A 56856-nucleotide genomic window follows, 5' to 3' on the forward strand; every position below is an offset into this window, starting at 1 on the left:
CAGCGGCAGGGTGGCGAACATCACCCACCATGATTGAACGCCAAGCAAGCGGTGGAACAGAGACGTATGGCTCGCGGCTAGCGCTGCTTGGGTGGGCAGGACGCGCACGGTGTGGTGCGGGGCGATTTCATCTGGCGGGCAACCACGGAGGAAGACATCAAGCCGTGCGTCGCCAAGTGCGGCGGAGTCCGAAACCTGGAGAAGCCCCCGCCACATGCGCCCCCGAATCTCGAGGAAATGAAGGGACAGGCCAGGGGTGCTTGTCCGGTAGCGGATGTATCCGTCGAGATTGGTCCCCGGCGCGCTGTTTTCTGCTTCGGCATGCACGCTGACGCCTTGTTCGTTAGGCGGGATGTAGAGGTCGCCGGAGACGATTGTCTCCTCGCCGCGCACAGCGTTGAAGAGCATTTTGTCCGTGCGAAATCCGGCCTGCATTCCATCCAGCGCGGCCAAAAGCGTCAGCACGCACATAATGAGGGCGAGCTTTTGGCACAGGTCGGCGACGCTCTTGCGGCGTTCGGCTTTATTCTTTGGGATGGCGCGGTTCATGCGGCTTCCGCCTCTGCCGCGTTGGTTCCCTTGGTTTGGAATTTGCGGATGAACAACCGGGCGGTAACGACGGTGACCAGCAGAGCAGGAAGATAGGCCTTCAGGAAGAAGACGGTAAGGTTCTCCGATTTGGCCGATCCGTAATACATGCAGAGGAACAGCTCGGTCAGCAGCATGATGTCCATGATGATGACCACAACCTTTTGCCGTGCGTTTAGCCTGTCTTTGACGTTGCGAACGTTGAGCATCTTGTTTTCTCCGGATGTCCCGCACGCCCCGGTGGTTCGGGGCGTGCGGTTCGGCGTTGTGGTTACTTTTTGTTGAGGTCCTGCTTGGAGACGTTCATGACCTTGATAGCCATCTTCTCGGTGCCCTCGACGTTAAAGGCGATGCGTAGGATATCGCCAGTTTCGGGCGAGATGCCAATCTTTGCATCCTTGACGTTGAAGATCGTTCGGATGCCGGTGGACTGGCCGTAGGGGTGGTTTTGGGAGAAGTTGATGTCGTATTCCTCCACCTCAATAGTGGTGGATGTGGTGTTGTAGGTAATGCATTTGCCTTGGACCACCTCTGCCGCAAAAGCGCTGCCAATGGCGAGGCATGAGACAATGAGGGCCGAGGTCAGAATGGTCAAAAGACGTTTCATATTATGACTCCTTTGTGTCTTTCGGTCAGGCGCCTGCCTGATCGCGGGCCTTCTTTTCCCGAATCTCTTGAGATGCACCAACCCACATAATCTTGATGATCATCAGGCAGATGATGCTGATGGTGGAGAGGATGAGTACCGCAGCTGCGGCGGTGAAATTGAGCTGCTTGAGGATGATGGAGATCATGCAGCACAGGACTGCCGCGCCAAAGGCGAGGCGGATGCCGTAGCCCTTGGAGTATTTGGTGGCAACAGTGCCAATCTGTGCGCCAATGGCGGCGCCCGTCAGCATTACGAACACGGCCACGATTTCGATGCGGCCCTTGAGCGTGTAGGTGAACGCACCGTATAGGCCGGAGATCATGACTTCGAAGAGGTCCGTACCCACGGCCACATGGGTGGGGCAGCCGATGAGGTATACAAGAGCGGGCATGCGCAGAAGGCCGCCGCCGATGCCGAGGAAGCCAGCCAGAACACCTGTGAGCAAGGAGACCAAGATGGGCAGCCATGCCGAACAGGTAAAGCCGGAGCGGGTGAAGTGAACCATCGGGGGGATGTTCAGCTTGTGCAGGGTCTTGTACCACGTTACGCCTTCGGCGCCGTGCTCTCCGGTCAGGCCCTTCTTCTTGTTTCTTACGGCCTTGGCGTAGTCGTAGAAGACCATCCATGCGATGAGAGCCAAGAAGCCCACATACACCCAGCGGACGATGGAGCCGACCAGGCCGAGCCGTTCGAGGTACATGATGATTTGCGCGCCAATTTCAATGCCGATCATTGTGCCCACAAGCATGACGATGCCAAGCTTGTAGTCCACGTTGCCGAACTTGGAGTGGCGCATGGTGGATATCATTGATTTGCCTGCAATGTGGGCAATGTCCGTGCCGATGGCGAAAGCCATGGGGAAGCCAAGGATATTTAGTCCAGGGGTGACCATCCATGCGCCACCCATGCCGAAGAATCCGCCGATAACACCGACCGAGAACCCAATGAGCACAAGGCCCGGCCAGAAGATGTCCACGCCAGCGATGGGCATGTACATGTAAAGCCAACTCATATCAGCCATGATGTCCCTCCACGTGTCCTAGTGTTCAACGATTTTGCGCGAGCTGAGGTCGATGCCTGTATGCTGCATCACACGGTCCATGATGAAGCCTAAAATGCACCCCATCGCCGCCGTGAGTACGACGGCCCATATGGCGAAAAGGAGAATGTTCGTGTTGTAGAGGTCCGCGAAGTACCGCAGGATGTCAGACGAAATGACCCGTGTGTCGGCCACGACAACGAGATCGTTGGCCGCTCCGCCGCCCGCTATCGCGGCCTTGGCGAGGAAGGAGTGGATGGCCACGGCTGTGGCGAAGATACCGAAAGTTCGCTTCTTCATGATGAATCTCCGACTTGCGTTTGAGGGTTTTCACTTGCCGTACCGTCTCCGGTTCTGGGCGGGGCCGGCTCCCGTCCAGGCCGGTTTGATCCTTTTCGCAGAGCGCCGCGTCCGGCGTCTCTTTTGTCGCATTGCCTTGGCGGCTTAGCCAAACGGCCACCTGGTTTCATAAAGCGGCTTTGCGATGTATTGGGCAGAGCAATGCGTATGCCAAAGTGAAAAAGGTATTGACCTTGGCGTGTTGCAAGCGATATTCACCAATTGATCTCGTCCTATATTGCGAGATAATGGCGCGTTGTGTTCGGCATGAGCAGGGGAGCAGGAGGGGGTATGGGGCTGTTCAACGGTAAATTTCCATCATTGGTACTGCGTGGCGGCGCGGAAGACGGCCGCGGATGGAGCATCGGAACGCGGCTTCTTGTGTGGCTTGTCCCGGCTGTGATCTGTATTCTTGGCATCTCCGGTTTTTTTTCCTACAGAGTGTCTTGCTCATTTATTGACCTTATCCTTGAGCGCAACGTCCGCGTGCAGACGCTTGCCATCTCCCATCAGATCGAACAGCTTTTTTCAACATGTCGGGAAGATATCCTTTTTATCGCGCAAGGCCGCATCGACGATGCTGTTTTGCACGATTATATTGCGCGAAATAGACGTGCAGGCGGGGTGTCCTATCGTGAGGCGGGGTTCATCTCCGGCGGCGGGGGGGGGCATTTCGTCATTGTGTCGCGCGATGGCGACATGTCTGTTGCCAAGGGGGATGATTTTGGCTCTATTCGTCCCAACCCGCTTTTGACCTTTGATGAGGCGGAGGGGCTTCGTCAGGGCGAGGTCCGCATTTCACCAATTCTTGAGATTGAGTACCCGTTTGAAGGGCCGGAGGGCGCGCAGCAACGCGTGTCGACGCACATCCTGCGCTTCTTTACTCCGTGCATTGGGCCTGATGGGAGCGAAGGGCTACTGTTCGTTGGGCTCGACGTGCACGATGTCCGAAACATTTTGTCGCTGTACAACTCCGATAAATCGCCCTTGTGGGGCTATCCGCGAAGCAGCGAGGTCCGGTTCACGTATCTCTTTGATAACGACGGCTGGATGCTGTGCCAGTCAGTGGATTTGGAAAAGCAGGATGCACCATTGTCCACCTATCTTGCTCGGGCAGGCATGGACGGCACCCTTGGGCGCCCCGGTCTGTCCTGCGCTTTTCGTCCGTCATCGGGCAAGACGTCCTTTTGGGGGATGGTGAACAAGAATCGCGAAGGGCACGGCGGCATCATCCGCGAAGAAAACGACGGGCGGCACGCTTCAAGCGTAGATGATTACTACCTTGCGTGGGCTCCTGTATCCTACGCGTCTGTTGCGGGGGGGGAGCGGCGTGTTGTGGCGGGAGTCGCCTTCGAGGACCGCAGTGTGCTGACCGTAGCTGCGGGCTATAAGCATCTTGATGTGATGTTCATTATTACTATTGTGTCCGCGCTGCTTCTTGCGGCTGTTATTATTGGTGTGAGCCATTGCCTGACCCGTCCAATTCTGCAGTTGGCAAGAACCGTCGATCATATGCATGGCGAGGGTGAGGTTGGCGAAATAACCATGACGACGTCCGGGTATGAGGCCGAACGTTTGCGTGATGCGCTGAACAGAATGTTTGCGATTATGCGCAGCCAGATTGAGGAGATACGGCGCAAGGACGAGGCCATCCGTGATGTCAGCCTACGCGAGAAGGTGTCGCTAGAAGATGAACTGGCCGGAGCTTGCCCCGACGACGATGTTATCCCTGAAATAATCGGCATTGGCCCGGAAATTGAGAAGGTCAAGTCAGATATCGTTCGCGCTGCGCAGGTGGATGTGGACGTTCTTGTGGTTGGCGAGACGGGGACGGGCAAGCAGTTGGCCGCTGAGGCCGTGCACCGGCTCAGTCCGCGCCGGTCAAAGCCCTTCATATCCATAAATTGCGGCGCATTGGACGAGAACCTGCTGCTGGATACGCTGTTTGGGCACGTGCGCGGAGCGTTTACCGAGGCCCGCAGCGACAGGAAAGGCGCGTTTCAGGAGGCGCACGGTGGAACGCTGTTTCTCGATGAAGTCCAGTCTGCGTCGCCCAAGGTGCAGCAGGCGCTTCTTCGCGCTATTGCCATGCGGAAGATCAAACCCCTTGGCAGCGACCGTGAGGTAGACGTGAATGTGCGGCTCATTGCAGCGACCAACGCCGACCTTACGGAAGAAATCCGCGAGGGTCGCTTTCGAGAGGATCTGTACTACCGGTTGAAGGTTATCATGCTGTCCACGCCGCCGCTGAGGCGTCACCGTGAGAGCATTCCCGCTCTTGCACACCACTATTTGCGCAATGCAGAGGCTATGGCTGGCCGCAAGGGCGTCGCACTGAGCAAGGGCGCGTTGGAAAAGATGCGGGATTACCATTGGCCCGGCAACATACGGGAAGTGGTCAATGTTATTACCCGTGCCGCTGTGATGTGTGAGAACTCGGTCATTCAAGCGGAGGATATTCGGTTGGAAGGCGAGGGCTCGTGGACGCGGGGCGAAGGGGAGGGCGACCCTTCGTGCACCGGAGTCGGCGCTGAGCCTGAAAAGACGTCTGGTGCATCAGCTCTGTTCGACGAGGGAGGAGCTGATGGTACAGAGCCTGCCCCTGCACGCTCAGCAGAGGCCTTTGCACACAGTGAAGTCCCGCCGCTTCCTGAAGCGGCGCGGGGGCGCACCGAGTCCAAAACACCGGCCCAGCGCCGCCGCGCGCAGCCGCAATCAGAAGCAGCGGAAGCTGGGAATGGGTTGAATGCTCGTCAACGGCAGACTCTTGAGGCTATTCGTCAGCGCGGGGAAATTACGCGTAGCGGTTATCAGAGGCTTGTGGGCGGCGATTTGCCCTCGCGCACGGCCATTTATGATTTGCAGGACCTTGTGAAGCGGGGCCTGCTGAAGAAGACAGGCAAGGGGCCGGCCACCAAGTACGTTTGGATGTGATGCAGAATTGGGGCGAGCTCTCGTCTGAAAGGGAGACGATATGTTTCGGCTGCCATTTCTTTCGCGCAGATCTCGACGCAGGCGCGTTGACCAGTACGACCCTGCGTTGCATTTTCGTGAACGGTATGCGCGTTTCAAATCTTTGCTGGAATCCAATTCCGAGTTGTTGACCCTCATTGCCGACATAGAGGAGAAGCTTCACGGAGGGACGGCGCTGACCATGAGCTATGTGCGTGAGCAGTCGTCGCGGGCCATGTTCCATGCGGCGCGCATGGTTGATGCGATTATTGATCTTTCGGGCGGGCGGCACGCCCGGCTGCGCGAGGATCTTGAGCGCATCCGCGCGCAGGTTCGGGAGGTGGTGGAGCGCCCACCTGATTTGCCAGCGTGTGGCTTTGTCATGCCGCATAGTGACATCGCTATGGACATGGCACCTTTTGTGGGCGGAAAAAATGCGCACCTTGGCGAAATGTGTCGCGCCGGGGTGAGCGTGCCGCCAGGATTTGCTGTGACCACAGCGGGCTATATTCACTTTGTGGAGCATGGCCGCATTCTGGATGAAATCCGCAAGGCGCTCCGCGGTGCGGATGCTTCGGACGCGGCGTCTTTGGCCCGCGTGTCCGAAGAGGTACAGCGACTGTTTTTGTCAGCACAAGTACCCCCGGATTTGGCGCAGGCCATTATGGCGGCCCATGACGACATGTGCCGCGCGGCCGGGGTGGGAGCTCTGCCACTCGCCATGCGCTCCAGTGCCATTGGCGAAGATGGCGAACTGTCCTTCGCCGGGCAGTATCTGACGATGCTTAACGTCCCCCGCGAGCGAGTGCTGCGGACTTATGCTATGATTCTTGCCAGCCTTTTTACTCCCCGCGCCATTGCCTACCGTTTGCATATGGGGATCCCTTCCGAGAATGCGGCCATGAGTGTCGCCTGCCTTGGCATGGTTGAGGCAGTAGCCAGCGGGGTCATGTATTCCCGCAGTCCAGTGAATTCCGCCGATGATCGAGTGTTGGTCAACGCCGTGTGGGGGCTTGGCCCCTATGCTGTGGACGGTGTGGTCACTCCGGATGCCTATGTGCTCTCACGCGACGAGCCGCCTCAATTGCAGGAGCGGCGCGTGGCCGTACAGGCCGTGCGTCTTGAGGGAAGTGGGGAGGGCGCGGTGCGTGAGGTGCCCGTGCCCGAGGCTCTTGCCGCCGAGCCATGTCTGTCCGAAGCGCAGGCTGTGGAGCTTGCGGCTTGCGGCTTGCGCCTTGAGCGGCATTTTGGGGTTGCGCAGGATATGGAATGGGCGTGCGACGCCGCTGGGAAGCTTTATATTCTCCAATCGCGGCCGTTGCATGCCTGCGCCGAACCTGTACAGGCGGATGCCATGGCTGTGCCGGGAGCCGAGGTGCTTTTGGAGGGTGGAGACACTGCCTGCCCCGGCGTGGGGAGCGGGGCGGTGCATATCATCCGCTGCGACGCGGACATTGAGAATTTTTCCGAAGGTGCGGTTTTGGTGATTGAGCATTCTTCGCCGGGGTATGTTGTTGTCCTGCCGCGTACGGCCGCTGTGATTGCAGCGGCTGGCAGCGTGACAGGCCATATGGCCTCCCTTGTCCGCGAGTTTGGGGTGCCCGCCGTTTTTGGCGTCGCGGATGCGATGTCGCTGGAAGAAGGACGCATTGTTACGGTGGATGCCTCGCGGCGGCGTATCTACGCTGGGGAGGTGCAGGAATTGTCACGCGAGTGCGCGCCCTCGCGCCCAACATTTTCCGCAACCCCGGTGCACCGGGCCCTTGATGCACTGGCGCGGCATATCATCCCCCTTGGTCTCACGGATCCAAAGTCGCCGGACTTTGCGCCGGGCAACTGTAGAACCGTGCATGACATTATGCGGATGTGCCACGAGTTTTCCTACCGCGAGATGTTTTCAATAAGCGATGTGGCCGCTCAGGCGGGCGGCGTGGCTGTTGGTCTTGACGCTCCTCTGCCGCTGGACCTGCATATTATTGACCTTGGCGGGGGCCTTGAGCCGTCATGCCACGGCAAAAGGCGGGTTGTGCCTCACGACGTGACGTCGAAACCCTTTGCTGCGCTGCTCGCAGGGATGCTGCACGATAAGGTTCAGCGGCGCGGCCCTGTCCCCGTAAGCCTTGGCGGCTTCTTTTCCGTTATGGGGCAGCGGATGATGGAACCGCCTGAGGTGGGGCGCGAGCGGTTTGGCGACCGCAGTTACGCCATCGTTTCTGACCGCTATCTCAACTTTAGTTCGCGCGTGGGGTATCATTACAGTGTGCTCGACGCGTGGTGCGGCGACGTGCTTAATGAGAATTATATTAATTTTGAATTCAAGGGCGGCGCGGCTGATGACATCCGGCGCATCCGCCGGGTCCGCGCTATTGCACGTATTCTTGAGGAGCTAGGTTTTCGCGTGCGCACCCGTAGCGACCGGGTGGTTGCGCGTTACCGCAAGTATTCGCATGACGACACCCGTGAGCGCTTGGACCAGCTCGGGCGGCTGCTCATATTCACCCGCCAGATGGACATGCTGATGAGTGGCGAGCAGAGCGTTACCTATGCTGTCGAGAGCTTTCTTGCCGGGCGGTATGATTGGGAGCCTTCGTCTGATGAGTCCCCAGCATCCCCCCGCCAGTAGGGCTGGCCGCGTTGCTGCCACGCTCCATTTGTTATCGCTTTTCGTTTGCTACATCCGCCTTGGCCTGTTGATGGGCCAAGGCGATTTTTATCCGCGAAGCAGTTCGTTGAGACCTTTGAGAAAAAGAGCCCCGGACCGACAGAGCCGGCCCGGGGTGAGGTGAGAGTGGGACAACCGCCAAGTGTCCCATCTGATGGAGGGTATGTGGTCCGCGTTAGCCGCCGCGGGGGGCACCGGTATGTTTTTTATTCTTATAAAATTGCCCCTTTTGAAAGGCCCATCGGATCTTGCGCACAATCTCCTCGGTGGGGCAGGGCTTGAGAAGATAGTCGAACGCGCCCAGCTGCATCATTTCCATAGCGTCATCCACGGAGGCATGCCCGGTAAGGACAATGACTTCGGCATCGCAGCCCATGGCGCACATGGCTTTGTATGTGCCTATCGCGTTGAGGCCAGGCATTCTCATGTCCAGCAGAACAACGTCGCAGTCGGTGTCATTCAGCATTTCGAGGGCGGTTTCGCCGCAGTCTGCGCAGGACGGTGCAATGTCGTCCTGTATGCTGAGGATGCGGTGGAGATTCTCGCTGAAAGCGGGTTCGTCGTCGACGATGAGTACCTTAATGAGCTTCGTGTTCATGTTGCGCCTCACAAAGGTTGTGGCCGCTGGCTGGCGGTGCCTGCTGGCCTTTGAGGGGGAGACGGACGGTGAGGACCGCGCCACCGCTGGCTTTGTTTGTGGCCGAAATTGTTCCGCCGAGCCGGGTTACGATGCCCTGACAAATGGAGAGGCCAAGGCCTGTGCCCTGGTCGGGTGGCTTGGTGGTGAAAAATGGATCGAAGATGCTGGCCATGGCATCATTGGGGATGCCTGGTCCTGTATCGGATATTTCGACGGCCGCGTGGCTGGAGCTGAACGAGGTGGAGAGAAAGACACTGCCCCTGCGATCCACAGCCTGAACGGCGTTGTTGAGGATGTTGAGGACGACCTGCCGCACAAGCTGAGGGTCCGTTGGAATATGGGGGAGGGTGCTGTCATAGCTTCGCACGAGGCGAATGCCGCGTCCTTTGGCCTCTTTTTCGACAAGCAGCGCCATCCCTTCCACAAGAGTGTTGAGGTTCGTAGGTTGTGGTACGGCCCCACTTTTGCGGGCAAACTGGAGCATGGAGTGGGTAATGGTGCGGCAACGGTCAATTTGAGCGGCAATTTGAACAAGACTGTGGCGCAGTCCGGGGGTGATGCTGTCGAGGGGGTGGGCCTGATTCAGAAGGTGTTCCATCCATTCGGCCTCCTGCCCGATGATTGCCAGCGGCGTGTTTATCTCATGGGCGATGCCGGAGGAAATCTGGCCTAGGGCGGCAAATTTATGTGTTTGGATGAGTTGGTCATCCACAGGTGGTGTGGGGGTGTGGGTTGGTGCGCGGCCAAGAAGTCTGCGGGCGGAGGCGAAGGGGATTGCCGCCGCCGCAATGGTTGGGAGAATCCAGGCCGGGGAGCTACCGCTTTTTGCGGCGGCCAAGGTGCAAAGCGCGACTCCAACCGGCACCGCGAAAAGGTGGGCAAGGCGTGTGCTGAACGGGAGTGATGTTTGAACGGAGCGGCCGGTCATTGCGTCCGCTCCGAGTGATTTTCGATGAGGCGCTTGCGGTCGCGGGCGCGCAGAATGCGTTCCAGCATGTCGTCGATCTTGAAGGGCTTGAGAACGTAGTCGTAGGCCCCAAGGCTCATGCCTGTCAGTCCGGACTCCACGGAGCCGTGCCCGGTAAGCATAATTACCTCCACAAGGGGGTGGCGTTTCTTGATTTCTCGCAAGGTTTCGATGCCGTCCATGCCGGGCATCTTTACGTCGAGAACCACAACGTCGGCGTCGTTGGCGCCGAGCCATGTCAGTGCTTCAGCTCCGCTGTGCACACCGTGTACGTCGAGATTGCGCTTTGAGAAGCGCTTGACGAAGAGCTGGATGAAGTCGGGTTCGTCGTCCACGACCAGGACCTTGAGTTGTGTCATCTGGTGCTCCTTGGTTCCGCTACGCGCCGGGTGCCATGCCGGGCGCGACGTGGGCAGGCAGTCGCACGTCGAAGGTGGTGCCAGTGCCCGGCGTGCTTTCCACGAGGATGGTCCCGCCGAGTTTTTGCATGATGCTGTAGGCGATGGCGAGGCCGAGGCCCGTCCCTTCCCCCACGTCTTTGGTTGTGTAGAAGGGATCGAAAAGCCGCCCGAGTTCTTCGCGGCAGAGGCCGGGACCAGTGTCCGTAATGATGACGGAAACCTGCTCCGCCGAGCTCTCATAGGTGGTGCGCAGGGTGACGGAGCCGTCTTTGCCTACGGCGTCGATGGCGTTTTCAGTGATGTTGAGGAGTACCTGCTGCACTTGCGCCGTATCCGTAGTGATGCGGGGCAGATCGTCGCGAAACTCCGTCGTCAACTTGATGTTCCGGTATAGAGCTTCGTTTTCAAGGAATGCGAGTGTTTGCGCCACGATGTCGTTGATGTTCACATTCTCCTGCATGGGCTCCATGCTCCGCGCAAACCCAAGCATGCGGTGGGTGACGCTCCTCGCGCGTTCCACATGTGTTTCAACCTTGTTCACGGCGTCTTCAATTTCATCAAAGTTGACGATGGCTTTGGGGTCCTCCTCTGTGAGCAAGTCTTTCACCCAGCCTGCGCTTTCCTGAATAAGGGTAAGCGGGTTGTTCACCTCGTGGGCAACGCCAGCGGCGAGCTTGCCAAGGGCAGCCATCTTGGAGGCCTGCATGAGGCTGGCGTCAAGGGCTGCCTTTTCACGTTCAGCGTTCATGAGCTGTCGCACGGTGGCATTGGTGCTCCGCATGGCCCCTACGATGATGAGCAGCATGACAACGCCCAGAAGCGTAAAAACAATCCATTGGGTGCGAATCAGGGGGGACATCTCTTCCGTGGGGTCTTCCAGTACCACAAGAAGCCATGGAGTGCGGTTGAGCCAAGCGCGGCCGACGATGCGGCGGGCTCCGGAAAAGTCTACTTCGTCGACGTGGGCGTCGGAGCAGGAGGCCAGCATGGGCAGTGGCGAGGGATCCAGAACGGTGCCGGAGAAACGTGGTGTTGTCTGGAGCTTGCCGCTTCGGTTGACGAGCCACGCATCCCCAGCATTGCCAAGCTGGACAGTGCGCACAAGCTCGTCGAAGACGTCGGAGTCTATGGTGGCACGCAATATCCAGATGCTCTCGCCCTCGTGGACCGAGACAGCGATGATGATGTGTGGGAAATTGCGGAATCCCATAAACACGTCGCTGACGGAGACGCCTTTAAGCATGGCCTCGTGAAACCATTGCTCGTTTTTGTAGTTGAATTGTCTGAGAGGATAGGGGCCGACGTAGGCGGCGTGGTTTCCTTCAGCGTCGATGACGCCCATATCGACAAATGATCCGGAGTTGGCCTTGACGGTTCGAAAGACGGATTCAAGGACTTTTTGGCGCGAGAGCTCGGTATAGGTGTGGGTTTGGGCCAGCGTTTTGAGCTGTGAGATGCGCTCGTTGAGGAACATATCAATGGAACTGCGCTTGTTGTTAACGATTACCTGCATCTGTCCTTTGAGCTTGCCCATGAAAGCGCGCTTGAACTGATCGTGAATGATAAACCCCAGCACAAGAAGTGGGACCAGCGAGAAGAGGAGCATGGTCGAGGACAGCTTGAGGCGAAGCTTGCGGTAGTCCTTTGTGTTCATGTGGTTTGCCCTGTGTGGTGTTCTTGTGGAATGTGCCTTGGTAACAGCAAGCGGTGTTCCAGAAAATCTCGCAAAACGTTTGTCCGCGTTTGGCGGGTGTTGTGTTTATTTCGCAAAGGCTGTTTCGCCGTTTGTGTTGTGGTAGCCCGCTGCGCCTTTTGCCTGTTGCGGTATCTTTGGCGCAACAGTCTGTAGGTCGTTGCGCAGGCGGGTGCGCTCGCGGGCGACGGCCGCCGCGTCGGCCATGATCATGTCCAGTTGCCGGGTATGCACGATGAGGTAGCCGAGCACGGCAAGGCAACGCTCGGTTTCCTGCGCGGCGAAGCCCTCAACACGGGCAAAGAGTGCGTCCTGTAGCACTTCACAGCGGAAGCCGAAGTCCTCAAGGATTTCGGCTATCAGCTTGGCCCGAAGGATGCGGCGGGGCAGGTCGGCACCGCCGCCCTTGAAGTGCAGGGAGGCGTAGTTTTCTGCGTTATGGTCAGCAAGAGCAGCCTCAACAGTGGAAAAGTGGAAGCCGTAGCGTGATTGGAGATTTACGTATTTGCTGGAGATGAGAAAGAAATTGCGGGCCGTGAAGTCGGAATGGGCCGCCGCTTCCAGCCCAGGAGTAGACGAGGCGCCCGCCACGACGGAGAGAAAGCCGCGCGTATCCACCGCGGGCGGTCCGGTCCACGGTACGGTCGTCATACCGCGCCACAGGGCGAGCATAGGACGGCTGGCGATGTCGTCGATGTGCACAACGTTGTCTTCGGGCGTGGCGATGTATCCGTCGTCGAGATTGACGACCCAGTATTGCGTGGGAACGTCGCAAACGAGGCGTTTGCTGTATATGGCAGGAAAGGGGAGGTCCGTACTGCGCGTGAACATGGCCTTGACGGATTTTTCGTGACAGTAGCGCGTGATGTCATGGAGCGTCATGCAGGACTGTGGCAGGAAGTCCGGAGAGGAGGGGTCGCGCAGTGTGAGTGGCACAATGTGCTGTGCGGCGCTGTGGAGAGTGGTATGCACGGGGCTGCCGATCATGCGATTCTTAGGCTTGAGGCGCGGGGCAAGCGCTTCCTCAATGCGCCCCGCGTAGATGGTGCACGCGTCGGCGTCCACGGTGATGATGCCCGCGCCTTCAAGGGTGGCTAATGCGCCCGGAAGGCCCATGATGGCAGGAACGCCGAATTCGCGGGCAACATTGGCAAGGTGCCCGGCCGCCCCGCCATACTCAGTAACCACCGCCGACGCCGAGGGAAGGAGGGCGGCCCAGCACGGCAGGGACTGCGTAGTCACAAGAACACCGTCACGTGGAAAATCCAGCGCATCTGCATCCCTGCGAACAACATAGGCGGTTCCCGTGCCAGCTCCTGGGCTTGCTGTGACCCCGCCCGTCAGCAGCGGACGGGCGTTTACGGGCGGCTGGTGAAGGGCGGCGTCGTAATGGGGCGCGTCGGAGGCGAATACGTCACGGGACTGAAGGATGACAAGGCGACCATCAATGTCCTTCGCCCACTCTACGTCTTGCGGCGTACCGAAGTGCTCTTCGATACGAATGGCTATGGCCGCAAGGCGGAGGGCGTCTGCTTCGGAGAGGCTGAGTCTTGTGCGCAACGACTTTGGGACGGTTGTTTTGCGGATTCCCTCGTGCTCGTCGTTTTCGATGCGTGTGGTTTTGGAGCCGATGTGCGTGGAAACGAGGCGCGCCGGGGTGAGGCCGTCGCCGCGGGCGACGTGGAGGACGTCGGCATTCACTGAACCGTCCACCACGCCCTTGGGCAGTCCCCAAACGGAATGTACCGCCACCTGCTCCCGCCGGCCGGTCAATGGGTCGGCAGTATAGGCCACGCCGCTGGCCTGTGCCTCGACCATGCGCATAATGCCTACACACATGGGCACGTCATCATCACGGATGCCGCGCGTTAGTCTGTAGTTCATTCCTGTCACGCCATAGGTCGTGGCGACGATTTCACGGTAGACGTCCGGCACATCCTCTGGGGCAACATTGAGTTCGGTGTGGAACTGTCCAGCAAAGGATGTGCCTGCCGAATCTTCGCCTATGGCGCTTGACCGCACGGCAAAGCGGAGCCCGTCTCCCTGGGTGTGGACGAGGGCCTGGACATGCTCACTGATTTCTCTTTCGAGTCGAGGAGGAAGCTCCGCCGTGACAATGAGTTGGCGTAGGGAGGACGACAGGGCGTAGAGGTCCATGAGTTGGGTGGCACCGGCTGCTTGAATGCGGCGTTCGATTTCCTTGCGCAGGTCGTTGTGCTGCATGAAAGCGTAAAATGCGGAAGCCGTAATGGCGAAGCCGTTGGGCACGTGTAGGGAGAGCCTGCGACGGATTTCGCCCAGCGCAGCCATTTTCCCACCGACCTCATCTCTGAGCGAGGTATCGATGGCGTTTATGGGGACAACGTATGGGCCGCAGGCGCTATGCTGCGCGGGAGCGATGCATGCGGCAATGTCGGTGCTGATTCGGTTGAACGCGTCGGACAAGGTGTCATGCCGTCCCGGAGAAAGGGCTATGAGGGCGCGGACTATGGCGTATACCTCGCTGCTGCAGCGCGTGCACCTGGAGCGGACGAAGTCCATACCAAAAGGGCTGTGGCCTTCAAGGGCTTCTTCGATTTCAGCCATTAAGGTCAGGGCGCGGTTGTTGGCCGCCAGCAGGTGGCTGAAATTCAGGCAACGCTGTTTGTGGGCGTGTAGCATCCGTTCAGCTTTTGCCTTGTCCTGCTCCCGTGCACCGCCGAAAAAAGCACAGAGGCGGTCCCTGAGTCTGCTTCCAGCCATGCTTCCTCCGTGTGGATTAGGTGTTGGCGCCGAGCCGCTTGCGCGCCATGGCATCCTGAATTTTGAACAGCAATTCGTTTATTCCCACCGGTTTGAGCAGGTAGTCGAACGCGCCAAGGGCCATCCCTTGGTGTGCGGCTTCTAGGCTTGCGTGGCCAGTGAGCATGATGATTTGTGCGTCCGAGTCGAGGCGCTGCATAGCGCGCAGGGTCTCAATGCCGTCCATGCCGGGCATACGAACATCAAGAATCACGACGTCAAAGGGAGCGTCACTCAGTGCGGCGAGCGCTTCCTTGCCGTCTGGTACGGCTTGCACCACCAGACCGCGCTTGCGCAGGCGCTTGGTTATGAGGTCGCGAAAGTCATGTTCATCGTCCACGAGAAGGACGCGTGGAGGTGTCTGCATTGTCGCTCCTTTTGGTGTCGCGTGCTGGCCCCGCCCCCCGAAAGGAGGTGTTGTGTTTGGGGGCGGGGCACCTTCGCAACATGGTGTGTGATGGAGAAAGAAGAGCAACAAGCGTACCAGTGGAAAAAATAGCGCAATAAAGGCTCAATAGTCTGATTTTATTGAAATTAATTTTCAAGCAAAGCTGGATTTCGCGCAAAGGGCGTCTTTGTGGCGTGATTGAGGCGGGAGCGTTTCTGAGGGATGATTGGCCACGAGGAGCGAAAGTGTCTTGTGTATGGAGATACGTCAGGGGAGGAGTGTGGCGTGGAGACGCCACAAGGGGGGCTGCTGGATGCAGAGTACATGCGGAAGGGGCTGTACTGTGAAGAGGGCGGCGGAGAAAACGCCAAAAAAAAGCTTACAGGAAAAACCTGTAAGCTGTTGTGTTCTATGGTCGGGGCGGAGAGATTTGAACTCCCGACATCCTGCTCCCAAAGCAGGCGCGCTGCCAGACTGCGCCACGCCCCGAGGGAAGAGAAAAAGTGGAGCGGGAGACGGGATTTGAACCCGCGACTTCAACCTTGGCAAGGTTGCACTCTACCACTGAGTTACTCCCGCGTCGTGTCGTGAAGAACCACCTACTGAAAATGAAATCCCATGGCAAGCCCTAAGGGCGAACTTTTTCATTTTTTTCACTCGGCGGAAAAGACGCCGGGTATTGGGTGTTTGCACGATGGGCAAAGGCCCTTGGTGTTGTGCGCGCCAAGGCTGAAGCCGTGTCGCGCAATGACGACGTGGCCGCACGCGGGGCAGATGGTGCTTTCGGTATTATGTCCGGGCACGTTGCCCGCATAAATATATTGAAGCCCCGCATCGCGCCCGATGGCGATGGCGCGCTCCAGCGTGGCAACGGGCGTTGGTGGGCGGTCCATCATGGTGTAGTCCGGATGAAAGCGTGACAGGTGCCACGGCGTTTCCGGGGAAAGCTCATCATGAATAAAGGCCGCCATGTCGGCAATTTCGCCGTCTGAATCGTTAACGTCCGGGACCAGAAGGGTGGTGACCTCCAGCCACCAGCCAAGACGGCGCATGTGTTTGAGGTTTTCCAGCACGGGCTTGAGGCGCGCGCCGCAGAAGTCCGTGTAGGCCGCCTCGGTGAAGGCCTTGAGGTCGATATTGGCGGCGTCGATGTACGGCCCCAAGGCGCTCAGACATTCCGGGCTTTGGAAGCCGTTGGAAACAAGGATGTTGCTCAGGCCGCGTTCATGAGCGGCGCGGGCGGTGTCGAGCATCAATTCATAAAAGATGGTGGGTTCGGAGTAAGTATAGGAAATGGACCGGCAACCCCGGTCGATGGCGGCGTCCACAAGGCTTTCCGGCGTGGCGGGCTGGCCGGAGGGGAGCTGGCCGCTGCGTGGCGGCTGGGAGAGCGAGGCGTTCTGGCACCACGCGCAGGAAAAGTTGCACCCCATGGCAGCAAAGGAAAACGTGAGCGTGCCGGGCAAAAAGTGGAAGAGCGGCTTTTTCTCCACCGGGTCCACATGCAGGGCGGCGATGGTGTCCGCGTAGGTGATGAGACTGCCGCCGCGATTTTCGCGCACTCCGCACAGGCCCCGCGCGTCCGGCTCAATGATGCAGAAGTGGCTGCACAGGCGGCATTGCACCCGGTCGTTGCTGATGGATTTCCAGAGCTGCGCCTGTCGCATGGCTACTCCTTGGGGGCTTGGCCGGGAGTGGTGCTGTTTTTGGGCGTAATGGAAATGTTGGGTTCAATGGTCAGCGGGATGTGGTATTCCTGCTGGGGCGTCTCGCCATGGCGGGGGGCGGGCTGCACGCGGATGATGCGGTCGCCGGTATCATTGCGGCGCTCCATGTGGATGCCCTCGTCGGATGTGCCGAAGACGCGGTCTTTTCTGGGGGCGGGGGCCTGTTGCGATGTATCGCACAGGGCAGGTGCGGGGACCATAACAGCCGCAAAAAGCACGGCAAAAGTGAGTATGGCAAGGCGCTGTAGACAAAAGCGCGTGTGCAGCATGAAAAAATCTCCCTTGAATTTCGGCACTGAAAACCATATAAGCGACTCCCGACCAAGGCGGTAAGCCGCTTTCACCGCAAGGAGCACATCCCATGACAGACAGGGCCAAGGCCTATACCGAAGCTGGCGTAAACATTGACGCTGGCAACGAGTTTGTTTCCCGGATCAAATCCATGGTTTCCTCGACCTTTACAGGCGGGGTCGTGACCGATATCGGCGGGTTCGGCGGTCTTTTCAAGCTGGATACCAATTCCATGGAAAATCCCGTTCTCGTAGCCTCCACCGATGGCGTGGGCACCAAGCTCAACCTCGCCTTTCAGTACGACAGGCACGATACAATCGGTATCGACCTTGTGGCAATGAGTGTCAACGACATTCTTGTCCAGGGAGCCAAACCTCTTTTCTTCCTCGACTATTTCGCCACCGGCAAGCTGAATGTCGGCACGGCGGAGAAGGTTGTCGCGGGTATTGTTGATGGCTGCAAGCAGAGCCGCTGTGCACTGCTTGGCGGCGAGACGGCAGAGATGCCGGACTTCTACAAGCCCGGCGAGTACGACCTGTCCGGATTCTGCGTTGGTGTTGTTGATAATGCCAACATTGTGGACGGCGCGTCCATCCGTCCCGGCGACAAAATCATTGGTCTTGGAAGCTCCGGCGTCCATTCCAACGGCTATTCGCTGGTGCGCAAGCTGGCTACGCAGGCCGGCCTGAAGGGTGACGACACCTTCCCCGGCACCGACAGAACCGCTGCGGACGTGCTCCTTGAGCCCACCCGCATCTATGTGGAAACCGTGCGCGGCCTGATGCGCGACATGACCATTAAGGGCATGTGCCACGTCACCGGCGGTGGCTTCTACGACAACATTCCGCGCATTTTGCCGCGCGGGGTGGTGGCTTCCATCGATTTCGAGAGCTGGGACATCCTGCCGGTGTTCAACTGGCTGAAGGAAGAGGGACAGCTGAGCTGGCCCGAAATGTTGCAGATTTTCAACTGCGGTATCGGCTACATCCTCATCGTTTCCGAGGATATAGCTGAAGACGTTGTCAACCGCGCCAAGGGCATGGGCGAAAGCGCCTGGGTCATCGGCGAAATTAAATCGCAAAAAAAGGTTGACAAAGAGCGGGTAATCGTGGATTTTCCGCAAGCGCGCTGAGGGAAAAGCCGTTGAACAACGGTCCTTTAGAACGCTTCTGTGCAGCGCAGGCCAGTAGCTCTAACGGCTAGAGCGGCGGTCTCCAAAACCGCATGTTGGGGGTTCGAATCCCTCCTGGCCTGCCACACACCGCAAATAGAGCCCTTGCTCCTCTGGAGCAAGGGCTTTTTTGCGTCTGGTGTGCGGCGTTTTGCCTCTGCGGTGTTGCGTGCGGAGCCGTGATACGCAGGGAGCACTGCAAGAGTGCCACAGAGGCGTACACGGCTGATTCGCGGGGGCCACAGGCACAGTGCTGTGCAAGGACTGGTTTTTGCTCAGCGTAAGTTGTCAGACGACTGCAAAGCGTAGGGGGATCGGTCACTTTCCGGCGTGCAGAGGCACGCTGCTGTGAGAATGGATTTCAGCGTGGCAGGGCAGGTGCAGAAGAGGCAGGGCAGGGTATGTGTTGTCCTGCAACGCAGAACGGGCGGCATCCAGTGGATGCCGCCCGTCTTTGTGGCGCGTGGTGTGCCCGTCTCCGGCTTAGCCGAGGAATGGGTTGAAGTAGCCGAAGTTCAGCCACGGGGCGGCCTTTTTCAGCCGCTTTTTGAAATGCTTAAAGCCCATGTTCGCGCCGGGGGCGTAAGGCAGGGCGATGTCGAGGTAGAGCTCGGGGTCCAGGTTGAGATTGCGAAGCTGGATGAAGTCCACCTTGAGGTCGCTTACGAAGTCCTGGAGCATGCCCAGTTCGCCCTCGGTGTCGTTGACGCCGGGGAAGAAGAGGTAGTTCAGGGACACGAACAGGCCGTTCTTTTTGGCCTCGCGGATGGTCTCCTTTACCTGCTCCAGCCCGTCGTAGCCTGCGGGGCGGTAATAGGCGTTGTAGAGGCCGGGGTTGGCGCTGTTCATGGACACGCGAATGGAGTTCAGTCCGGCCTTGGCCAGCGGTTCCATGGTCTCGGGGCGGCTGGCGTTGGTGTTGATGTTCACCGTGCCTGTGCCGCCGGCCTTGCGGAAGGCGCGGATGGAATCCTCCAGAAGGCGGGCTTCCGTGAGGGGTTCGCCCTCGCAGCCTTGCCCGAAGGAGTAGACCGGGCGCTTCTTTTCGCGGCTGTTGTGCTCCAGCATCACTTCCACCACTTCCTGCGGCTTGGGGCGGAAGGAGATGCGGTTCTGCGGCGAGCAGAAGCCGGAGTCCTCGGGCTGGTGGGAAATACAGCCAACACAGCGGGCGTTGCAGGTCTGCGAGGTGGGCAGCGGGGCCTCAAAGCGCCCAAGGGCGAGGTTCTTGGCCGCGGGGCAGCCAAAGGTCAGCGCGCACCGGGCCAGATGTCCCATCAGGCGGTTGTCCGGATATTTTTTCAGGAGCTTTTGCGCGCCCTTTTCGATGCGCTCGTCCGGGATGCCGGAAAAGACCTGGCGCATATCCTCGTCCACTTTCTTGGCGGCCACCCAAAAGCGTCCGTTGGCGTAGCCCACGGCGGCGTAGGCCACCAGCGGCAGGATGGGGGCATCGTCCTGCGTGACGTAGGAGGACACGCCGGTGATGGTGTAGGCCGGGCAGACAAAGGCCGCCACGGCGTTTTCGTCCAGACAGATGGCTTCGCCGGTTTCTTCGTCAAAGCCGACGGCGCTGCGTCCGGGCAGAAGGAAAACGTCGCTGCCCTTGGGCAGGGGGGTGAGTTCATCCGGGCGGGGCAGGGCGAACTCGTCACCGCGGCGGGTCATCATGAGCAGGCCGGGATGGTCGTATATCTGGCCGGATTCGTCGGCGAAGAGCAGACGCGGCCGCACTTTGCTTGAAGCCATGGGCTACTGCACCTCAAAAAGTTGTGTGTGGGCCAAAGCCCGTGAAAAAGGGCGAATTCGCCATAGCGAATTCGCCCTCATAGCAGCAATCGAAGCGTAAGAAAATCTTAGCGCTTGGAGAACTGGAAGTTGGCACGTGCACCGCGCTGGCCGTACTTCTTACGTTCCTTGACGCGAGCGTCGCGGGTGATAAGACCAGCTTTCTTGAGCGGGCCGCGGAGTTCGGGATCGAACTCCATCAGCGCACGGGCGATGCCGTGGCGGACGGCCTGTGCCTGACCAGCCTGACCGCCACCAGAAACGTTGACCTTAACGTCGAACTTGCCGATCGTCTTGGTCAGGTTCAGGGGCTGGCGGATGATCATCTGCAGGGTGGCGCGGGGGAAGAAGTCCTCGTAAGGACGTCCATTGACCACAATCTGGCCGCTGCCGTTGTCGTAAAGACGGGTGCGGGCGACGGAGGTCTTCCTTTTACCGGTACCGTAGAAAAATTCGTTGCTCATAATGTATTTCTCCCTCACTGTACCGGACTAAACGTCCAGGGGCTTGGGCTGCTGAGAGGCGTGGGGATGCTCAGAACCAGTGTAGACCTTGAGCTTTTTGAGGATCTGACGACCGAGACGGTTCTTCGGCAGCATGCCGCGAACAGCCTTGATGATGACGTCCTCAGGCTTGGTTTCCAGCATGGTCCGGAGGTTGGCCTCGCGGATGCCGCCCGGGTAGCCAGTGTGACGGTAGTACATCTTCTGGTCCAGCTTGTGACCGGTCACCTTGATCTTCTCGGCATTGACCACAACGATGAAATCACCGCAATCCACGTGAGGCGCAAACTCGGGCTTGTGCTTACCACGCAGGCGGGTGGCAATCTCGGTGGCGAGACGGCCAAGGATTTTGTCTTCGGCGTCCACAACGAACCAGTCGTTGGTGACTTCCTCAGGCTTGGGGCTGTACGTTTTCATTGTAAAATCTCTCCTCGCTCGTGCTGGAACGAAGTGCCATATGTCGTTCTATATCACTGCCGGACGAGAAATGCACCGACAGCGCGACGAAAATTGTAACGGGACGGACAAGGTAACTGAAACCCCTCCGTTTGAAAAGCCCCCACGGCAAAAAAGTGAAAATTCAACGATTCCGGCGCTTGAGCTTTGTTTTCGGGCGACGTATCGTCTTCTTTCCCGCGTCTACAACCCCCTTTGGAGGGATTATGCCAAGCATTCGCAAGAGTCTTTTGCAGTTCGTGTTCTCCGGCGCATACATGAAGCGCTGGAACGACAAGCTCCGCCCCATGAACCTGTGCGAGCTGGATAAGCAGGGGCACAAGATGATGGTGGCGTGGGTGCTGTACGTCCTCAACTCCCGGAATCTTTCGCAGGAGGAGCGCATAGCCCTTGGCCTGCGCGTGATTGAGGGCGGACTGATTGATTACCTCTACCGCCTTGTCATAACCGATATCAAGCCGCCCGTCTTCTACAAGATTAAGGAGAACCCGGAGCACTACCGCCAGCTGTCCCTGTGGGTGCTGGAGCAGCTTTCTCCGCGCCTTCAACCCCTTGGCGGCTCGTTTTGGAAGCGCCTTGAAACCCGCCTGACCACGGAGCGCGACGGGCAGGACCTGGCCGACCGCATCCTTGAGGCCGCGCATCTCTACGCGTCCAGTTGGGAGTTTGGCCTTATCCGCGGGCTGGGCACGTGGGACGACGAAAAGGCTGGGATTGATGAAAATTTTGCCCAAAAGCTTGCGGCGCTAAACGATCTTGAAGGCGTGAAAGAGTTGACTCAGGGCCTTGGCCTGAGTGGCGAATCGCCGGATGAAACAAAGCCCCCGCTCTCGCACTTCGCCCACCTGTGCGGGCAGTTGCGCTTTCAGACCAGATGGTCCCAGACCCCGCGCATTCCCGAAACCTCGGTGCTGGGGCATTTGTTCACCGTGGCGGCGTATTCCTACTTTTTCAGCATTGCCGCCGATGCCGGGCGCACCCAGCGCGTGAACAACTTCTTTGCCGCCCTCTATCATGACCTGCCCGAGGTGCTCACCCGCGATATCATCTCGCCGGTAAAGCAGTCCGTGGAGCCGCTTGCCGACCTCATCAAGGAATACGAGGACAGCGAGCTGGAGCGCCGCGTGTTTGCCCGCCTGCGCAGTGGGGACTACAGCGACATTGCCGACCGGCTGGAATACTATCTCGGCATCAAAACCGGCTCGGAATTTACGGCCACGGCGTGGGTGGACGGCAATCCCGTGAGCGTCACGCGTGAGGAATTGGCCCACCAGTACGACAGCGCGGCCTTTGACCCCAAGGACGGCGAAATGATCAAGGTCTGCGACCACCTTGCGGCCTTTGTGGAGGCCTACACCGCGGTGCGCAACGGCATAACCTCCGACCAGTTGCAGGAAGCTGTGTGGCGCATCAAGCGGCAGTACGCCTCGGTGAGCCTTGGCGATGGCCTGCATATAGGCGCGCTGCTTGCGGATTTTGACTGACCTTTGTTCCCGCCGCGCGGCTTGCGCCGAGAAGGACTCCGCACCCGCGCGCCAGCCTTAAGCGCGGTGCTGAGCGCTTGCGCGGCTGGCCGCATTCCCCAAAAAGATACGCCCCGGCGTCGGACGAACCGATGCCGGGGCGTTTTCATGTGCGAACAGGGCGCGCCGGGCTAATAGCCCATAGTGTAGCGGGCGCGGATGTCCTCGATGCTGCCATCTTGAATCATGGAAATGATGGCGGGGCCGAGGGAGCGGGCGGCCTTCTGGTGCTCGGATTTCTTGGACACGGCGAAGTAGACCGGGTCGTAGCCCTTGTAGCGGATGCCCGTGCGGGCGACGCGGCGGGCCTCGTCCTGATGGGTGGCCAGCCAGTAGCCGCCTTCGGCTTCGGTGGTGGCTACGGCGTGCACCTGCCTGTGCAGCAGACGCGAGAAGGCGGTATCCAGCGAGTTGTAGCGCTTTTTGGCGATGCTTCGGTCTGTGGCGAACGGCTCAAAGGTTTTTTTGCCGCGCTGCACGGCCACATAGTGCCAGCGCAGTTTTTCATACCTCGGGTACTGGTCGGCGGTCTTTTTGAGGGCGTAGACCACGTGGTTACGTCCGGTGAGGTAGGGCGGCGTGATAAGGTCGGCAAAGCGGTCAACGCCGCTTTCCTGCTGGATTTCCAACATCAGGTCCGCCGCGCCCTTGGCGAGCAGGCTATAGCACTTTTTGCGTGTGGTGTGGGTAAAGCTGAGGTCAATGCCCGCGCGGGATGCGGCCTCGCGCAGGATGTCCACGGCGATGCCTGTGGGCGCGCCGTTTTGCTTCATGCTCCATGGCGCGTCGTCGCTGTAGGCAACGGTGAGGGCGGCCGCATGGGCAGCGCCCGCGCCAAAGACGAGAAGCACGGCCAGCAGCAGGGCAGGGGCAAGGCGCCGGATGGTGTGGGGAAGGTGCGTGTGAATGTGGAGCATAGTCTCGGTGATTGTGTGGCCGGATGGTCCGGCTCTGTCATTGCGTTATGGCGAAAGGCGCGGGGCGCGCCGCAGGATGCGCCGCAGGATCCGAGCCAAAAGGCCCGGCTGAAGGGCGCTCCGGCAGAATTGCCAACGATGCCGAAGCGTTTTGCGCCCCCCTTGCGGAGGCTGACTGTGCAGTATCTCGGCGTGAAAGACAAGCTGTCTCACGGGAGCGGGTGGGAATTGTGGGGGCAGGGCGCTTCCAACCGCTGGGGATGCTGTGTAAAATGCCCCCCAACACTTTGCGAAGGAGACGCCAATGACGGAACTCTCACAGGTTTGGTCCAGCGTGTGCCGCGTGCGCGAGCGCGGGCCGCTGGTGCATAATATTACGAATTTTGTGGTGATGAATACCACGGCCAACGCCCTGCTGGCGGTTGGCGCGTCCCCCATCATGGCCCATGCGCCGGAGGAAATGGCGGACCTTGTGGGCATTGTGGACGCGCTGGTGCTGAACATCGGCACCCTGTCGCGCCCGTGGCTGGACAGTATGCAGTGCGCCGGGGAGCAGGCGCTCTCCCGTGGTATTCCCGTGGTGCTGGACCCTGTGGGCGCAGGGGCCTCGCGTCTGCGCACGCAGGCCGCGCGGGAGCTGACCGAACAGGTGCGCCCTGCGGTTCTGCGCGGCAATGCCTCGGAGATTTTGGTTCTGGCGGACGCGCTTGGTGTGCATCCTGCCGGAGCACAAGAGGGCGCGACCAAGGGCGTGGACAGCACGCAGGAAACCTTGGCGGCGGCCCCGGTAGCCATGGCGCTGGCGCGCAAAACCGGCGCGGTGGTGTGCGTGAGCGGTGAAAAGGACGTCATCACTGATGGCGAGGCCCAGTGCATTGTCCACGGCGGGCACGCACTGATGCCGCGCGTGACTGGCCTTGGGTGTACGGCCACCAGCCTTGTTGGCGCGTATGCGGCCCTTGGCGGAACGCCCCTTGAGGCGGCGGTGGACGCCATGGCGGTGATGAGCACGGCAGGCAGTATGGCCGCCCGGCGCGCCGAAGGTCCGGGCACCATGCAACTGCACTTTCTGGACGCGCTCTACACCCTCACCGAGGCGGACCTCAGCGCCCACGTGCGGCTGGAGTGGGCATGAGCGCGCGGTACAGCTTTGACCTTGGCGTATACCTCGTGACGGATACGGCGCTGTGCGGTGAGCGCGGCGTGGAGCGCACGGTGCGCGAGGCCGTGGCGGGCGGGGCAACCCTTGTCCAACTGCGCGAGAAGCACCTTGGCACGCGCGACTTTGTAGACCGCGCCCGCGCGCTGATGGCCGCCATTGACGACACGGACGTGCGCCTGCTCATTAACGACCGCGTGGATGTGGCCCTTGCCTGCGGCGCGCATGGCGTCCACGTGGGACAAAGTGATATGCACGTGGAGGACGTCCGCCGCCTTGTCGGCCCGCGCGCCATCATCGGCCTGTCCGTGGAGACGCTGGACGACGTGCGCGCGGCCGAGGCGCTGGACGTGGACTACTACGGCGTCAGCCCCGTGTTTGCCACCCCCACCAAAACCGACACCGCCGCGCCGTGGGGCCTTGAGGGGCTGCGTGGGCTGAAGGCGCAGACGCGGCGGCCGCTCGTTGGCATTGGCGGTATAGATGCCGCCAACGCGGCGGATGTGGTGACAAGCGGCGCGGATGGCGTGGCCGTGGTCTCCGCCATATGCGCTGCGCCTTCGCCGCGCGGGGCGGCGGCGGAGCTTGCAGTGACCGTAGCGCAGGCCAAAGCGTCCCGCAGAGGCTAAAGCGTGGACGGCTGGCAAATGCTCCGGGCCGGCAACGTTGCCCCGCAGGAGCATGCAGGGCCTGTTTGCCGCGCCCGGTGGAGGGGAAAATGAGGTTGACAGTCCCGCGATGACGCGCAATATCCCTTCCAAAACGTGAATCTATATCATACCATAGAACTATGCGCCCTCGCCTTGGCGGGGGCGTTATCCTTTGCGGATGCACGCCGTGAATGGATGTGCATAAGGAGATAATCGTGCGCACACAGGTTCTTATCATCGGCGGCGGCGCCACAGGCACCGGCATAGCGAGAGACCTCGCCCTGCGCGGCGTCCACTGCGTGCTGGCCGAGGCGCGGGACATTAACGCCGGGGCCTCCGGCGGCAACCACGGCCTGCTGCACTCCGGCGGCCGCTACGCCTTCACCGACCCCGAGGCCGCCTCGGAATGCCGCGAGGAAGGCAACATCCTCAAGCGGCTGGCCCCCCATTGCATTGAAGAGACGGGCGGCATCTTTGCCGCTGTGGAAGGCGACGACGAAGCCTACGCCGCGGATTTTGGCTCCTACTGCCAGAAGGCCGGCCTCTCGGCCACGGCCCTTGACCCCAAGGACGCCCGCGAAATGGAACCCGTCCTGTCGGAAAAGGTCATCGCCGCATGGCAGGTGGAAGACGCCACCATCGATCCCTTCCGCCTGTCGCTGGACAATATGGCCCACGCCGTCAGCCTTGGTTCGCAGTTTCTGCGCCGCACCAAAGTGACGGGCTTTGAGCGCGAGGGCGGGCGCATCACCGCGGCCAACCTTGTGGAGACCCGCACCGGACGCGAAGTGCGCGTGGAGGCCGACGTTATCGTCAACGCCGCCGGCGCGTGGTCCGGCGAAGTGGCGGCCATGGCTGGCGGACACATCGAGATGCTGTACGCACAGGGCACGCTGCTCATCACGCACTCGCGTATGTCGCAGCGCGTGCTGAACCGCCTGCGCAAGCCCGGCGACGGCGACATCCTTGTCCCCGGTGGCACGGTGTCCATCCTTGGCACTACCTCGGTGCGCGTGGACAAGCTGGACGACATCCGGCCCACCATCGACGAAGTGGACCGGAACATTGACGAGATGCTCCCCCTTATCCCCTCCCTGGAGACCACCCGCTACGTGCGCGCCTACGCTGGCGTGCGCCCCCTTGTCAAAAGCGGCGGCAGCGGCAGCGACCGGACGGTCAGCCGTGGCTACACCCTGCTGGGGCACGAGGACGAAGGGCTGGACAACTTTATCACCATCACCAGCGGCAAGCTGACCACCTATCGCCTGATGGCCGAGCGCACCGCCGACCTCGTCTGCGAGCGCCTTGGCGTGAGCGAGCCGTGCCGGACGCGGACGGAGCCGTTGCCGCAGGCTTCTGCCGCCCGCTGGACCGAGCCGGGCGTGGCGCCGAAGATTTGGCTCAAGGGCCACGAGCGCGACGACCACCTGCTGTGCGAATGCGAGATGGTGCCGAAGTCCGCCGTGGATGAAATCATCGACTCCCTGAACACCGAAAACGGTGTGACGCCGGGACTGAAGGCGGTCGGCCGCCGCAGCCGTGTGGGCAAGGGGAGCTGTCAGGGCGCCATGTGCGGCCTGCGTCTGACCGGCCACATGTACGACCGCGGCATCTACTCCGGACCGGATGACCTGAACGGCCTGCGCGAGTTTATTGGCGAGCGCTGGCGCGGCAAACGCTCCATCCTGTGGGGCCCGCAGTTGGCGCAGGCCGAACTGCAGGAGGCTATCCACTGCGGCCTGTTCGATTTGGAACTTCGCACCGAGAAAGGCTCTGGGGAGGAGTAATGCCTGAGGAGAATATTTTGCATTGTGACGTGATGGTCATCGGCCGCGGCATTGCCGGAATGGCCGCTGCCGTCTTTGCCAAGCAGCGCGGCCTTCGGGTGGCGCAGGCTGGCGTAACCGGCGAAAGCGTCTACACCAGCGGCGTGATGGACGTTATGGCCGTGCACCCCGTGAGTGAAGGCAAACTGTGGGACGATCCTTTCGCGGCCATGCGCGCCGTGAGCGAGGACGACCCGCGCCATCCCTATTCCCGCCTCAGCGAGGGCGAGGTTCGCGCCGCGTTTGGCGAGTTCCTCGGCTTCTTTGACGAGCGGGGCTTTGCCTACCGCATGGCGGAGTCCGGCAACAGCGATGTGCTCACCGCTATGGGCACCCTCAAGCGGAGCTGGGCCATCCCCGAGACCATGTGGGCCGGCGCCGAGGTGCGCCGTGACAAAAAGCCCTGCCTGTTTATTGGCTTCCGTGGCCTCAAGGGCTTTAGCCCGGACCTGCTCGCCTCCGTGCAGGGTGAAAACTGGCCCGGCCTTCGCGGCGCGGTGGTGGAATTCCCCGGCAGTGCGGAAAAGGGCGAGATTTTCCCCCAGCAGATGGCGCAGGCCCTGGAATTCTCCCGCAACCGCGAGGAACTGGCCGAGGCCATCCGCCCGCACCTTGGTGACGCGCAGGCCGTGGGCATGCCCGCCATCCTTGGCATCTACCACCCTCATGAGGTGATGGCGGATCTGTCCGAGCGTCTTGGCGTGCCGGTGTTTGAAATTCCGTCCCTGCCGCCCAGCGTGCCGGGGCTTCGCCTGAAGGAGGCCTTTGACAGCCGCATCGTTGACGACGGCGTGTCCTTGTTCCGCCAGAAGAAAGTCCTCTCCGTGCGCCATGACGCGGACGCCGACGAATTTGTCATGGAAGTGGGCTTTAATGAGCCGGAGTACACGGTGCACGCGCGCAGTGTGGTCCTTGGCACCGGACGCTTCCTTGGTGGCGGCCTGTTTGCCGAGCGCCGCAACATCACCGAATCGGTGTTCGGTCTGCCCGTCACCCAGCCGGAAGACCGCCACGCATGGCATGACAAGGACTTCCTGCGCCCCGGCGGCCACGCAGTGAACCGCTGCGGCGTGGAAACCGACGAATGCTTCCGCCCCCTCGGCGAGGACGGCGCGGCGGCCTACGCCAACCTCTACGCCTGCGGCGCCATCCTTGCGCATCAGGACTGGATGCGCGAAAAGTGCGGCTGCGGCCTTGCCATCTCGTCCGCCTACAAGGCGGTGACGGCCATCGCCGAAACCCTCGGCGCGGCCAAATAGCCCGCACAGACGACGCAAAGAAAAACGAAAGCCCCGGTTTATGCCGGGGCTTTTTTTGTTGGGAAATACGGGGGCGTGGGCGCTAGAGGGCGGTGAGTTCCATGTCGCCCCAGACGGTGATGGAGCCGCTGCACTGGGCGAAGACGCCGTCTATGCCGTGCTCGTGGAGGGACTGGGCGATGTCCGTGACGCGTTTGAGGTCGCGCTTGTCCCGGAGGATGTTGCACAGGGCGGTGGCGGCGGCGTCGGCAAGGCTGGCGTTTGCGGAGCGCACCACCACAAGGTCGCCGCTGCCAAGGCTGAGGGAGTGGCCGATGGTGGCGGAGGAGGCGCACAGGGAAAGCGGAAAGTCGTCCGCACCCAGGGCAAGGCCAATGCTGGCTTCCCCACTGGGGTCGGAAAGAATGGCGCAGGTGCGCGGGCGCGAGGAGCGCATGTACAGGTCGCCCCCGTTCTCCACAAGAATATCGCGGCTCAGCGGCGCAAGACGCTCAGCCACCATTTGCGAAACGGTTCCAGCGACGGCGGCCATGGGGCCGACACCGCACAGGCTGGCCGCGTGGGCCATGCGCTGGATGATGTCCGGGGCGGTTTCCGGCACGGCTATGGGCGTGAGGCTGGCGGCAAAGTCCGGCTGGAGGGTCATCCACGCCTTGAGCTGGCCGCGCAGGTCGTGCACGGCGTCGAGGGCCTGCGGAGCAAGGTCCTGCCCCGCAACGATAAACAGGTCCGTCTCTTCCACAACGACTTGAAACGCGGCTTCGCCGTCGCGGGCGCGGACGCCGCTGCGGTAGGCGCGGTGGGTGCTGGTATGTCTCGGGCTGGTCATGGGGCGCTAAAAGACCACGACCACGCGGCACTGGTCAAGAACGTTGCCGCCCTTGGCGCTGGCAAGGGAGCGCAAGAGGGCCGCATCCTGCGCGGAAAGTTCAATGTCCGAGCCGCGTCCGGTGCCGCGCAGGGTGAGCGGCGAGGCCCCGGCGCGGGTGGAGCGCTGGGCTGTGGCGATGTCTCGGTAATAGCGTACGTAGCCGGAGTTCACCGCGGTGGTGAAGTCCGTACCCGGTCCTGGGTAGACAACGCTGCCACGGGAGGTGAGGCGCGGTTTGAGGGATGGCAAAAAGTCCGTTCCCCGCGCGTCAATGACAATGCCTGTGGCCTGCGCGGACCGTGCGGCGGACTCGGGCGAGGGCAGGGGAATAGCTCCTGCGCTCGGCGTGGGGGTGCTGGCCGCAAGGCGCGGCGCTGGCGGCGCGGAAGGGCCGCTTGGCGTGGCCGGGCCTGCCGCCTGCGAGGGCGCGCGCGGGGCCTCGGGACCGCTGCGGGGGGCTGTTTGTGATGGAGCTGTGGCCTGCTGCTCAAGGGTGCGCAGGCGCTGGGCCATGTCCTCAAGGCGGTGCATGACGCGGTCCTTGCCTGTGGTGCCGTTGGCTGGGGCCGTGGCGGCCTTCTTGGGGACCTGTTGCAGTTGGGACAGGATGTCCTGCATGGCAAGGAGTTGATCTTCCAGCGAACTGAAACGGCGCTCAAGGCGGGCCTCGTCCGGCAGGTTGGTGCTGGGGCGGGCAGTGCCCGGCGCTGCGGCGTGGGCGCCCGGTGCGGCGCTCAGCAGGTCGCGGGCGAGGGCGCCGGTGAGGGGCAGGCTGACGGTCACCCGCATACTGCCGTTTGGCCGCTCATTTTCACGGTCCACCACCGCGCCGCGCAGCAGGCCGGAGATGGTGCTTTTGACGGTGTCGCTGGAGACGATGAGGTTGTCCACCACGGTGCTGGAGTCGATACGGACGTTTTTGATGACTTCCAGCAGGTTGCGGCGGGCGTCCAGCACGGCGGCGCGGCGCGCTGCGGCCCGTGCGTGGGATGGGTCCGTTGCCGTATGCGGCGGAATGCCCGTTCCCGTGGCCACCACGCGTTGCCGGTTCCAGTCGATATAGCCCATGGTGCCGATGAGTTCCTGCGTTGTGGGGTCCGCAAAGGCCGGGCCGCACAGCGCGGCCAGCAGAATGGCGGCCAACAGGATGGCGGTTGGGCGCGGGATGGGGGCGTATCGCATGGCGGCGTCCTTATGGGGCTGTTGCTTGTGGCAATGGGGTGCGCTCGTATTCAAAACGTATCCTTATGTTCGTCTGACGGTGCACCAGCGGAGCGTGATTTTTGTGCCGTGCGGGGCGCCGTGCGCTTTTGCCCGTCGTGCCGCGTATGGCGGTTATGGCGCGGGGCAGTCCGATGGGCGGGCGTCCAGCGCAGGATGAATGGTGACGCGGCCGAGAATGGTTCCGCCATCCGGCCCCGCCGCAAAATGGTTGCCTGTCAGGTCCACGGCCACGGGGGTAAAGCTTTGCACGTCAAAGGGCGTGTTGGCGGAAAAGCTGGTGCGGACAATACGCGGGGCGCAGCCTGCGCCTTCCATGACCAGCCCGCCCATGCCGCCGTTGCCGTGAATCAGGGTGCAGGTGATGCTGGGCCGCGCGCCCGCGCCAAGGTGGACCCCCGCCTGCGAGGACTCTGTAATGCGCAGCCCCGTGACCTCCGGCGCACAGTTGCGCACCGTCAGGCCTGTGGCCGCGCCGCTGATGGTGACATGGCTCAGGCTGGAGCTTTGCGCGCCATCAAGGACCACACCGGGCCATGTGCCGGGGCGCGCTGTGGCGGCGCTTGGCCCAAGGTGTACGGGGGATTCTGGCGCGCCGTGGCAGACCAACGAGCCGCCGCGGACGGTCAGCCCGCAGTCCGGGGCAAAGCGCAGGGCCGCGCCGGGACCGATATGCAGTTCACCGCCGGGGACGACCTCCAGCGGCGCACTCACGGTGTAGGGGCCGCGCTCTGCGGGCAGAAACAGCATGGCGTCAATGGTTCCGCCAAGGGTGCTGGATGTGGCGGCGGCGTCGACAATTCCCTCACGCGGGGCGGGGACGGCTTTTTCTGCGGGGCTGAATCCGCTGGTGTTGCCAGCGTGGTCGCGGGTCCGCACGCGCAGGAAAACGGGCAGAAAGTCCGTCAGGCCGCGCAGGGTGGCCGCGGTGTCCTGCACTGTGGCGTGTTTGGTAAAGCCCGACTGGCCCTCATGGCTGACCCATATTTCATAGGCGGCGATATCCGGCGCATCCGGGGCGGTCCACGCAAGGCGCACGCCCTGCGGCATGGAGGCGGCCGTCAGGCGCTGGGGCGCGGGCGGGGGCATGGTGTCGATGGTGATGGGAGCAGGAGCCACGGCCTCGGCGCGTGCTCCGGTATCCGCCAGCAGAAAACCGCGTGGGCGCAGGCGTGTAGTCTGGGTCTGCGGGGTGGGCACCCATGTGCCTTCGTAAATTTCCAATTGGTCGATGCGGGCAAGGGTGTCCGCCAGCACCTCCGGCGAGGGCGCAAGGCCTGCGGCGGCGTAGCGGTCGCGCACGGTGGCGAGGAGTTGCCCGCGCAGGTCGGCCTTGACGGCTTGCGGCACCGGCGTCATGGCAATGGCCGGACCGTCCGGCGTCATGCGGGCGTAGGCGCTGCATCCGGGCGCGCCCGCCATGCGCAGGGGCACAATGTCGCCTTCGCGAAAGGCGCGGCGGTTTCCCGCAATGGCAAAGAGGTCTATGCGCGGCGGCGCGGCGTCCACGGCTAGGCGCTGGGTGGGCGTGGCGATGGTGGCGGCCATTTCGCGGAACAGCTCGTCGGTTTCGCGCAGCAGTTGCACATCACGCAGGTTCCACAGGGATGAAAAAGCCCCCATGGCAAGGCCAATGGGCGAGATGGACACCCCGCCCCCGTATTCGCGGCTGACGTGCTCCGCCCGCCACAGCAGCGCGCCGTCGGACAGGCGCACCATACGCGCCGTGCATCCGACGGACACCTGCGAAACAAGCCCGGCGTAGGCGCGGTCAAAGTGCGTGACCGTGCCGAGGATGACAGCGTCCACGCCGAGGGCGTTTTTGAGGCGGGCGGGATTGTCATCAAGGGCGCGGTGCACGGCCTCCGCCGTATGCAGGCCCGCGCGGGTGAGGGCGGCGTCCGTGTCCAGCAGCTCCATATCCTTGTAGGGCAGGGCCGCAAAGTGGCGGTACATGCCGCGCCGCACAATGGCGCGCGGGTCCTCCTGCTCGGGCAGGGTGCGCCATGCGTCGTCCGCGCCCGTAAAGGGGAGGACGGCCACAGTGCGCGGCGGCGCGCTCAACAGGGCGTCTGTGTTTTCGTATTCACCGTTGAACACGGTGTACGGCGCTTCGGAGACGGGGCCGGACGCCTGCGGGGCGCGGCGCTGGCCGCCACACGCGGCAAGGGCGCAGGCCATGGCAAGAACAAGGCAGAAAAGCGTGGTGCGCTGACGGAACATGGGGTGGCGACTCCGGTGTCCTTGGTGGTTGGCATCGGGGGTGATGCCCTGCGGGGCATGATGCAAAAGCCGTCCCTGATCGCAGGAAAGTATGCCACGTCAGGCCCGTAGGGTGCAACGCATACTGCGCGAGAGGGCGTGCGCGGCGATGCGGCCCGTCCTGTGCGGGAAATTTGACGGCTGGCGGCGCATGGGCGGCGCAAAGAAAAACGCCGCGTCCAAGTCTAGGGCGCGGCGGAATGCATCAGGCGAGCAGTTCGTCCACAAGGTCCAGATAGGGCGGCAAGCCCGCCTTGACTGCCTCCGGCCAGACAAAGGCATCCGGGCGCGGGCTGTCCGCGGCGGTTTGCAGCATGGCGGCAAGGCCCTCATGGTCGGCGGAGTCCTCCAGAATGCGGTCCTCGGTGAGGAAGAAGCTGGAGCCGTTGTCGCGGGTGGAGATAACGCGCGCGCCGCTGGCAAGGGCCTCCAGCACGGCGTTGGAGCACGTGTCGTAAAAGGATGGCAGGCAAAAGATGTCGCTGGCACGGTACAGGCCGGGCATGTCCTCCACGCGGCCCAAAAAGTGGATGCGCTCCGCTACGCCAAGGGACTCGGCAAGGGCGCCGAAGCGCCCCGGATTGCGCCCGCCCGCCACAAACAGCTTAAAGTGCGGCGGCAGCATGGACAGCGCCCGCGTCAGGGTGCCAAGGCCCTTGAGGGCGAAATTTGTTCCGGCAAAGGAGATGGCAACATCCTGCGGGGCAAGGCCATACTCCTCACGCAGGGCGGCGCGCTCATCGTCCGTGGGGGCGCTGAAGCGCGAGAGGTCGGGCTTGTTGTAGATAATGCGCAGGTCGCGCTGGCTCAGCTCCGGGTGCGCCTCGATAAGCCAGTCGCGCACGCGGTGGGACACCGTGACGCACACGCGCTGGTTCTGCAGGGCTGTGGATTCCAGCTGGCGGATAAGGGCGTTGGCCGGGGCAAGGCGGCGGCGCGCCATCTTCCACGTGCGGGGGAATCCGGCCTCCCATGCGCGCTGGGACAGCCGCCAAAACACGGACAGCGGCCCGCCGCTCATACGCAGCACATCCTGCGCAATGGTCTTACCCATGGAGAAAGAAAGGTCATAGCCGCGCCGGGTTCTGGCGCGCTCCGCCGCGTAGGCGTACCATGCAATCTTGCAGGCGCGCGTCAGCGGGGGACGGCCGACGATGACCGGGGTTACGCCCTCCGGCGCGGGCACTTCCTGCCGCGCGCAGATGAAGTCCACCGCGTAGCCGCGCTGGGCAAGGGTGGTGGCAAGGCGCAGGGAAAAGCCCTCCGCGCCGCCGTAGGACGACAGCTTGGGCAGCATGACGGCTATGCGCGCGCTCATGACTGCTCCCCGTACACGGCAAGGGTTTGGTGGAGAAAATCATCCCCGGACAGCGTGGCTATGCGCGCGTTTTGCGCGGCGCGCAGCCTTAGCAGAAACTCCGGCGTGGTGGCCGTCAGGGTGAGGATGGTGGCCAGTCCCTTGACATCCGCAGACGGGAACATCGCCTCCGGGGCGAGCAGGTCCGGCATAACGCCGACGGGCGTGCTGACCAGCGGTACGCCGCAGGACATGAATTCCAGCGCGGCGCGGGCGATGGTCTCGGACCATTTGGAGGCGATAACGCCAACGTCGCAGGCGCAGATGCAGGCGGCCACGTCCGGGCAGTGCCCGGTGATGACCGTGATGTCCTCCACCCCGGCGTCGGCAATCCACTGGCGGACCTCGGCCTCGGAGGTGGCGGTCTCGAAGCCGATAAGCATGAGGCGGACGGCACTGATGCCGTTGTCGCGCATGGTGGCGACGGCCTGAATCAGCTCGCGTTGGCCTTTGACCTCGTCAAAGCGGCCCAGCAGGCCCACCACGTGGTGGCTGTCGGCAAAGCCGTATTGTTTGCGTACAGCGTCACGCCCGGTCTGTGTGAAGGCGAACTTGTCGCGGTCCACCCCGCCAAGGATGCAGTGCAGGCGCGCGGTGTCGATGCCGAACACATCGCGGAAATGAGTATACATGACGGAGTTTGTGGCGATGACCGCGTCGGCGCAGGAGCCGTGGAGCCAGCGGTTTGGCGCGTTGTCCTTCGGCAGGCGCTGGTCGCCGCGCGTGCGGACAAGGCGGAAGCCGCCGCCCAGCATTTTCCACAGGCCCCACAGCACAAAGGATTCCCCGCGGTGGCAGTTGACCACGTCCGGCTTGAAGGAGCGGACAAGGCGGCCAAGGCGCGCGATAACGCGCAGGATGGTGAGGGGATTTTTGCTGTTGAGGGGGATGGTCTGCACGTTGAGGCCCCATGCGAGGGCTTTGTCGTGCGTCTCCGTCCCTTCGAGGGCGACGACGAGAACGTCGTGCCCGGCGTCCTGCAGCAGGCGGCTGAGGAACAGGGCATACCATGAGGTGGCATTGAACCACCGGACGTTGACCACTTGAATGATGCGCATGTGGCCTAGTACGGATATTGCACAGGAATTGCAAGATGCTGCGTAGCCTCTTTTGCGGTGTCGGCCTTTTGGCGGCGGACGCAAGAGGGGCGGCACGCGGCGGCAAGGCCCATATGGGGCGGACTGCCGCGTTTTCCCCCGCCGCGCCTGTGCGCTTTGCGGTGCCGGGGTGAGCCGGGCGGGCGGTAGGATTTGCCTGCTCCGGGTGCGGAAAAAAGGGCGCACAGGCGAAAAGTGCCCGCACGCCCCAAAGCGCTATGAAGGAGCGCCGCCGTGGACGGCGGCGCTGGCCGGTTAGGCCAAGGTTTCCTTCTTTGTGACGGCTTCGGACTTGATGCGGTCGAGCAGTTCAGACAAAGTGGCCTTGACGTTCTCTCGGAAGTCGCCGGCCACAATGATGAACAGGGCGTCGTCGCCGGGTTTCATCATGCCGGAGTTGCCCTTGGCGATGCAGCGCCAGATGCCGGGCTTTTGCTGGTATTCGGCGCACAGGGCGTCAACTTTGTCCTGATCGGTGGTGATTTCCACACCCGTCACCACAGCCCCGTTCGACACACGGGAGGTGGCGCGCACAATGCCGTTGTGGCACAGCACCATGCCGACGTTTTTGGTGAATTCAGGGTCCTTTTTCAGTTCTGCTATAGTCTTGGAAAAGTCCATTTGTACTATCCTGTTGCGTTAGAGGATTTGAAAAGTGGCAATGCACAAGTTTTCGACACTGCTCAAGGACCAGCCGTCCATTCATGAATCACGCATGTCCTCCAAGGGCTATGCGGTGTGGATGGTGTGGTCCGGCGAGCTGTCCAGCGCCATACCTTCCACCTTCCGCGACTTTGGCGGAATGGAAGTCTCCACGGCGGAAAACCAGTCGTTGTGGTTCTTCTTTACCACCGACGTTTTCCTTGCCATGGGGCGGCTTCAGGTCTGGGCCACACTGAACGTTCTGCCTGTGTTCATTCAGGTGATCCCCACCTCGATGCAGGTAGGATTCCAGCTTGAGCAGGCGCTGTCAATTCCTTCGGACCTTTTTGGTCAACAAACGATGCCCCCGGACGATTTTCAGGTGCTGGTGCACCCGGACTTGCGCGCCGTGGTGGAGAGCATCCCCGGCATAACGCTGGAGGATTACGACAGAAATATCACCGGCATGGCCGCCGCCTCGTGGAAGCTCTTGCACGGCGACCCGCGCATTGGGTTCAAGTCGTCCCTTGGGTGGTATTTTATCCTGAAGCCCCTCGGCAATCCACAGGATAAAAAGTTCATAGAGGGCTGGCGCGCCTACTTCGCTGAGGTGGAGGGCATCCTCAAGCGCCTGAAGCTCAAGTATATCATCAAGGACGAGTTCCTCATTTTTTCGCTGGAGAATTTCGGCGCGCTCAAGACCTGGTGCAAGGAGATTCTCAATCTGGTGCAGCAGGTCAAAAGCAATGACGACCTCGCTTATTGGCCCACGGTTATGGCCGCGGTGGATAAGGCCGGGTACCAGTTCAATGAGGAGCTGCCCAAAAAGGTGGCGGTGGACTGGGACAAGATGGCCCCGGATTTTCCGCACATGAGCTACGCCACCGCCTTTATGCTGGGCGAGCCGTTCAAGATTAAGGACGTCAGCTACAGCTTTGAGCGCAGCCGGTTTACGGACTGGTGCTATGTGCACATGCTTGCCGACGGCGAGGAGGGGGCGAGTGGTTCTCTCCCCATGGTTATGCCCGTTGGTATGCTGGCGGGCGAGGAGCACCCGTGCTTCTACTGCGGCATGCGCAACCACACCGAGGCCGAGTGCCCCAGCAAGTCGCTGGTGAGCATGGATGCGGAAGTGTGGAAGGTTCTCGCGCACATGGACCTTGATGAAATGAACGAAGCTCTTGCGCAGGCCGGGGCGCAGATTAAGGACGATGCGGTGGCCATGCTGCCGCAGTTGCTCAAGGGCAAGGATGCGGCCTCGCACGTGACCAAGGTCATTTACGAGATGCACGCCCCCTTGCAACTGCGTATGGTGCCGCTTATTTGGCGTAGCCTCGGCAAGGAACTGCCGGGCGGACTGAACAAGCTTGCCCCGCCCGAAAGCACCACGCCCATCCGCGCCCTGACTCTGCTGCAGGAGGGGGACGCGGCGCAGGCCGAGCGTATGGCCAAGGAAGGGGCGCTGCGCAACCCGCGCGACTACCAGTACCGGACTTTGCAGGGCTTCCTTGCGCTGGAGCGCGGCGAGATAGAGCGCGCCATCAGCTTTTGGAAGGACGCCGAACTGCTGGGCGAGACCCCACTCCAGTATGCCTACCACAAATACTTGCAGGGGCGGGGCTATGAGGTGCAGGGGAACTTTGACAAGGCTATGGCCCTGTACAAGGAAGCCGGAGCCATATGCCCCCGGTGGGTGGAGCTGCGCTACAGGCAGAGCGCCTGCTTGGTGAAGATGGGCTTCTCCGAGCATGTTGTCGGCCTGCTGGACGACATGGTGGACGAGAGCCCGCACATCTTCAACCGCATCCTCGTGGATCCGGAGATGGAGCGCGGCCACGTACAGATTATGTCCAGCCTGTGGGACCGCTGGGTCATGGCCGAGGAGGGCGCCAAGGATGCCCTTGAAAAGCTGAGTCAGTTGTCCGAGGAGCTTGACGACTGGTTTGGCAAGGACAAAGACTTCAACAAGGAAATGCAGCACCAGACCTCGGTGCTTATGGAGCTGGACGGCACCAACAACTTTGTGGTGTTCACCCGCATCATCAAGGGCCGCATGCAGCTCGCGCGCAAGCTGAAAAATAAAATCAACGCCGAGATTAAGTTCCTTGAAAAGCAGGGGAAAACATTCCGTGAACGGCTGAAGACCATCAATGACGAAATATCATGGTTCCCGTTCCCCCGCGCCCTGCGCGAGTTCAACAAGGACTTCAACTTCTGCGTGACCAAGCTGAACTGGATTCATCAGCAGCACTTTCAGGTGGCGCGCAACTTCCGCAAGAGCCATGAGTATTTGGACGAAGTAGAACAGAAGCTGAACCGGCTGGGCATGCGCCTTGTCACCCTGAAAATTGTGCGCGACTCCACACTGTTCGCCCTTATTTTGAGCAAGGGCTTCATGTGGCTGGAAATCATATGCCTTGGGCTGGCGCTTATTCTGGTGCCTGCGGCGGTGTATGTGGCGGAAGTGCGCGATATGAACTGGCTGCGCGAGCTTATTCAGGGGCAGCGCTGGGCCTTGCAGAAAGGGCTGGTGATTATCCTGTCCGTGGTGGCGCTCATCCTCGCCACGTTGCGCACGGCCATTATCTTTGAAAAGCGCAAGAAGGAACTCTTTGAGCGCGCCAAAGGGCAAACCTGACCCTGTGGCCGAAATGGCCATAATGGCGCGCCTGCGCCGAAATTCCGGGTGGATTTCGGCATGGTTTCGGCGCGCTGCATGTGGCGCGCTGGCGTCATGCGAGTTGCGTTATGGGCGCCGTCCTCTGGGGCGGCGCTTTTTTTGCTCCGCAGGGTTAAGGGCCGAGGGCCCTTAACGATCCCATTTATACGCCAGTGTGATGTTCCAGACACGCGGCCTCTATCCGGCCCCAGCAACGGCGCCACATCCACGCGGGCAACCGCCCACACAGGAGGCAAAGCCCACCCACCCCTTTTCGGGCTGGTTTCCAGCCCGAAAATATCGGGATTCTTAAGGGGCGTTGCTATCTTGATCTCTAAGCCCCTTCGTCCTTTCAGGCCGAACGGACTAAGAGCTCAAGTCATCGGAGATAACCTCTTGAACCCGGCGTTACGACCACGTCGTCTACGCCGCTCACGCTGGTGGGCATAGGGCGCAAAAAAAGGCGGAAGCAAAAGCTTCCGCCTTATAAGGCCAAATCGATGTGTCGATTTAGACGCAGCCGGTGGGCTTGGGCAGGCCGGCCATCTTACAGGCTCCCTTACCGGGTCCGGAGGGGAACAGCTCGTAGATGTGCTTCAGCTTGAAGCCAGTCACCTTGGAGAGAATGCGGACCATCGGGGCGATGCCGTTCTTCTTGTAGTAGTCCTGCAGGAAGTCGATGACCTTCTGGTGCTCGTCGGTGAGGTCTTTGATGCCCTCGGATTCCTTAACGTACTCAACCCACTCGGGGCTCCAGTCTTCAAAACGCTGAAGGAAACCGTCTTCGTCGACTTCGAAGTTTTTACCCTGGAATTCAACAGTAGCCATGTTTCGTCCTCCTTAGGATGGTTACGAACGATAACCGTTCCTGCGCATCTCCTCAAATCAAGCGGAAGTGGGAGATACACGCCTATAGTAAGCAGCGATCCGCTGCTCAACTGCTAGATAACCGGCGTTCAGCCGTGCGTAAAACTCGGCGGAGTCTACGACCACGCATTCTTTTTTGTCAATCCTTTTCGGACACAAATCGAGTTGAACTCTGCATGGTTGTAGGTCCCAAAAGTCTGCTTACCCACCAGTGAGAATCTCGTCAAGATGGGTTTTGGCAAACTCCAGTTGGGGGTCCAGTTCAAGGGCGCTGGCAAGGCAATGAATCGCCTCGTCGGTGCTGCCGAGATTCTTGTAACAAATGCCAAGATTTGCAAGGTCCATCGCCGATCCGCTGTCCAGATCAAGGGCGGCCTTAAAGTCCGAAATGGCGTCGGCGTAGGCTTCGCGCTTAAAGCGTGTAACGCCGCGAAGGTTGAAGTATTCCTTCACCTCCGGGCAGTGCTCAATAGCGCGGTCCAGATGCGGCTCCGCGCCGGAGAAGTCACCGGACTGCGTGAGGGCGTAGGCCTGATAGAAGGCCGCAAGGCCCTTGTCGTCCGCGCTGTGCTGGCGCGGTTCGGCTTCGGCAAACAGCGTGGCTGCGCCGTCCGTATCGCCCATGCGCAGGCGGATGAGCGCCTCGAAAAACGGCAGAAAGTGCGCGCCGGGGTACACGGCTTCCAGCACGGCCAGTCCGGCGAGGGCGTCATCCAGCTCCGCGTCCTCGGCAAGGATGCGGCCCACGAACAGGCCAATGCTGGCTTCGGGCGTGCGCTCGCGGAACAGGAAGCCGGGCACGAAGCTGTAGTTGGAGGGGATGCCGAGGGTCTCCTGCTGAGTGGACACGCTGTACAGAGGATGTCCCTTGGCCTTCAGCCCCGCGCAGAGGTTCTTCAGCTCTGTGGCGATGTCGTCGGCCTCGATGCTGGGCAGGTCGGACAGGGGAATGGTCTCCCCGGCGGTGATGTGCGCGGTGTCCTCAATGCGGAGATATTTGGGCAGGCCGGATGCCTCGTAGTTGGCGCCGGTTTCAAAATCGCCGGCGAGCTGGGCGACCTCGGTCAGGGCGCGGATGGCGGCCTTGGCCGGGGAGGCTGCGGTGCCGGCGGTGTAGACAATCTCGCTGGAGTCCGGGAAGGTTTTGGGATCGTAGGCCAGCGCGGCCACCGTGGGCACGGGCATGCCAAAGCTCATATCCTTGAGCCAGAACGCGATGCCATTGTCATGGAAGGCCGCAACAAGCTCGGCCAGGACGGGATCGTCCGAGGAGTCCGGATCAATGGTCGCCATGGTGGGGGTTGTGCGGTCCGCAATGGTGCAGACGTGGCGCTCCACCAGTTCGCAGCCGCCCTGCAGGATGGACTCGGCAAAGGTGTTGCCCGCGCTGGAGCCGTTGAACTCGTTGAGCTTTTTGAACCAGTCGAGCGGGACGTAGACTTCGCGGCCATCCAGAACGTCCGTGGCCGGGTAGAAGCGCCAGCGCACAAGGTCCATCACGGTGCGCGCGTCGTCCGGGCTGATGCTGTCCCCGGCGGAGGCAATGATTTCCTCAATCGGAATGACCTGACCGGGCCACTTGGCTTCGGCTTCGGACAGAGTGAGTTTTTCAAACTGCTCTTCGGTGTTCCAGAAGGAAAAGAAGCTGTAGCGCTCCGTGAGTTCCATCAGCGCCGAGGCTTCGGCCTGAATGGGGGATGCGCCCTTGCCCATCTGCTTGCGCGTGGGCATGACGCCGCGCGCGGCGTCGCCGCACAGGCTCATATAGACGGGAATGCCAAGGCGGCCGGTGTCGATGCGCCGGACCTCGGCCAGAATGTCCGCACCAAAAGCGCCGAGGCGCTCCTTCACGCGGGAGACGGTTTCTTCGGGCGGGCAGGCTTTGTCCTGCTCGCGGGAATAGGCCTTGGGGCAACTGGTGATATCAATCATGGGCGTCAACCGACCTGTTTGCGCGGTTTAAAGCGGTGGATGGAGCACAGGTGCTTTTCATCCTCGCCGTTTTCTCCGGTCATTTTGCAGCCGACGGTTTTTTCAGCGGAGTGGAATTCCTTGTCGGCCAGCTTGAAGAAGCGCACGGACTTGCGGTTGAAGCTCCGGCTGAGGATAACCTCGGCCTGCGCGGTGGGCGCAATGTGGGCCTGCATGAATTTCACCAGCCCGCGGTGGAGCTTTTCGACGTAGAGCACCTCGGACCCGACGATGTAGTCGAAGCGCTTGCCGAGCCTGTCCGTGGAAAAATCCGCGTACTGTACGCTGACGCGGTCCGCAAGCCCGTTTTTGAGGGCGTTGATGCGGGCAAAGAGCAAGGCGTCGGGCGAAATGTCGGTAATGGTGGTGGAAAATCCGCACTTTGCGGCAAAAAGACCGCAGATGCCAACGCCGCCGCCAATTTCCAAAAGTTCTGCGCCTTCGTCACAGGGCAGGGTGCAGATGAAGTGCGACAGCAGCATGGAAGCGGGCCACACCTTGGCCCAGAAGGGCAGGTCCAGTCCGTCCTTGGGCGCGGAGCTGGAGATGCGTTCCACATATTCGGCCATATTGGCGATTTGCAGGATATCAAGGGTGTGGTTTCCGGCGGACACGGGTTCAAAACGGACCTCGTAGCGCTGGCTCGCGATGTCGAGCAGTTCTTCGAGGGACGCGTCCGGGGAGAAGGGGAGGGAGCTGGGCATTCGGCCTCCTTAATCTGGCTGGGGCAGGCGCGGCGTGCGCCCGCCGTGAAGGCAAAAAAAAAGCCGGCCCAAAAAGGCCGGCTTTTATGATCGGTGGAGCGGGAGACGGGATTTGAACCCGCGACTTCAACCTTGGCAAGGTTGCACTCTACCACTGAGTTACTCCCGCGAAATGTTGGAGGCGGCATCCGGATTTGAACCGGAGAATGGAGGTTTTGCAGACCTCTGCCTTACCACTTGGCTATGCCGCCTCATCAACCGAGGAGTTAGCGTATAGTCCGTGTAAAAGCATCAGTCAATGCCTTTTTTCTCCGGCGTGAAGAACGCCAACCCCGGTGAGGAGCCTACCCCGAGCCGCGCTGCATGGCAAGGGTGCCATACGCCCGGTTGGGGCGGTGAAACATCGTGTTACCGATGTTGGTGTTTTCTTTGGAGCGGGAGACGGGATTTGAACCCGCGACTTCAACCTTGGCAAGGTTGCACTCTACCACTGAGTTACTCCCGCTCGTTTGAAAGAGCCGCCGTCGTTGCGGTGAGGAGGTGTCTATGCAAACTCGGGACTGCTGTCAACAGGGAATTTTTAAAAAGTTCATTTTTCCTGTGATTTTTCCCAGACAAGGCCGCGCACTCCGCCGAGGCGTTTGAAGGGTTTGCCCGCCTCTATACCGCGGAAGGCGTCCTCGGTCTTTTCCACAACCGCCCCGGCAATGGCGCTGACGCCCATATCAAATAGAACAGACGAAAAGGGCGTGCTGGGGCCAAGTAAGAGTATATAGGCGTCCGGACGGCAGTGGGACAGCAGTTCCGGCAGGGTGCCGTTGAGCAGGGTGGTGCCGGTTATGGCCACGCAGTCCGCCTGCGGCAGAACCGTGGGCGCGGCTGTGGCGGGCAGGTCGCCGGGGCGCGGGGACAGCTCAAGAACGGAGAACGCGGCAAAGAGACCATCCTCCTGAGCCATGCGCTCCACAAAGGGGAAATGCCCCACGACGGCAACGCGCCGTCCACGCCCGTGTTCGCGGATGAGGTCTTGCCCTTTGCGCTGGCTGGAGGCCTGCGGCACGGGCAGCAGGGCGTTTACCGCCGCGAGAGCGAGGGAGCGGTATTGCGGGTGGGGCAGGTCCGTCTGCGGCGTGGCAAGATGGGCGGCCATGGCGTGGAGCGTACCCGGCAGGGCGTCCGGCAGTGGCGCAAGGGCTGCGGCCCCGCCTGGGGCGTGTTGGTCCACGCGTGAGGCAATGCCGGCCCGGCGGCCCAAAACCCCCACCATGTGGGATCCGATGACGGACCGGGCGAGCGGAGCGTCTGGCTCGGCCGTGGCGGAAGCGACAATTTGATCAAGAAAATTGGTGTTCATTCTTGCATTCTCCGGAGCAGAAAGTAATATCTGTAACGATTGGACATACGTCTGCCCACACGGGATTGCAAGGTGGCGCGCGTCGCGGCCTGGGGGGACGAACCCGCGAAATGCGTCATCAATGCTTTACTTTTCATTGCTTCCTGTTATATGCACTCGTCTTCAATCCCGCACGTTCCGCATCGGAACCGCCAGTGGACAGCCAAGCTCGGAGGGTTGATCATGGATCAGAAAGATATCGAGATGTTCCGCACCCGGCTCAATCAAATGCTGGATGACATCCTGCGTAAGGGTGAGGAAACCATAGTCGACATGACGGACGAACATGAAAGCTATGCGGACCCGGCAGACCGCGCCACTGCGGAATCCGACCGCTCGTTTACCTTGCGCCTTCGCGACCGCGAACGCAAACTCATCAAAAAGATCCAGGCGGCTATTGGACGCATTGAGGACGGTACCTTCGGTGAATGCGAGGAATGCGGCGAGGAAATCGGCGTACCCCGTTTGAAGGCCCGCCCTGTGACCACGCTGTGCATTAATTGCAAGAGCCGTCAGGAAGAAGAGGAAAAAGTGCGCGGGGATTAAGCCCTTAGTCCCCGGGCTGTGCGCGGGCACGACTCCCGCGCGTCATTCATATGGAAGCAAATTTCTTCCGGTGCCTCGCGCCCCGGTTGGGGGAGACCCTCGCCGGACGACGCATCGACCGTATCTTTAACCCCGCGCCGGGGGTGTGGACCTTTAAGGCCCGCTCTGGCGCGGGGTCCTATCTTGTTTTCAGGGCGTCTAAAAAGGGCGGCCTGCTCTTTATTTCCAAGGAAAAACCAGCCAACCCGCCCCAGCCAACGGCCATCTGCATGTGGATGCGCAAGCGCCTGGAGGGGCGCAGGCTTCTTGACGCCTTCATCGATTGGCAACAGCGCAGCATCGCGTGGGAGCTGTCTCCCGGCGAAGGGCGCTATCTGCTGCTGAATGTGGAAAAGGAACCCGCCCTCGTGGACGAGCTTCCCGCCACCTTTGGCGATGAGGCCCCGTGGCCGGACCCGCAGCGCGTGCTGACAGACCGCGACGTCTGGCGCGAGCATCCGCAGATTTCCCCTGCCCTGCGCCGCACCATTGGCGCCTTGCCCGAAGCCCGCGCCGCCGCCATGATTGGCGCGCTGGAGCGCGGCGGATGCGGCCGGTTTTTCGTCTACCCCAAGGGCGAGAACACGCGCGGCGGCGAGGCGCTGGTCTGGCGTTTGCCGGACCCCCTGCATGCCGGACGCGAGGAGCAGGCGTTTGACGACGTGCTCACGGCCGCAGACCTGTGGGGGCGGACGGAACTTTTCCCCGAACTTGCCCGGTTGGCCGTTGCCGGTGAGCTGGACCGCATCAAGGCCCAGCGCCGCAAGCTCAAGCGTTCGCTGAAGAAGCTGGACGCGGAGGAGGACCGCATGCGCGGTTTTGTGGCCAAGGCGGAAGAGGGGCAGTTGCTGCAGGGCTGGCTCTATATGTTTGACAAGGACGAGAAACGTTCCTACGTGGACCTGCCGGACGCCACAGGCGAGGACGTCCGCATCCAGATGGACCCGCGCCGCACTGTGCGGGAAAACATGGACCGGTTTTTCAAGCTGGCCGCCAAAGGCCGGCGCGGCCTCGGCTTTGCCGTGGAGCGCCGCAAGGCTCTTGAGGGCGAGCTTCAGGCACTGGACGGTACATCCGCCGCTGTGCAGGAGGGCAAGCAGGCTCCCCGCGCCACAGGCGAGCGCGAAGTGCGCGGACGGTTGCAGGGGCTTCAGGTTGCGGCGTTTCGCACTTCGGACGGCTTTACGGTGTACCGGGGCAAGAGCGCCAAGGGCAATCATGAGATTCTGTCCCGTCTCGCCAGTCCTTTTGATTTATGGTTCCATGCCGCCAACGGCCCCGGCGCGCACGCCGTACTGAAGCGTGATTATCCCGATCAGGACGTGCCGGATTCCAGCCTTGCCGAGGCCGCCGCGCTTGCCGGGTTGAAAAGCCACTACGGCAGCGCCGGAAAGGCCGAGGTCATGTGCGCCCTCGTGAAGTACGTGCGCAAGACCAAGGGGGCGGCCCTTGGGCAGGTCGCCGTGGACCGCGTGGAGCATACGCTGCACGTGGACCTTGACCCCTCTCTGCAGGACGATCTCTTCGTCTGCTGAATGACTGGACAAATTCCCCGGTTGGACGGGGCCGGACAAAAAGGGTATCGTGTCTGCTCGCTTTGAGCATAACGGCCCGAAAAGATAGGATTTTATGCCAAAAGCACAGTGTGTGGAAAAGGCGCTGGAGTTCGACGACCTTGAACTTGCGCGCGAACTGTTCGGCCCGCAGGACGCCAACCTTGCGGCGGTGGCCCAGAAGACCGGCGTGCGCGTGGAATCGCGCGGCAACCGCGTGCTTCTGCGTGGAGAGGACAGCGAGATGGTGGCCTTTGCCGCCAATGCCCTTATCCAGATGTACGACCACCTGCGCGCCGGGAACCGTCTGTTCCCGGATGATGTGGACTGCGCCCTCGGCATTCTTGGCCGCGAACCGTCCGCCAATATAAAGGATGTGTTCGACGGCGAAGTGTTCGTGGTGACGCCGCGAAAGCGCATCACCCCACGCACGTTGACCCAGCGCGACTATCTGCAGGCCATTCGTGAAAACGACATGACCTTCGGCATTGGCCCCGCCGGCACCGGCAAGACCTATCTCGCCGTGGCCATGGCTGTGGGCAGTCTGGTCCGCAAGGAAGTCAAACGCATTATTTTGACCCGCCCGGCTGTGGAAGCCGGGGAGAAGCTGGGCTTTTTGCCCGGCGACCTCGTGGAGAAAATCGACCCCTACCTGCGACCGCTGTACGACGCACTCCACGACCTCTACGATTTCGGCAAGGTACAGGAGATGATGGAGCAGGGCATCATCGAGATTGCGCCGCTGGCCTTTATGCGAGGCCGCACGCTCAACGACGCGTTTATCATCCTTGATGAAGCGCAGAACACCACGCCGGAACAGATGAAGATGTTCCTCACCCGCCTCGGCTTCGGCTCCCGCGCCGTTGTAACGGGCGACGTCACGCAGATAGACCTGCCCGGCCATGCCGAGTCCGGTTTGATCAATGCCACGCGTTGTCTGGCCGATGTGGAGGGCATCTCTTTTGTCCATTTCCATGACGGTGACGTCATAAGACACCCGCTCGTGGGAAGGATAGTGCAAGCCTATGAACGCCATAAAAAATCAGAAAAAGAAAAGCGCCGCTAAGCGCAAGAAAGGGACCCCCCCTTCTTGGACGGCGCGTTTTATCCCGTCGTTTTCCGGTGCGGATGGCGGCGTGCTTGGCACGCTGTTTCTGCTTTTGGTCCTGTTGGTCCTCAGCGCGTTGGCCGGTGCGGATTTCTCCTCCGGTCCCCGCCTGTACCTTGAGGGCGAAATTGCAGACCGTGACATCATGGCCGACCGGGAGTTCCTTGTAGAGAACACCCGCGCCACCCGCATCAAGCGCAAGCAGGCCGCCGCAGCCCAGCCGCAGGTTTTTGACCTGACGGACGACTCCTACGAGCAACTGGAGCAGGACGTGTATCAGGTCTTCGAGACCCTGAACACGGCCCCGGTTGCCGAGCTGGAGGACGTACGCTGGAGCATTGCCGAGGACCTGAACGCAGAAATCGGCGTCTCCACCTTTCAGCGCTGGCGGCGCGAGGATTTTCAAAATCTCGTGCTTGGCCGCGTGCTGCCGTGGATGAAGAGCTATCTCGGCGAGGGCGTCGTGCGCGAAAGCGCGGCCCTGTCGCGCTACGACTCCGGCATCCTTGTGCGCAACCGCGTGTCGGGCATTGAGTCCCTGCGCGTCGACACCTCCAGCGTGGCGGATTTTGACGTCATGCATCGCGCGCTGACGCGCTTCCTCAAGGGCGAACTCAAAAAGCCCCTTGTGGTGCGCCGCGATATTTGGACCCTTGTCGGCCCGCTCACCAAGCCCAGCCTGACGCTCAACGCGCAGGAATCCGCCGAGCTGCGGCGGCAGGTGATGCAGGCTGTGGAGCCTGTGTATTTCCACGTTCGCGAAGGCGAGATCATCGTCCGTCAGGGCGAGGCCGTCAGCGAAGCCCAGTACATGAAGCTCAAGGCCATGATTGCCGACACGCCCCAGACCTATGGGCTGGGCCGCGCCATCGGTATCTTTGTCCTCAGCGCGCTGCTCGTCATGGGCGTCATCATGTGCACCCGCTTTGGCCTGTGCCGCGACCTGACAGGGCGCGATTTGGTTCTCGTCTCCATCGTGCTGTTGCTTTTCGGCGGTGTGGCGAAGTTTCTGTCCCTGCTTGATGCGCCATTGGCGCTTTCCGCCGGGGCTTGGACGCGCGATATTTTGCCCTATTGTCTCCCCCTTGCGGGTGCATCGGGCGTTCTTGCGCTCTTTTTTCCCTACGCCGTGTGCTTTTACGCCACCATCATTCTCGCCTTGGTGAGTACGTGGATGTTTGGCGGGCATTTGCCGCTGTTCACGTTCTATTTCCTTGGCGGCATGTTTGAGATGTTCCTTATCAAGAACTCCCACACCCGTTACGAGCTGCTGCGCAGTGTGTTTCCGCTGCTCGGCGGGTTGCTGCTGGCATGGTCCGGTGCGGCCATCGTGGAGGCGCGCGATATTTGGGCCATCGGCATCGGCAGTGTGTATGTCATCGTTTCCGGCGTGACCTCGCTGCTGCTCGTGCTTGCCCTATCGCCCATTGTGGAGTTCTTCCTCGGCTTTACCTCGCGCTTTAAGCTCATGGAGCTGATGAACCTTGAGCAGCCGCTGTTGCAGGAGCTGATGGTTGCCGCGCCCGGCACCTATCATCACTCCCTTGTCGTCTCTAATATGGTGGAGGCCGGAGCCCGCGCCATTGGCGCCAATCCGCTTCTTGCCAAGGTTGCCGCCCTGTATCACGACATCGGTAAAATAACGAAGCCGCAGTACTTCATCGAGAATCAACTCTCCCGCGAGAAGAACAAGCACGATAAGCTTACGCCGTCCATGAGCGCGCTGATCCTCATCTCTCACGTCAAGAAGGGCGTGGAACTCGCCCGCGCGCACAAGCTCGGCTCCGAGATTGAGGACATCATTCAGCAGCATCACGGCACCACGCTGATTTCCTACTTCTTCCACAAGGCCAAGGAGCAGGCCGAGGCGCGTGGCGAAGAGGACGTGCGCGAAGAGGAATTCCGCTATCCCGGCCCCAAGCCGCAGACCAAGGAAGCCGGACTCATTCTGTTGGCCGACGCCATCGAGGCCTCCAGCCGCGTGCTGTCCGACCCCACTCCCTCGCGCATCAAGGGCCACATCGAGACCGTTATCAAACGCATATTCTCTGATGGGCAGTTGGACGAGTCCGAGCTGACACTCAAGGACCTGCATCACATCAGTGATGTGTTCCACCGCATTCTCACCGGCATATTCCATCAGCGCATTGAGTATCCCGGCACCGCCCAGCCCAAGCCCGAACCCCAGGCGCACGCCGAGTGCCCGCACTGCGCCGCCCGCGAAAAGGACGACGCACCGGCCATCCCCGTCGCCACCGGAAAGCCCGAGTCCGCCGATAAGGCCCCTAAAAAGGAGCAACCCAAGGCGGCAGCGTCCAAGAAGGACAGCGCCGACAAGGCCGACAAGCTCGAAAAGGCGCCCGAGCGCGAGTACACCCTCGACATGTCCGGACGGCTCATCATGGGCCGTGACGGCGAAGGCGGGCCTCAGCTCAAGTTCACCAAAACGCGCCTCGGGAGCCAGTAATGCAGCAGGACGCCCAGCGCATCACTTTGGAAACGTGCGCCGCCATTCGCCCCGATATGCCGCTCTCGCGCCGCGAACTGCTTCCGCTCGTCGAGCTTGTTCTCGGCGTGCTTGGCATGGACGGCGCGCAGGTGGACATTATCATCGTCGATGATGCGGCCATGACCGGGTATCATACCTCCTTCAAGGGCCGTGTCGGGCCGACAAACGTTCTGTCCTTTCCGGACAAGGACGCCACTCGCCCTGACTACATCGGCCAAGTTGTCCTTTCCGCCGAGACCTGCGCCCGCGAGGCCGACCTTTACGGGCAGCGTCCCGTAGAGCATCTCGCCCGACTGCTGGCCCATGCCTTCCTCCATCTTGCCGGGCTTCCTCACGGAGCCGAAATGGAAGGACTCACCGAAGGCGCCGTCGACGCCGTCGCCATGCACTCCAGCGATTGCTGAGGCGGCGCGTCGGAGTACGCGCAACGCTTTTGTGTTCAACGATGGAAGGACGCCGGTATCGGCGTCCTTTTTTCGTTTTGGCAGGCCGGGTCGTAACGCTGGGTTCAAGAGGGTGCCTCCGGCGGCTTAAGGGCCACGGGCCCTTAAGGATCCCGAGGTTTTTCGGTCTGGAAGCCAGCCCGAAAAAAAGGGGTGGGCGCTTTTGCGTGGAGGGCGGGCAGTTGTCCGCTGTGGCCGTGGCTGGCGTGGGGGCGTGATTGCAGCCGGGGTGGGCGTGGCAGACGTGGCGTATGAAGAGGATTCTTAAGGATGAAATCCTTAAGCCTGCGGAGCATAAAGAGGTGTGGCGTTGCCGACGTGGTCGTAACGCCGGGGTCAAGAGGGTGCCTCCGGCGGCTTAAGGGCTACCGCCCTTAAGAATCCCGAGGTTTTTCGGTCTGGAAGCCAGCTCGAAAAAAAGGGGTGGGTGCGTTTGCGGAGAGGGTGGGCAGTTGTCCGCTGTGGCCGTGGCAGGCGCGGGGGCGTGATTGCAGCCGGGTGGGGTGTGGGAGACGTGGCGTATGGAGAGGATTCTTAAGGATGAAATCCTTAAGCCTGCGGAGCATAAAGAGCGTGGCATTCCCGCCACCGTACACCACGCGCAATTTGCCAAAATGGTGAAAAATGGCGCCCTAGACGGTTTGAGCGGGGACGAGGCTTTACATTGCCATACGTTCGGCGTTAAATGGCCGTTTGTTTCGCGACTAGAGCTCTCTGGAATAGATCATTAGAACAGGGGATTGCCATGCCCAGGAATTTTTTGAGCATTCTCGACCTGGAGAAGACCGACGCCCACGCCCTTGTGCGACGAGCACACGAGATGAAGCAGGTGGATTACCGATGTGACCTTCTGTCTGGCAAGACTGTTGCTATGATATTTGAGAAGGCGTCCACCCGAACTCGCGTCAGCTTTGAGGTGGGCATCCGTCATCTGGGCGGGACCCCTCTGTTCATGACGCCTGCGGAGTCGCAGCTTGGCCGCAGCGAGCCGCTGTGCGATACGGCGCGGGTGCTTTCGCGCTATTGCGCGGGCATGGTGGTCCGCACGTTTGGTCAGGAGAAGGTGGACGCGCTGGCCACGTGGGGCAGCATCCCCGTGGTAAACGCCCTGACTGACGAATACCATCCGTGCCAGGTCATGAGCGATATGCTGACCATGTACGAGCGCACGCCGGACTTTTCGTCCCTGAAGGTGGCGTGGGTTGGCGACGGCAACAACATGGCGCATTCCTTCATCAATGCTGCTGTGCATTTTCCGTTTGAGTTGGCGCTTGCCGTGCCTGAGGGCTATGACCCGGACCCCGCCATCGTGGAGCGGGCAAAGGGCCTTGGCGCGCGGATAACGCTGACCCGCGACCCGCGCGAGGCATGCGCCGGTGCCCATTACATTAATACTGATGTATGGGCGTCCATGGGGCAGGAGGAAGAGCAGAAGGCCAGAGAAAAGGCCTTTGCCGGATTTATGGTGGACGACGCCATGATGGCGCTTGCCGCACCGGATGCGAAATTCCTGCATTGTCTTCCCGCCCACCGTGGCGAGGAAGTTTCCGAGTCCGTTATCGAGGGGCCGCAGTCTGTGATTTTTGATCAGGCCGAGAACCGCCTGCATATGCAGAAGGCCATCCTTGAATGGGTTTTTTCCGACTAAGTATTTCTGAGTAGAGGAAGCAATGAGCAAAGACATCAAGAAAGTCGTCCTCGCCTATTCCGGCGGTCTGGACACCTCCGTTATTCTGGCGTGGATTAAGGAAACGTACGACTGCGAAGTCGTGACCCTCACCGCAGACCTTGGTCAGGGTGAAGAGCTGGACGGCATTGACGAAAAGGCGCTGAAAACCGGCGCTGTGAAGGCATATGTCGAAGACCTGCAGGAAGAATTCGCCCGCGATTTCATCTTCCCCATGTTCCGCGCCGGTGCGATTTATGAAGGCCGCTACATGCTCGGCACGTCCATCGCACGTCCGCTGATTTCCAAGCGCCTTGTGGAAATCGCCCACGCTGAGGGTGCGCAGGCCGTGGCCCATGGCGCAACCGGCAAGGGCAACGATCAGGTGCGTTTTGAGCTGGCCACCGCCGCTCTGGACCCGACCTTGAAGACCATTGCCCCGTGGCGCGAATGGGACCTGAAGTCCCGTACGGACTGCATCAGCTTTGCAGAGGCCCACGGCATCGAAACGCCCATGAGCCACGCCAAGCCCTACAGCTGCGACAGAAACCTGCTGCACTGCAGCTTTGAAGGCGGCGAGCTGGAAGACCCGTGGAGCGAGCCGGGACCGTTCTCCCACGCCATGTGCGTGTCCGTGGAGGAGGCTCCTGACGAGGCCGAGGTCATCACCATTGATTTTGAAAAGGGCGACCCGGTTGCCATCGACGGCGAAAAGCTGTCCCCGGCCAGCATCATGCTGAAGCTGAACGAGCTGGGCGGCAAGCACGGCATTGGCCGTGTGGACATGGTGGAGAACCGTTTTGTGGGCATGAAGTCCCGCGGCGTGTACGAGACCCCCGGCGGCGCGATTCTGTTTGCTGCGCACCGCGACCTTGAGGGCGTCACTATGGACCGCGAACTCATGTCCCTGCGCGATTCCCTTATCCCCCGCTATGCCGAGATGGTCTACAACGGCTACTGGTATGCGCCGGAGCGTGAAGCCATTCAGGCCTTCATCGACAAGTCGCAGGAGCACGTGACGGGTACCGTCCGCCTGAAGCTGTACAAGGGCCAGGCCATTCCGCTGGGCCGCAAGTCCCCGTACTCCCTGTATGATGCTTCCCTCGCCACCTTTGAGGCCGAGGACGTCTACAATCAGGCCGACGCCGCCGGGTTCATCACCTTGCAGGGGCTTCGCCTGAGAGGCTTTGCCAAGAAGTAGGAGCACCACATGTCCGAGACGAAAATGTGGGGCGGCCGCTTCGCCGCCAAGACTGCCGAGTCCGTGGAGCAGTACACCGCTTCCGAGCAGTACGACCGCGAACTTTACGCCGAGGATATCCGCGGCTCCATTGCCCACGCGCACATGATGGGCGCGCAGGGCGTGCTGACCGCTGAGGAAGTGCAGACCATCACCTCCGGCCTGGATCAGGTCCGCGAGGAGATTGAGTCCGGCGCCTTTGTGTGGAAGCGCGAGCTGGAAGACGTGCACATGAACATTGAGGCGCGCCTGACGGAAATCATCGGCCCCCTCGGTGGCAAACTGCACACCGGCAGAAGCCGCAACGACCAGATCGCTCTGGACTTTCGCCTGTATGTGACGCGCCGCATGAATGAGTGGCGCGGCTTGCTGGCGGACCTTGTGGCCTCCCTTGGCCGCCGGGCGGATGAGCACCGCCAGACCCTGCTGCCCGGCTGCACGCATATGCAGCCCGCTCAGCCCGTGAGTTTGGCGCACCACCTGCTGGCGTACGCCCAGATGTTCATGCGCGACGCGGACCGGGCAGGAGACTGCGCCCGCCGCGCCAACGTGTCGCCCCTTGGGGCCGCCGCGCTGGCTGGTACCACCTATGACTTTGCTCCCGAGGCCGTGGCCGAGGAGCTGGGTATGGGCGGCGTGTTCGCCAATTCCATGGACGCCGTGTCCGACCGCGACTTCGTTATCGAGGCCGTGTTCACCGGGTCCATGATCATGGCGCACCTGTCGCGCCTGTGCGAAGAAATCATTATTTGGTCCAACCCTGCGTTCGGCTTTGTGAAGTTGCCTGATGCCTACGCCACCGGCTCAAGCATCATGCCGCAGAAGAAGAACCCGGACGTGGCGGAACTGATGCGTGGCAAAACCGGCCGCGTGTACGGCTCGCTGACCACCCTGATGACGCTGGTGAAGGGCCTCCCGCTGGCCTACAACCGCGACATGCAGGAGGACAAGGAACCGTTCTTTGACGCGGACCGCACTGTGCGTGCGTCCGTGGGCATCATGGCCGATATGGTGGCCGAGCTGGGCTTTGACGCGGACCGTATGCGTCAGGCCTGCGCCCGCGGCTACCTGAACGCCACGGAGTTGGCCGACTACCTTGCGTCCAAGGGCATGCCCTTCCGCGAGGCGCACCACGTGACCGGCTCCGCCGTGGGCTACGCCGAGAAGCAGGGCAAGGGTCTTGAGGACCTGACCCTTGAGGAACTGCGCCAGTTCTCGGACATGATCGAGCAGGATGTCTTTGAGGCCTTGGCCTATGAGACGGCTGTCGCCCGCCGCGAAACCTCCGGCGGTACGGGACCGAACTCCGTGACCCGCCAGATTGAAACGCTGCGCGCGTGGCTGACGTCCATGGACTAGCCGCCGCTCAGTCAGCGATGACGCCAAGGGGACGCTCCGGTAACGGGGCGTCCCTTTTTTGTGCGTTTTTGTGTGCGGCAAGGGAGGGGAGAAGGCTATTTTATGACGATGGTGTGCGGTTTTTGGAGGAATGCAGAAAGGAAAAAATTCCAGCGGTTGCGAAATGTAACGTCCCGTCCTATAACGGCATTATGGTGACAGATTCTCCCCTTCAACCTCGGAGTATTGACCATGAAGCGTGAAGATGTGTTGTCTGGCCCCGGTATTGGACGGGAATTCGTACGGCGTTTTGCTGGGCACAGGCCCATGGTGAAACTGCTGATGAACACGGGAAAGATACGCACCAGTCAGGAGAAGGCCGAGCAGGTGCGGTTCGTCATGGACCGTTTGGTCACGCTGGCCACGGCGGATTCCGACGCCGCGCGCAGGCAGGCCTACAAGTATCTTAATGACAACAGGGCGCTCAATCGCCTGTTCAACCATGTCGCCCCGTGCTGCCAAGAGGTGGAGGGCCACTATGTGCGCCTGACGCCCATCGGCGGAGCGGGGACGGCCGCGCCGATGACCATGGTGGAACTGCCCCTTGAGGAGAAACCCTAAAAGGCCGCTGGCCGCACACGGCGCGGCGCGTACAGAAATGCCGTAAATTGCCGCGTGCCGCAGAGGTACGCTTGCTTTGAGGCCCCGCGCGCCGCATTTTTTCTTCCATGGAAGTCGCTGCCATGTGGGCGGGCAGGTCCTGCCGCCGCGTTGCAGCGTAAGTCACAATCATAGAATGAGAAACGCCCCGCAAGCCGGAAGGGAGGCTTGCGGGGCGTTGTCGTGCAACCTGAGTGTGTCGGCCTTAGGTTGCAAAAAACCGGAGAGAGGGAGAGAGGCTGTCTGTGTCGAGACAGGCTCTCCCCCTTTCTCCGGCTTCGCCGTGCGAAAGGGAATGAGGACTAGCGGGGGCGGAAGGTAATGCGGCCGCGGTTCAGGTCGTAGGGAGAAAGTTCCACGGTGACCTTGTCGCCGGGCAGAACGCGGATGCGGAACTTGCGCATCTTGCCGGAGATGTGGGCCAGCACTTCGTGGTCGTTCTCAAGCTTCACGCGGAACGTCGCATTGGGAAGGGCCTCTTCAACGACGCCCTGTACTTCAATTGCTTCTTCTTTAGCCATATGTCCTCCATTTCAATATTCACGAGCATGCTGCGACAGCGATGCCAGACTTTAAGAGTAGTGTGTCCACACATGATGGAGTGCGGACCGATAGCGCCTACAACATGCAGGGGCGCTCGTCAAGGTGCCACGCCCTGTATACAGAGGCGCCCACGGTGCGTTGCGCCGTGGTTTGCAGCCGATGCGGATGCGATTTCACTCTGGGAAAATATCAGGGAATCCGGATTGGTACAAGATGCTCTGCGCTCAAGGCCGACTGCTTTTTCATGGCGGAGGGACACAGGAGTCGAACCTGCCAATCGTTTCTCAACGATTCTACGGGTTTGAAGCCCGCGCCCATCACCGGATGAGACGTCCCTCCACATGGGTAGGCGTGAAGTAACAGGTTTGGCCCAACTCTTCAAGCGGAAAGGCAATTCGCCCCGCCGCGCCAGCCCGCCCAGAGCAAGAATTGCCCCGGCCTGCGCGTGGACAGTGCCATGGGTGTATGTTAGCGTTTTACGATACGCCTTGCACGAAAAGGCAAAAATGGAAAAAACGCAACGCAGGCCATTGCCTGCCGTACCATCAGAACTTATACTACCGGATATCCTGCGAATCAGCGCAAACGCGCCAATGCCATAGAGGAGTTCCAACTTGAACAACTTCGCCAAGAACCTCTTTCTGTGGGCGGCCATCTGTCTCGTTATGGTCGTCCTCTTCAACCTGTTCAACCAGCCGCCTACACCCCAGCTGAAGTTCAGTTACACGGAACTGCTGGAGCGTGTGGACAAGGGTGACGTGGTTGAAGTGAAAATCCAGGGACAGCGCATCACTGGCTCCGTCGTGGATGGCCAGCGCTTTGTCAGCTACGCCCCTGACGATCCGAACTTTGTCCAGCGGCTTATCGACCGCAAGGTGCAGGTCACGGCGGAACCTGACGAGGAATCCCCCTGGTACATGACGTTATTCATATCATGGTTCCCAATGCTGTTGCTTATTGGCGTGTGGATTTTCTTCATGCGGCAAATGCAGTCCGGCGGCGGAAAGGCCATGAGCTTCGGCCGCTCGCGGGCCAAAATGATCAGTCAGGACCAGTCCAAGGTCACCTTTGAAGACGTCGCCGGTGTGGACGAAGCCAAGGAAGAACTCTCCGAGGTTGTGGAATTTTTGTCCCAGCCCAAGAAGTTCACCCGCCTTGGTGGACGCATCCCCAAGGGCGTTTTGCTGGTCGGCTCGCCCGGTACAGGTAAAACGCTGCTTGCCCGCGCCGTTGCCGGTGAGGCTGGCGTGCCGTTCTTCTCCATCTCCGGCTCCGACTTCGTCGAAATGTTCGTCGGTGTTGGTGCCTCCCGTGTGCGCGACCTGTTCGTGCAGGGGAAGAAGAACGCCCCGTGCCTCATCTTCATCGACGAAATCGACGCCGTTGGCCGCCAGCGCGGTGCCGGTCTTGGCGGTGGACATGACGAACGCGAGCAGACGCTGAACCAGCTCCTCGTTGAGATGGACGGTTTTGAGTCCAACGAAGGCGTTATCCTCATCGCCGCCACCAACCGCCCCGACGTTCTGGACCCGGCGCTGCTGCGTCCCGGCCGTTTTGACAGGCAGGTTGTGGTGCCCACGCCCGACGTGCGTGGCCGCGCGCGCATCCTTGAGGTGCATTCGCGCCGCACGCCCCTCGGCCCCGATGTGGACATCGTTACCATCGCCCGCGGGACGCCCGGTTTCTCCGGTGCGGACCTTGAGAACCTCGTCAACGAGGCCGCCCTGCAGGCCGCCAAGCTCAACCGCGATCAGGTTGTCATGGCGGACTTTGAGACGGCCAAAGACAAGGTGCTCAT

The 56856-nt window shown here is 61.3% G+C and carries 48 protein-coding genes and 7 tRNA genes (2 of these 55 running past the window's edge); 21 read left to right on the plus strand and 34 right to left on the minus strand.

The annotated features are described in order from the left end of the window. From ACI3L3_RS06065 to ACI3L3_RS06085, 5 genes are all read right to left on the minus strand, one after another. Nucleotides 1-549 carry the 5' portion of a hypothetical protein gene (locus ACI3L3_RS06065; protein WP_404844221.1) on the minus strand. It extends 324 nt beyond the left edge of the window, so the window shows 549 of its 873 coding nt (coding positions 1-549); its start codon is at nt 547-549; its stop codon lies beyond the left edge, outside the window. Continuing rightward, a complete protein-coding gene (locus ACI3L3_RS06070) occupies nt 546-797 on the minus strand; it encodes a hypothetical protein (RefSeq protein WP_404844222.1) in 252 nt (83 codons plus the stop codon). The genes ACI3L3_RS06065 and ACI3L3_RS06070 overlap by 4 nt, the downstream gene beginning before the upstream one ends. 62 nt (nt 798-859) lie before the next feature. Next, complete coding sequence (locus tag ACI3L3_RS06075) at nt 860-1195, minus strand: hypothetical protein (protein WP_404844223.1); 336 nt, start codon at nt 1193-1195, stop codon at nt 860-862. Nucleotides 1196-1220: 25 nt separating this feature from the next. Further along, nucleotides 1221-2249: a sulfite exporter TauE/SafE family protein gene (locus tag ACI3L3_RS06080; protein WP_404845206.1), complete on the minus strand. Its 1029-nt coding sequence runs from the start codon at nt 2247-2249 to the stop codon at nt 1221-1223. 27 nt (nt 2250-2276) lie between these two features. Further along, nucleotides 2277-2576 carry a DVU0150 family protein gene (locus tag ACI3L3_RS06085; RefSeq protein ID WP_404844224.1) on the minus strand — a complete coding sequence of 100 codons (300 nt, stop codon included), beginning with the start codon at nt 2574-2576 and terminating at the stop codon, nt 2277-2279. Between the two features lie 330 nt (nt 2577-2906). Here ACI3L3_RS06085 and ACI3L3_RS06090 point away from each other — a divergent pair, with 330 nt between their 5' ends. Continuing rightward, nucleotides 2907-5549 (plus strand): sigma 54-interacting transcriptional regulator, encoded by a 2643-nt coding sequence (locus tag ACI3L3_RS06090; protein ID WP_404844225.1) that lies wholly within the window; start codon nt 2907-2909, stop codon nt 5547-5549. 40 nt (nt 5550-5589) lie between these two features. Further along, nucleotides 5590-8190 carry a PEP/pyruvate-binding domain-containing protein gene (locus ACI3L3_RS06095; protein ID WP_404844226.1) on the plus strand — a complete coding sequence of 867 codons (2601 nt, stop codon included), beginning with the start codon at nt 5590-5592 and terminating at the stop codon, nt 8188-8190. Nucleotides 8191-8404: 214 nt separating this feature from the next. Here the strand turns inward: ACI3L3_RS06095 and ACI3L3_RS06100 are convergent, their stop codons facing one another. The 10 genes from ACI3L3_RS06100 to ACI3L3_RS06145 all read right to left on the minus strand — a co-directional run bounded on the left by ACI3L3_RS06100 (nt 8405) and on the right by ACI3L3_RS06145 (nt 17095). Continuing rightward, a complete protein-coding gene (locus ACI3L3_RS06100; RefSeq protein WP_404844227.1) occupies nt 8405-8827 on the minus strand; it encodes a response regulator in 423 nt (140 codons plus the stop codon). Beyond that, entirely contained in the window at nt 8808-9797 is a 990-nt protein-coding gene (locus ACI3L3_RS06105; protein ID WP_404844228.1) for a sensor histidine kinase, read from the minus strand. The genes ACI3L3_RS06100 and ACI3L3_RS06105 overlap by 20 nt, the downstream gene beginning before the upstream one ends. Then, nucleotides 9794-10195, minus strand: a complete 402-nt coding sequence (locus ACI3L3_RS06110; protein WP_404844229.1) for a response regulator — start codon at nt 10193-10195, stop codon at nt 9794-9796. The genes ACI3L3_RS06105 and ACI3L3_RS06110 overlap by 4 nt, the downstream gene beginning before the upstream one ends. Before the next feature lie 19 nt (nt 10196-10214). Further along, nucleotides 10215-11891, minus strand: coding sequence for an ATP-binding protein (locus ACI3L3_RS06115; RefSeq protein WP_404844230.1), 1677 nt, complete (start codon nt 11889-11891; stop codon nt 10215-10217). A gap of 105 nt (nt 11892-11996) precedes the next feature. Then, on the minus strand, nt 11997-14672 hold the full coding sequence (locus ACI3L3_RS06120) for a PEP/pyruvate-binding domain-containing protein (RefSeq protein WP_404844231.1): 2676 nt from the start codon (nt 14670-14672) through the stop codon (nt 11997-11999). Between the two features lie 16 nt (nt 14673-14688). After that, nucleotides 14689-15078, minus strand: coding sequence for a response regulator (locus ACI3L3_RS06125; RefSeq protein WP_404844232.1), 390 nt, complete (start codon nt 15076-15078; stop codon nt 14689-14691). 433 nt (nt 15079-15511) lie between these two features. Next, a tRNA-Pro gene (locus tag ACI3L3_RS06130) sits at nt 15512-15588 on the minus strand. Nucleotides 15589-15603: 15 nt separating this feature from the next. Beyond that, nucleotides 15604-15678, minus strand: a tRNA-Gly gene (locus ACI3L3_RS06135). Between the two features lie 74 nt (nt 15679-15752). Then, a complete protein-coding gene (gene amrS, locus ACI3L3_RS06140; RefSeq protein WP_404844233.1) occupies nt 15753-16766 on the minus strand; it encodes an AmmeMemoRadiSam system radical SAM enzyme in 1014 nt (337 codons plus the stop codon). 2 nt (nt 16767-16768) lie between these two features. After that, nucleotides 16769-17095 (minus strand): hypothetical protein, encoded by a 327-nt coding sequence (locus ACI3L3_RS06145; protein ID WP_404844234.1) that lies wholly within the window; start codon nt 17093-17095, stop codon nt 16769-16771. 92 nt (nt 17096-17187) lie between these two features. On the opposite strand from ACI3L3_RS06145, the gene purM reads away from it, so the two are divergent. Both purM and ACI3L3_RS06155 read left to right on the plus strand, forming a co-directional pair. Continuing rightward, entirely contained in the window at nt 17188-18249 is a 1062-nt protein-coding gene (gene purM, locus ACI3L3_RS06150; RefSeq protein ID WP_404844235.1) for a phosphoribosylformylglycinamidine cyclo-ligase, read from the plus strand. A gap of 48 nt (nt 18250-18297) precedes the next feature. Continuing rightward, nucleotides 18298-18374, plus strand: a tRNA-Trp gene (locus ACI3L3_RS06155). Nucleotides 18375-18771: 397 nt separating this feature from the next. Here the strand turns inward: ACI3L3_RS06155 and ACI3L3_RS06160 are convergent. The 3 genes from ACI3L3_RS06160 to rplM all read right to left on the minus strand — a co-directional run bounded on the left by ACI3L3_RS06160 (nt 18772) and on the right by rplM (nt 20996). Then, nucleotides 18772-20037, minus strand: coding sequence for a radical SAM protein (locus tag ACI3L3_RS06160; RefSeq protein ID WP_404844236.1), 1266 nt, complete (start codon nt 20035-20037; stop codon nt 18772-18774). Nucleotides 20038-20144: 107 nt separating this feature from the next. Further along, nucleotides 20145-20540, minus strand: coding sequence for a 30S ribosomal protein S9 (gene rpsI / locus ACI3L3_RS06165; protein WP_404844237.1), 396 nt, complete (start codon nt 20538-20540; stop codon nt 20145-20147). A 27-nt stretch (nt 20541-20567) separates the two neighbouring features. Continuing rightward, nucleotides 20568-20996 carry a 50S ribosomal protein L13 gene (gene rplM, locus ACI3L3_RS06170; protein WP_404844238.1) on the minus strand — a complete coding sequence of 143 codons (429 nt, stop codon included), beginning with the start codon at nt 20994-20996 and terminating at the stop codon, nt 20568-20570. 245 nt (nt 20997-21241) lie between these two features. Between rplM and ACI3L3_RS06175 the strand changes: the two genes are divergently transcribed. Beyond that, nucleotides 21242-22519: an HD domain-containing protein gene (locus ACI3L3_RS06175; RefSeq protein WP_404844239.1), complete on the plus strand. Its 1278-nt coding sequence runs from the start codon at nt 21242-21244 to the stop codon at nt 22517-22519. A 170-nt stretch (nt 22520-22689) separates the two neighbouring features. Here the strand turns inward: ACI3L3_RS06175 and ACI3L3_RS06180 are convergent, their stop codons facing one another. Further along, the gene (locus ACI3L3_RS06180) at nt 22690-23475 is read right to left on the minus strand and encodes a substrate-binding periplasmic protein (RefSeq protein ID WP_404844240.1); all 786 of its coding nucleotides are present in this window, start codon (nt 23473-23475) and stop codon (nt 22690-22692) included. A 304-nt stretch (nt 23476-23779) separates the two neighbouring features. On the opposite strand from ACI3L3_RS06180, the gene thiM reads away from it, so the two are divergent. The 4 genes from thiM to glpB all read left to right on the plus strand — a co-directional run bounded on the left by thiM (nt 23780) and on the right by glpB (nt 28369). Further along, a complete protein-coding gene (gene thiM / locus ACI3L3_RS06185; RefSeq protein ID WP_404844241.1) occupies nt 23780-24610 on the plus strand; it encodes a hydroxyethylthiazole kinase in 831 nt (276 codons plus the stop codon). Continuing rightward, nucleotides 24607-25263: a thiamine phosphate synthase gene (gene thiE, locus ACI3L3_RS06190; RefSeq protein ID WP_404844242.1), complete on the plus strand. Its 657-nt coding sequence runs from the start codon at nt 24607-24609 to the stop codon at nt 25261-25263. Before thiM ends, thiE begins: the two co-directional genes overlap by 4 nt. Before the next feature lie 236 nt (nt 25264-25499). Then, nucleotides 25500-27071 carry an anaerobic glycerol-3-phosphate dehydrogenase subunit GlpA gene (glpA, locus tag ACI3L3_RS06195; RefSeq protein WP_404844243.1) on the plus strand — a complete coding sequence of 524 codons (1572 nt, stop codon included), beginning with the start codon at nt 25500-25502 and terminating at the stop codon, nt 27069-27071. After that, a complete protein-coding gene (gene glpB / locus ACI3L3_RS06200; RefSeq protein ID WP_404844244.1) occupies nt 27071-28369 on the plus strand; it encodes a glycerol-3-phosphate dehydrogenase subunit GlpB in 1299 nt (432 codons plus the stop codon). The genes glpA and glpB overlap by 1 nt, the downstream gene beginning before the upstream one ends. A gap of 82 nt (nt 28370-28451) precedes the next feature. Here glpB and ACI3L3_RS06205 read toward each other — a convergent pair whose 3' ends face one another. The 6 genes from ACI3L3_RS06205 to ACI3L3_RS06230 form a co-directional block, all read right to left on the minus strand. Continuing rightward, nucleotides 28452-29198, minus strand: a complete 747-nt coding sequence (locus ACI3L3_RS06205; protein ID WP_404844245.1) for a UPF0280 family protein — start codon at nt 29196-29198, stop codon at nt 28452-28454. 6 nt (nt 29199-29204) lie between these two features. Next, nucleotides 29205-30422: a hypothetical protein gene (locus ACI3L3_RS06210; protein WP_404844246.1), complete on the minus strand. Its 1218-nt coding sequence runs from the start codon at nt 30420-30422 to the stop codon at nt 29205-29207. 153 nt (nt 30423-30575) lie between these two features. Continuing rightward, nucleotides 30576-32684, minus strand: coding sequence for a GNA1162 family protein (locus tag ACI3L3_RS06215; RefSeq protein WP_404844247.1), 2109 nt, complete (start codon nt 32682-32684; stop codon nt 30576-30578). Between the two features lie 244 nt (nt 32685-32928). Beyond that, nucleotides 32929-34041, minus strand: coding sequence for a glycosyltransferase family 4 protein (locus ACI3L3_RS06220; protein WP_404844248.1), 1113 nt, complete (start codon nt 34039-34041; stop codon nt 32929-32931). Beyond that, nucleotides 34038-35138 carry a glycosyltransferase family 4 protein gene (locus ACI3L3_RS06225; RefSeq protein ID WP_404844249.1) on the minus strand — a complete coding sequence of 367 codons (1101 nt, stop codon included), beginning with the start codon at nt 35136-35138 and terminating at the stop codon, nt 34038-34040. Before ACI3L3_RS06225 ends, ACI3L3_RS06220 begins: the two co-directional genes overlap by 4 nt. A gap of 294 nt (nt 35139-35432) precedes the next feature. Next, a complete protein-coding gene (locus ACI3L3_RS06230) occupies nt 35433-35798 on the minus strand; it encodes a molybdenum cofactor biosynthesis protein MoaE (RefSeq protein WP_404844250.1) in 366 nt (121 codons plus the stop codon). A 40-nt stretch (nt 35799-35838) separates the two neighbouring features. Here ACI3L3_RS06230 and ACI3L3_RS06235 point away from each other — a divergent pair, with 40 nt between their 5' ends. Further along, entirely contained in the window at nt 35839-38457 is a 2619-nt protein-coding gene (locus ACI3L3_RS06235; protein ID WP_404844251.1) for a tetratricopeptide repeat protein, read from the plus strand. 531 nt (nt 38458-38988) lie between these two features. Here the strand turns inward: ACI3L3_RS06235 and ACI3L3_RS06240 are convergent. From ACI3L3_RS06240 to ACI3L3_RS06270, 7 genes are all read right to left on the minus strand, one after another. Continuing rightward, complete coding sequence (locus ACI3L3_RS06240) at nt 38989-39306, minus strand: TusE/DsrC/DsvC family sulfur relay protein (RefSeq protein ID WP_404844252.1); 318 nt, start codon at nt 39304-39306, stop codon at nt 38989-38991. A gap of 240 nt (nt 39307-39546) precedes the next feature. Further along, entirely contained in the window at nt 39547-41277 is a 1731-nt protein-coding gene (locus ACI3L3_RS06245) for a YcaO-like family protein (protein ID WP_404844253.1), read from the minus strand. A gap of 5 nt (nt 41278-41282) precedes the next feature. Next, a complete protein-coding gene (locus ACI3L3_RS06250) occupies nt 41283-42020 on the minus strand; it encodes a class I SAM-dependent methyltransferase (RefSeq protein ID WP_404844254.1) in 738 nt (245 codons plus the stop codon). A 94-nt stretch (nt 42021-42114) separates the two neighbouring features. Then, nucleotides 42115-42189, minus strand: a tRNA-Gly gene (locus ACI3L3_RS06255). A gap of 7 nt (nt 42190-42196) precedes the next feature. After that, nucleotides 42197-42271 (minus strand) — tRNA-Cys (locus ACI3L3_RS06260). 179 nt (nt 42272-42450) lie between these two features. Continuing rightward, nucleotides 42451-42525: transfer RNA gene (locus tag ACI3L3_RS06265), tRNA-Gly, on the minus strand. A gap of 84 nt (nt 42526-42609) precedes the next feature. Further along, a complete protein-coding gene (locus ACI3L3_RS06270; RefSeq protein WP_404844255.1) occupies nt 42610-43374 on the minus strand; it encodes a Rossmann-like domain-containing protein in 765 nt (254 codons plus the stop codon). A 222-nt stretch (nt 43375-43596) separates the two neighbouring features. Between ACI3L3_RS06270 and dksA the strand changes: the two genes are divergently transcribed. From dksA to ACI3L3_RS06320, 10 genes are all read left to right on the plus strand, one after another. After that, complete coding sequence (dksA, locus tag ACI3L3_RS06275; protein ID WP_404844256.1) at nt 43597-43959, plus strand: RNA polymerase-binding protein DksA; 363 nt, start codon at nt 43597-43599, stop codon at nt 43957-43959. Between the two features lie 50 nt (nt 43960-44009). Continuing rightward, entirely contained in the window at nt 44010-45533 is a 1524-nt protein-coding gene (locus ACI3L3_RS06280) for an NFACT RNA binding domain-containing protein (RefSeq protein WP_404844257.1), read from the plus strand. A gap of 94 nt (nt 45534-45627) precedes the next feature. Further along, nucleotides 45628-46617, plus strand: coding sequence for a PhoH family protein (locus ACI3L3_RS06285; RefSeq protein WP_404844258.1), 990 nt, complete (start codon nt 45628-45630; stop codon nt 46615-46617). Further along, a complete protein-coding gene (locus ACI3L3_RS06290) occupies nt 46577-49126 on the plus strand; it encodes an HD family phosphohydrolase (protein WP_404844259.1) in 2550 nt (849 codons plus the stop codon). Before ACI3L3_RS06285 ends, ACI3L3_RS06290 begins: the two co-directional genes overlap by 41 nt. Beyond that, nucleotides 49126-49572, plus strand: a complete 447-nt coding sequence (gene ybeY, locus ACI3L3_RS06295) for an rRNA maturation RNase YbeY (protein ID WP_404844260.1) — start codon at nt 49126-49128, stop codon at nt 49570-49572. The genes ACI3L3_RS06290 and ybeY overlap by 1 nt, the downstream gene beginning before the upstream one ends. A 560-nt stretch (nt 49573-50132) precedes the next feature. Then, nucleotides 50133-50342, plus strand: a complete 210-nt coding sequence (locus ACI3L3_RS06300) for a hypothetical protein (protein ID WP_404844261.1) — start codon at nt 50133-50135, stop codon at nt 50340-50342. A gap of 14 nt (nt 50343-50356) precedes the next feature. Further along, nucleotides 50357-51259 (plus strand): ornithine carbamoyltransferase, encoded by a 903-nt coding sequence (gene argF, locus ACI3L3_RS06305; RefSeq protein WP_404844262.1) that lies wholly within the window; start codon nt 50357-50359, stop codon nt 51257-51259. A gap of 22 nt (nt 51260-51281) precedes the next feature. Beyond that, nucleotides 51282-52478, plus strand: coding sequence for an argininosuccinate synthase (locus ACI3L3_RS06310; protein ID WP_404844263.1), 1197 nt, complete (start codon nt 51282-51284; stop codon nt 52476-52478). Nucleotides 52479-52487: 9 nt separating this feature from the next. Next, a complete protein-coding gene (argH, locus tag ACI3L3_RS06315) occupies nt 52488-53876 on the plus strand; it encodes an argininosuccinate lyase (RefSeq protein ID WP_404844264.1) in 1389 nt (462 codons plus the stop codon). A gap of 231 nt (nt 53877-54107) precedes the next feature. Continuing rightward, a complete protein-coding gene (locus ACI3L3_RS06320) occupies nt 54108-54476 on the plus strand; it encodes a bL17 family ribosomal protein (protein WP_404844265.1) in 369 nt (122 codons plus the stop codon). A 341-nt stretch (nt 54477-54817) separates the two neighbouring features. Here ACI3L3_RS06320 and infA read toward each other — a convergent pair whose 3' ends face one another. Both infA and ACI3L3_RS06330 read right to left on the minus strand, forming a co-directional pair. Then, entirely contained in the window at nt 54818-55036 is a 219-nt protein-coding gene (gene infA, locus ACI3L3_RS06325) for a translation initiation factor IF-1 (protein ID WP_078683826.1), read from the minus strand. Nucleotides 55037-55303: 267 nt separating this feature from the next. Next, a tRNA-Sec gene (locus ACI3L3_RS06330) sits at nt 55304-55397 on the minus strand. 275 nt (nt 55398-55672) lie between these two features. Here ACI3L3_RS06330 and ftsH point away from each other — a divergent pair. Further along, nucleotides 55673-56856: the 5' portion of an ATP-dependent zinc metalloprotease FtsH gene (gene ftsH / locus ACI3L3_RS06335; protein ID WP_404844266.1), read on the plus strand. It continues 880 nt past the right edge of the window; only the first 1184 of its 2064 coding nucleotides appear in the window; the start codon lies at nt 55673-55675; its stop codon lies beyond the right edge, outside the window.

It is taken from the genome of Desulfobaculum sp. SPO524 (assembly GCF_044987625.1).
In the GTDB taxonomy this organism is placed as follows: Bacteria; Desulfobacterota; Desulfovibrionia; order Desulfovibrionales; family Desulfovibrionaceae; genus Desulfobaculum.

Coding starts and splice junctions, on each gene's coding strand:
- ACI3L3_RS06105 (WP_404844228.1), bottom strand. CDS start 9,797: ATGACCGGCCGCTCCGTTCAAACATCACTCCCGTTCAGCACACGCCTT.
- ACI3L3_RS06205 (WP_404844245.1), bottom strand. CDS start 29,198: ATGACCAGCCCGAGACATACCAGCACCCACCGCGCCTACCGCAGCGGC.
- argH (WP_404844264.1), top strand. CDS start 52,488: ATGTCCGAGACGAAAATGTGGGGCGGCCGCTTCGCCGCCAAGACTGCC.
- ACI3L3_RS06080 (WP_404845206.1), bottom strand. CDS start 2,249: ATGAGTTGGCTTTACATGTACATGCCCATCGCTGGCGTGGACATCTTC.
- ACI3L3_RS06250 (WP_404844254.1), bottom strand. CDS start 42,020: ATGCCCAGCTCCCTCCCCTTCTCCCCGGACGCGTCCCTCGAAGAACTG.
- ACI3L3_RS06075 (WP_404844223.1), bottom strand. CDS start 1,195: ATGAAACGTCTTTTGACCATTCTGACCTCGGCCCTCATTGTCTCATGC.
- amrS (WP_404844233.1), bottom strand. CDS start 16,766: ATGCGACAGGCGCAGCTCTGGAAATCCATCAGCAACGACCGGGTGCAA.
- rpsI (WP_404844237.1), bottom strand. CDS start 20,540: ATGAGCAACGAATTTTTCTACGGTACCGGTAAAAGGAAGACCTCCGTC.
- ybeY (WP_404844260.1), top strand. CDS start 49,126: ATGCAGCAGGACGCCCAGCGCATCACTTTGGAAACGTGCGCCGCCATT.
- ACI3L3_RS06245 (WP_404844253.1), bottom strand. CDS start 41,277: ATGATTGATATCACCAGTTGCCCCAAGGCCTATTCCCGCGAGCAGGAC.
- ACI3L3_RS06230 (WP_404844250.1), bottom strand. CDS start 35,798: ATGGACTTTTCCAAGACTATAGCAGAACTGAAAAAGGACCCTGAATTC.
- ACI3L3_RS06160 (WP_404844236.1), bottom strand. CDS start 20,037: ATGGCTTCAAGCAAAGTGCGGCCGCGTCTGCTCTTCGCCGACGAATCC.
- ACI3L3_RS06115 (WP_404844230.1), bottom strand. CDS start 11,891: ATGAACACAAAGGACTACCGCAAGCTTCGCCTCAAGCTGTCCTCGACC.
- argF (WP_404844262.1), top strand. CDS start 50,357: ATGCCCAGGAATTTTTTGAGCATTCTCGACCTGGAGAAGACCGACGCC.
- ACI3L3_RS06320 (WP_404844265.1), top strand. CDS start 54,108: ATGAAGCGTGAAGATGTGTTGTCTGGCCCCGGTATTGGACGGGAATTC.
- ACI3L3_RS06235 (WP_404844251.1), top strand. CDS start 35,839: ATGCACAAGTTTTCGACACTGCTCAAGGACCAGCCGTCCATTCATGAA.
- ACI3L3_RS06100 (WP_404844227.1), bottom strand. CDS start 8,827: ATGAACACGAAGCTCATTAAGGTACTCATCGTCGACGACGAACCCGCT.
- ACI3L3_RS06310 (WP_404844263.1), top strand. CDS start 51,282: ATGAGCAAAGACATCAAGAAAGTCGTCCTCGCCTATTCCGGCGGTCTG.
- ACI3L3_RS06085 (WP_404844224.1), bottom strand. CDS start 2,576: ATGAAGAAGCGAACTTTCGGTATCTTCGCCACAGCCGTGGCCATCCAC.
- thiM (WP_404844241.1), top strand. CDS start 23,780: ATGACGGAACTCTCACAGGTTTGGTCCAGCGTGTGCCGCGTGCGCGAG.
- ACI3L3_RS06300 (WP_404844261.1), top strand. CDS start 50,133: ATGGAGAGGATTCTTAAGGATGAAATCCTTAAGCCTGCGGAGCATAAA.
- glpB (WP_404844244.1), top strand. CDS start 27,071: ATGCCTGAGGAGAATATTTTGCATTGTGACGTGATGGTCATCGGCCGC.
- ACI3L3_RS06090 (WP_404844225.1), top strand. CDS start 2,907: ATGGGGCTGTTCAACGGTAAATTTCCATCATTGGTACTGCGTGGCGGC.
- ACI3L3_RS06175 (WP_404844239.1), top strand. CDS start 21,242: ATGCCAAGCATTCGCAAGAGTCTTTTGCAGTTCGTGTTCTCCGGCGCA.
- purM (WP_404844235.1), top strand. CDS start 17,188: ATGACAGACAGGGCCAAGGCCTATACCGAAGCTGGCGTAAACATTGAC.
- ACI3L3_RS06290 (WP_404844259.1), top strand. CDS start 46,577: ATGAACGCCATAAAAAATCAGAAAAAGAAAAGCGCCGCTAAGCGCAAG.
- ACI3L3_RS06220 (WP_404844248.1), bottom strand. CDS start 34,041: ATGAGCGCGCGCATAGCCGTCATGCTGCCCAAGCTGTCGTCCTACGGC.
- ACI3L3_RS06215 (WP_404844247.1), bottom strand. CDS start 32,684: ATGTTCCGTCAGCGCACCACGCTTTTCTGCCTTGTTCTTGCCATGGCC.
- ACI3L3_RS06070 (WP_404844222.1), bottom strand. CDS start 797: ATGCTCAACGTTCGCAACGTCAAAGACAGGCTAAACGCACGGCAAAAG.
- infA (WP_078683826.1), bottom strand. CDS start 55,036: ATGGCTAAAGAAGAAGCAATTGAAGTACAGGGCGTCGTTGAAGAGGCC.
- ACI3L3_RS06125 (WP_404844232.1), bottom strand. CDS start 15,078: ATGCAGACACCTCCACGCGTCCTTCTCGTGGACGATGAACATGACTTT.
- ACI3L3_RS06240 (WP_404844252.1), bottom strand. CDS start 39,306: ATGGCTACTGTTGAATTCCAGGGTAAAAACTTCGAAGTCGACGAAGAC.
- ACI3L3_RS06280 (WP_404844257.1), top strand. CDS start 44,010: ATGGAAGCAAATTTCTTCCGGTGCCTCGCGCCCCGGTTGGGGGAGACC.
- ACI3L3_RS06110 (WP_404844229.1), bottom strand. CDS start 10,195: ATGACACAACTCAAGGTCCTGGTCGTGGACGACGAACCCGACTTCATC.
- ACI3L3_RS06210 (WP_404844246.1), bottom strand. CDS start 30,422: ATGCGATACGCCCCCATCCCGCGCCCAACCGCCATCCTGTTGGCCGCC.
- rplM (WP_404844238.1), bottom strand. CDS start 20,996: ATGAAAACGTACAGCCCCAAGCCTGAGGAAGTCACCAACGACTGGTTC.
- ACI3L3_RS06180 (WP_404844240.1), bottom strand. CDS start 23,475: ATGCTCCACATTCACACGCACCTTCCCCACACCATCCGGCGCCTTGCC.
- ACI3L3_RS06225 (WP_404844249.1), bottom strand. CDS start 35,138: ATGCGCATCATTCAAGTGGTCAACGTCCGGTGGTTCAATGCCACCTCA.
- ACI3L3_RS06120 (WP_404844231.1), bottom strand. CDS start 14,672: ATGGCTGGAAGCAGACTCAGGGACCGCCTCTGTGCTTTTTTCGGCGGT.
- ACI3L3_RS06145 (WP_404844234.1), bottom strand. CDS start 17,095: ATGCTGCACACGCGCTTTTGTCTACAGCGCCTTGCCATACTCACTTTT.
- ACI3L3_RS06270 (WP_404844255.1), bottom strand. CDS start 43,374: ATGAACACCAATTTTCTTGATCAAATTGTCGCTTCCGCCACGGCCGAG.
- dksA (WP_404844256.1), top strand. CDS start 43,597: ATGGATCAGAAAGATATCGAGATGTTCCGCACCCGGCTCAATCAAATG.
- thiE (WP_404844242.1), top strand. CDS start 24,607: ATGAGCGCGCGGTACAGCTTTGACCTTGGCGTATACCTCGTGACGGAT.
- ACI3L3_RS06095 (WP_404844226.1), top strand. CDS start 5,590: ATGTTTCGGCTGCCATTTCTTTCGCGCAGATCTCGACGCAGGCGCGTT.
- ACI3L3_RS06285 (WP_404844258.1), top strand. CDS start 45,628: ATGCCAAAAGCACAGTGTGTGGAAAAGGCGCTGGAGTTCGACGACCTT.